Raw genomic sequence first — 57,671 nt, forward strand, 5'->3', positions numbered from 1 at the left:
TAGACTTTCAGTCCGTCATCGGGATGGAAGGGGCGCGGCCGGGTGAAGGTAGCATACGGGGCGCCCAAAGCAATACCGCTCCGCTGGTGGTAGAATCCGCGGGCCGAGGTGATGAACGCTTTCCGCCAGACGTCGTCCTCGATGGCAAAGGGGTACGAACATCCAAGGCCTGCCACGCAAACGCGGTACTTCCCCGGCTTGTCGAGCGGCGTGAAGTCCAGGGCGTATACGTCCGTGCCGTTGTAGTTCTTCTTGTACGCATCCTCGTCCTTGACTGAGGCGGCTTTGGACAGCGTTGCCGTACCCTCGAAGACCGACTGGCCCGTGGCGTCGTCGAGCACTGAGAACGGCAGTTGGCCCTCGTACTTGAGCCCGCCTCCGGTACCCATCCAGCAAGATAGGAAAGCGATCTTGGCCGGTTCTTTCCGTCGGAAGCCGACCTGGTTGACGTGCACCGCCTCGCTGCGCAGCTTGGCCGGATCGTAGTTCAGTCGCTGTGCAGGCAGTTCGCTGTTGTTGAAGGAGACGACGTAGGTTTTTCCGACCTGAAGGGCAGCGGCCAGTTTCAGGTAGATGACGCTCTCGGTAGGCGAATCGAACTGGTACGGGCCGATCATCGCCAGATCAGACGGCTTCGTCTTGCGGTACACGCAGGCCGGTTTCTGGGGCGTGCGGTAGCGGGAGTCGTCCGGCGAGGTTATCCCGTAGCTCGCAGCTTGGTCAGCCCATGCCGGATCTAGCTTGTCCCCTATGACTAGGTCCATGGTGCAAAGCGTGTCGCCCTGCTTGCCGACCAGCGTTCCGATGACTTTACCGTCCCGCCAAACGAAGCGATGAATGTCCGACGCGTTGACCGCATCGCCAGCTTTTCGGGTGTAGGCCACTTGACGACCGTATTCGGCTCGGCCGGCCATGATCGTCATCCCGACCACGTCAGGCGCGACCATCCCTGCATGCTCGACGCGCAGCGGTTCGTCACCCGCCGAAGCAGCCCAGGAAATCGCAACCGTCAGGATCGTCGGCAGGATCATCGTCATCACCTCGATACACAGGCAGCGTGGTGAGCGGTGTTGTCGAAGCCCCAATGCCGACAAGCGTCGCAGCTGACCACCCTGCCGCCCAGTCGATCGCCTTGGACTTAGGGAACAGCACCGGCTCACAAGGATACAGAGACTGCTTCGAGCAATCCACCGGTATTACGCGAATCAGAGGAGCGGCACAGCCGTGATGCAGTCAACGCCACCCTGCCGAGCCGTGTCACGTCGCGGCCGTGCAGCCGTGGCCTGACAATGCAGCCGTGATTCGCATGAGGACGCGATGAGCCAATTACTCCGGTACCGCCAGCTCGGGATTCGGGTGCAGCAGTGCATCGACGATGGCCACGTAGGCCGGTTTCCGCTGGTTGTTGGAGTCGAAGATCAGCGGGTGCTGGCCGAATCGCCACGTGCGGCGGTCATTGAGGCCCCAGAACGTCACGCGTTCCACAGTATTCTTGTGCTTGATGAGGATCGTGAACAACCGGGCATAGGCATTCGCCTGGGCCTTGAGGTCCTGCGTAGAAGGCGGCGTGCCGTCGCGGCCGCCAAACCTGCGGCGGCCGAAGCCGGGGCCCTGGCCGAGCTGGCCACCCGACGTGCCGCGGATCGTGACGTCCAGCTCCGTGATGCTGACTTTCAATCCCAGCGAGGCATAATCGGCAATCGCCTTGTCGAGGGCGGTATAGGGCACGCCGTTGGTGCTCCAGTGACCCTGGATCCCAACGCCGTGGATCGGCGCGCCGTCCTTGATCAATCGTTTGAGCAGCATCATTGAACTGGCGTGCTTGGGACCAGCCTCGATCCCGTAGTCGTTGTAGTACAGCGTGGCCTGGGGGTCTGCTTCATGGGCGAACTGGAACGTCAGCGTCAGGAATTCCGGCCCCAGGGCCCGCAGCCACGAGGAATCGCGGAGGTTCTCCGTCTGAGCAGTCTGGGCGTCGCCGCGGTCGCTGATCGCTTCATTGACGACATCCCAGCTCCGGATCTTCCCTTTGTAGCGTCCCACGAGCGTGCTGATGTGGTCCCTCAGCCGCTGGGTGATCTTCGCCTTGTCGGCGTCGCGGAAAAACCAGTTGCCAGTCTGGCTATGCCACACCAGGGTGTGGCCATGGACGGCGATGCGGTTGTCCTCGCACCATTTCACCAGCGCGTCGGGCCGCTCGAATCTCCAGGTGTCTTCGCCGGGATGAACCAGGGCCGGCTTCATGCAGTTCTCCGGCGTGACGATGTTGAAGTTCTCCTTGACCAAGCCCAGTTCCAGGTCGGAGTAACGGCCGGGCACGTCGCCGGCCATGCCGATCAGAAAGTGATTCCTGTAAGCGTCCTTGACCGTCGGGCCCCGTTGGTCCATCATAGGAGCTGAGCTCGGCGCGCTGGCAGGTTGGGATGTCGGCTCGGCGGCGCCAACGGCCATGCTGGCCGAGAGGGTGGCGCCCAGGCTGATTACCAGGAGCAATATGCGACGCTCGTTCGAGGGTTTCATTCCCTGTCCTTTCTCACGCTTGCGAATTGAGGGTTGATTCTATGCGAGAAACCAGGATCTTTCGATATGCTGCCTTGATGGCACTTACCTTGGCGAGCCGCCCGCTCCTGGCGGCCGCGCCTGCGACACCAGTCCCCGCCGCATCATCCCCTGCCGCCGCGCAGGCAGGGCCCCTTGCCGGGTCGTTCCAATGGAAGTCCAGCGGGGTGCTGATCAAGCCCGTGTCGGATGAAACCCACAGGCTGGTCTCCGTGAAGGACCCAACGGTGGTTTATTACGCCGAGAAGTGGCACGTCTTCGCGACCACGGCCAACGAACGGGGCCAATGGAGCATGGTGTACCTGAGCTTCAAGGACTGGTCGGAAGCACCTGGCGCCAAGCCCTACTATCTGGATGCCAATCCGAACCTGAGGGGTTATCACTGTGCGCCACATGTGTTCTATTTCCGGCGCCGCAAGAAGTGGTATCTGGTTTTCCAATCCCAGCAGCCGCAGTACTCGACGACGGACGACATTTCCAGGCCGGAAACCTGGAGCAAGCCGGAGGACTTCTTCGCCGGCAAGCCTCCCGGGGCCCCCAGACTCTGGATCGACTACTGGGTCATCTGCGACGACAGGCACGCCTATCTGTTCTTCACGGGCGATAACGGCAGGCTCTACCGCAGCCGAACAAAGATCGACGATTTCCCCAAGGGCATGAGCAATCCGGAGATCGCCCTGGAGGAGACGCGCGATATCCTCTTCGAGGCGAGCATGACCTACAGGATCAAGGGGACGAGCACGTATTTGACGCTGATCGAGGCGCTCAGTCCCGACCGCTACTACCGTGCGTTCACATCGGATCGACTGGATGGCAAATGGACGCCGCTGCCGGAGGCGGATACCTATCGCAAGCCCTTCGCGGGGATCAACAACGTGACCTTTGAGGACGGTGTTTCCCCCTGGACAAAAGACATCAGCCACGGGGAAGTCATTCGCGACGGATACGATGAGTCGATGACGATCGACATGAAGAACCTGCAAATGCTGTATCAGGGGCGTGATCCGGCGATCAGGGCGAATTACAGCCTGCTGCCGTACCGGCTTGGGCTGCTCAAGCTGGATCAATCGAGATGACTCGATGAAGACGATCGCCGGGCACGGCCCACGAATGGTTGCCTGGCAGCGTGATCTGTGTCAGTCTGTGCCTCTGTTGTTTCAAGATGAGGAGGAGCTGTCGCCATGAAAGCCACTGTTTCAGGTCTTGCTCTGTTACTGTACCTGCTGGCCGGTCTTTCGGCTCCTGCCCAGACGACCCAGCCGGTGGAGGATTTCAAGCCGTCGTCGCTGAATCAACCGGGCAGGCAGTATCCCCAGGTCAACTCGGAAAGGCGCCTTCAGGTCCGCATCGTTGCGCCTCAGGCCCAAAACGTCACACTCGACTTCCTAGGTGGTGCAAAGTACCCCCTCACCAAGGGTGAAGACGGCGCCTGGACCGGAGTCACTCGGCCGCAGGACGAGGGTTTTCACTATTACCAGCTCGTCATCGACGGCGCTGGGGTTCCGGACCCTGGTACTTTGTACTTCTACGGCGGCAGTCGCTGGGGCAGTGGCGTTGAAGTCCCGGCTCAGGATCAGGATTTCTACGCCCTCACAAACGTGCCCCACGGCCAGTTGCGGCAGACCCTGTACTTCTCCAAGAACGCCAACGCCGTCCTCCGCTGCTTCGTCTACACACCCCCGGATTATGAGAAAGATCAGTCCAGGCGTTATCCGGTGCTGTATCTTCAACACGGCGGCGGGGAAGATGAAACCGGCTGGGGCAGCCAGGGGCACGTCGGCCTGATTATGGACAACCTGATCGCCGCCGGCAAGGCCCGGCCCTTCATAATCGTGATGGCCAACAGTTACGTTCCCGGCGCTGCCGGCTCAGGCCGTGGACCGGCTCCTGGCCGTCCCGCGGGCGGTGCCCCGGCTGCTGGCGGCGGCGCTCCAGGCGGCGGCTTCCGCTTCAACTTCAGCGCATTCGAGCGGGTCCTCATCGACGACCTGATACCTTTCGTCGACGCCAGTTTCCGCAGCATGGCCGACCAGGCCCATCGGGCCATGGCCGGCCTGTCGATGGGTGGCATGCAGACCAAACAGATCACCCTGGCCAACCTCGACAAGTTCTCCCACATCGGCATCTTCAGCGGCGGCAGCATCGCGCCGGCTGATATCACCGACATGGGTGCGCTCAAGCAGAAGGTCAAGCTCGTATTCGTCGGCTATGGCAGCCGAGAAGTTGATTCCCCCAACCGTAGAGGCGGCGACCCCAAGGCAAATGCGGCAGCACTCAGAGAGGCTGGGATCAACAGTCACTACTACGTGTCTCCGCAGACCGCTCACGAGTGGCAGTCATGGCGGCGCAGCCTCCATGAATTCGCACCACTTCTGTTTGAAGACCAACCCCTTCCGCCCGCCTTCGCGCGGCAAGCCGCCGAGACCGGCGCAGCAACGCCCGCTCCTGCCCTGAAGACGCCCCCAACAGGTCTCACCGGCACCTGGACGTCCGAATTCGATTCACAGATCGGCCATCAAAAATACACCTTCACGTTTGAGCAGGACGGCGCGAAGCTGACCGGGAAGGCCAATTCAGAAGTCAACGACCGGAAACGCGAAGCCAAACTGAAGGAAGGCAAGGTGGATGGTAACGCGATTTCGTTTGTCGAGATGCTGAGTCTCCAGGACAACGAGATTCGAATCACCTACACCGGGAGGTTCTCAGCCGACCGCAACGAAATCAAGTTCACGCGGGAAGTCGGCGAATATGCCAAGACGGAAATCGTCGCCAAGCGCGCGCAGAGCGCGCCTGCTGCCAAGACGATCCGGATCAAGGCCGGAAGGTCCGAACCGGTCAACGACGCTGAAGGCAACGTGTGGCTGGCTGACCAGGGCTTCGAGGGCGGCCAGACGATTGAAAGGCCGGACCTCGAGATTGCCAACACGATGAGTCCCGACCTCTACCGGGCGGAACACTACAGCATGAACTCCTTTACCTGGCCTGTGCCCAACGGCAAGTACGTGGTGAAGCTGCACTTCGCGGAAACCTACGAGGGCATCACCGGGCCCGGTCAGCGCGTATTCTCGTACAAGGTCCAGGACAAGGAGTTCAAGGACTTTGACCCGTGGGTTAAGTCCGGTGGTTTCGGCCGCGCCTATGTCGAGACAGTTCCCGTCGAGGTCACCGACGGCAAGATCCAGGTCACCTTCACGCCGAACGTCCAGAACCCGCAGATCTGCGCGATTGAAATCCTCCCGCAACCCGGCGCCGAAACGAATGCCCCTGCGTCATCTCCGGGTGATCAGCCGCGTCGCGGACCGGGCGGCGCGGGCGGTCGGCAAATCACCCTCGGCCCCGACGACAAACAGGCCTTCCCTGATCCTCCGGCCGGAATCAACGCCCAGCGTGAGGGCATCCCCCACGGCCAACTCGAAATGGTGACCTACGAATCGAAGTCCGTTGGCACAACCCGCAAGATGCAAGTCTACACGCCACCTGGTTACTCCAAGGACAAAAAGCACCCGGTACTCTATCTGCTCCACGGCATCGGCGGCGACGAGACCGAGTGGCAGCGCTTCGCCACGCCAGGCGTCCTCCTCGACAACCTGCTGGCGGACGAAAAAGCCGTGCCCATGATCATCGTCATGCCCAACGGCCGGGCGCAAAAGAACGACCGAGCGGAAGGCGATGTTTTCAGGTCCGCTCCTGCGTTCGCCGCCTTCGAGGAGGATCTGCTCAAGGACGTGATCCCGACCATCGAGTCGCGCTACTCCGTTCAAGCGGACCGCGAACATCGGGCGATTGCCGGTCTCTCGATGGGCGGCGGGCAATCGCTCAACTTCGGGCTGGCCCATCTCGATACCTTCGCATGGATTGGCGGCTTCTCGTCGGCGCCCAATACGAAGCGCCCTGCCGAACTGATGCCCGATCCAGACCGCGCTAGGAAGCAGCTTCGGCTGTTGTGGCTCTCGTGCGGCAACAAGGATGGTCTGATCGGCATCAGCCAGGGCATGCACGCGTATCTGAAGGAACACGACGTGCCGCACGTCTGGAACGTGGACTCCTACGCCCACGATCCCACGCACTGGCGCAACAACCTGTATCACTTCATGCAACGCATTTTCCGCTGATCTGGTTGACTCGCGTGAGGAAATGACTATGCGTCGTTTTGGGTTTTTTCCGGCTTCTGCAAGTCTGGTCGTGCTGACCGTCGGCCCGATCGCCGCCGCGCCGCCGGATCCTTCCGGAACTCCCGCTACCGCGGCACGATCCTGGACTGCCGACAATGGCAACGGAACCTACTCCAATCCCTTGTTTTATGAGGAGTTCGAGGACCCGGACGTCATCCGTGTGGGCGAGGACTACTACCTCGCCGGTACGACGATGCACATGAATCCCGGTCTCATCGTGATGCACTCCAGGGACCTGGTGAACTGGGAACTGGCCAGCTACTGCATCGATCGCCTGGACTTCGGGCTCAGGTTTCGCCTCGAGGGCGGAGCTGTGTACGGCCAGGGCATCTGGGCGCCCTGCATCCGCCACCACCACGGCCTGTTCTACGTCTTCTCCAACGTCAACGGCGTAGGCACCCAGGTCTTCCGCTCGAAGTCCCCCAAGGGCCCCTGGGTACGCAACCAGCTCCCCGGCATGCATGACCCGTCCGTCCTGTTCGACGACGATGGCAAGATCTACGCCATCTACGGCGCGGGCCAGCCCACCATCGTCGAACTCAACAAGGACCTTACCGAGATCATCCCCAATACCCGCCGCCAGATGAACGCCCAGGGCATGGGCGAAGGCCACCACCTCTACAGAATCAAGGGCAAATACTACGACGTCTCCGCCATCGCCGGCGCGCATACCGACCAGGTCGTCGCCCGCGCCGATTCGATCGACGGCCCCTGGCAGGTCGAACGCATGGTCCAGAGCGAGTCCCTGGGCGTTCCCACTCAAAACGGCCTTCGTGTTCGCGGCCGCGGGAAGGACCGGACCTTCACTGTTGCCCCCAGCGACCCCAATGCCGGCGGCGGGCTCACCCTTCATCAGGGCGGCATCGTCGATACGCCCTCCGGCCAGTGGTGGAGTATCATCATGCAGGACCACGGCAGCATCGGCCGCATGGTCGCCCTGGTCCCGGTCACCTGGGACAACAGCTTCCCGTTCGTCGGCTTGCCAGGCAATCTCCGCAAAGCGCCCAATACGTGGCTCAAGCCCGACACCGGTTATACGCAGGACCCCAAGCCGCCCTTCGTCCGCAGCGACAACTTCGACGCTCCGAAACTCAAGCCCGTCTGGCAGTGGAACCACGTCCCGGATGACGCCAAGTGGTCGCTCACGGAGAAACCCGGCGTCCTTCGCCTCCATTCCCTTCCCGCCGCCGATTTCTGGATGGCCCGCAACAGCCTCACCCAGCGGCCGCCTGGACCCGAGTGCATGACGACCGTCGAACTCGACGCCTCGGGCCTGGTGGCAGGAGACACCGCCGGCCTGGCGCTGCTGAGTTCTCCCTGTGCATGGATCGGCCTCATCAAGAGCGCTGAAGGCGTGGCCCTGAAGACTTTCGACCAGACCCATCCCAGGATCACCAATGCACCGGCCAGCCCCACCCACCTGTGGCTCCGCGTGGCCTGTAACTTCGACACCGAGAAAGCCGTCTTCAGTTGGAGTGCCGATGGCAAGGACTTCGCTCCTCTGGGCGAGCCCTTCACCATGGTATTCCAGCTCACCACGTTCCAGGGGGTTCGCTTGGCCCTGTTCAACTACAACACGTCTGGCAAGCCGGGCGGCCATGCCGATTTCGATAACTTCACCGTGGATGAGCCGCGAGCATCGGGCATCGAACGGACGATTCCCGTGGGCAGGACCATCACGCTGACCAGCGGCGCGGACGGCAGTATCGTGGCCGCCAGCGCCCAAGACATGTCTCTCATCAGCGTCCCCCCGGATTCACCCATCGCCTCCACGCCCCATGTTCGCTTCCAGGTAATCGATCTGGGTAAGGGGCGCGTGGCGCTCAAGGCAGGCAATGGCCGGTTTGTTTCGGCCGGTGCCGACGGCGTGGTCCTCAAAGATCTCGCTGACAATGCGCCGGGAGATGCCGAATCGTTCCAATGGGTCAACCTCATGCGCGGCGACACGATGCTCATGTCCCTCACCAACCATCGCTATCTGGCCACGAAGCCCAATAGCCCTGGCCCGGTCACAATTTCCGCTGCCGGAGCGCGCCCGGACCGGAAGGGCGGAGCGTGCTTCAAGTGGAAGACTGTTGAATGAGCGGTCATCCATCGCGTGCGAAGATCTCGCGGACGAAACCCCTAGTCTGCTTCTTCGCCTGCGTGCTTTGGATGGCACTGGCCTAGTGGATGCGGGGCGCGGGACTGATCCGTTACACTTGGGGCCGGCGGCAGATCCCGGCGGGACGTCCGAACCACCTGGGCAGGCTCGGGAAATCCAGACGATCTCCCCACCCATGAGAATAGCTCATCTGTCAAGCTCGCCTCCTCCCCGTCGGCCCCTGAAGGCAACCGCTCGGCATAGGGAAAGGCCGTTTCGCCACAGGGATCCCTCCAAAAACAGTAATATAGAGTCTACTATCCGTAGTCAGGTATGGGCGTCCGGCAAAGGGCCTGTCCATAGCTTTCCGAGGGCACCGTCTCTGGATCTTGGCCGTTTCGGCGGGCAGAGGTAAGCTGTCCGGACGATGCCGCCAGACTTGGTTCGAACGTCGGAAGGTGCGACACCCTGTACACCAGGGGACTCCGGCCTGTGTTGCCTGAGCTGCCAGTACAACTTGACCGGCCTGACGGAGAACCGCTGTCCGGAGTGCGGCCGCGAGTTCGATCCGGAGGCCCTGAGACGCATCTTCTCAGGCGAACCCCAGCCGATCCCGGGTTGGGATGATGGCAACCGTACCTGGTTCTTTCTGGCCTTCTTCCGGGTCTGCTGGATGACTTGGTTTCACCCGGTCCGATTCGCCCAGGTGTTTCCCTGGTGCGTCAATCCCCATTCCGCATTGAGTTACTGGTTCCTGACTCGAACTGTCATGGCTGGTCTGATCTTCGGTGTGGCCGCCACCGGCCTGTTCGGCGATCTGTCATCCTCGTTCGATCGTGCCAATCTCCTGGCCGCCGTGTCCGCTGGAGTATCCGCGTCCCTTGCCTGTGAGGCAGTCTTGGTGTTCCTGCTTGAGCTGGCGTCTCGACGACGAATCACGGTCCGTCCTCAGGGTGGCGGTTCCGTGTCCTGGTGGGCCTTCGTCGGCTTTCATGGCGGCTTCCTGATCATGAGCACCCTGACGGTGCTGTTCATCCTGGTCACAGAAACAGAGGTCACCCTCAACGTGAAACACTCGTTCTGGGAACGCTTGGTCGTGGCCGTCCTCTGCGTAGACGTAGCCTGGTGGTGGTACTGCCTCGGAAAAGGCGTCGCCCAACGCACGATACCAACCAAGGGCAGGATACTTGTGATCTGCCTTATTCCGGCCGTGGGCGCCGGTGCGATCCTGCTGGGCATCCACGCGGCTTTCTTCTATGGTTTCAGGATTCCCTGGCCGCCTCGCCCGTCTTAGGTCCGTTCTTGCTTCGTCCGACGGAAACAGCGGAGGGTGCGAGTCCTTGCGACCTCCGGCATGCGGTTGCTGTGCCGGGTTCTGTGCCGCGCTCGCCGGGACTTCCGCAGCTCCCGTCATGGCCCGTCGCGGAAGGTCCACGGCCTACGGAAGGGTGTGAGCCGAATTGGCCTCGCCCGGCGTGGGATCTGCCATCGCACCCCAGGCACCCGTACCGTTCGGGTAGCGGCCAATGGACACGTCTGCCGTTTGCGGTCCAAATTGAACAGCGTCCAACCGCGTGACCCCGTCCCGATCGAACAAGCCAACGGCCTCGCCCTCGGTTCCGTCCAGCTTGAAGTCCACGTGCCGGGCACCCTGGGTGGGGTCGCTGTCGGCATAGAACACCATGAACTCCCCGGACTTGATGCTCAAGCCACGGGGGAGTTGCCACTTGGTGGGCGTGGCTAGTTCGTCGGTGACGTACATCCCGCCAAGTTCCACTTCGAACGGGTTGGGGTTGTAGAGCTCAAACCAGTCCGGGAAAGCCCCTGGCTCCTCCGGGTCCTCCAGGGCGGTGGCGTTCGACGCCATCACCTCGTTGATGTACAGCGGCACCGCCCCCACCAGATAGTCGGCCGTGTTGACCGCGCTCCATTCGCCGGTGTTGTCCAGAACGCGTGCCTTCAGACGCGTGTTCTCGTTGATGACGATGGTCTCCGTGGCGGGAGGTGGGCTGGTCGGGATGGCGATCAACTCCAGATCGAAGCCGAGATCCGTGCTACTGCCCGAGATCTGGTGTACTTCGACCGCCACCAGGTTCGTTGCGTTGGCGACCAGGAGAGTGTTATACGGTGCTGCCGTGAGGTCAACAGTCCCTTCAAAGAAGGTCTGCTCACCGTTGCTGGCATCGACGGTACTGCTGGCCGTGGTCCGGTAGTTGAAAGTGGCTGGCATGTTCGTGACCGAAGACGGGAGTGGAAGCTGGGTGCCGTTGATGTAGACTACGCCGCCGTCGTCGCGCAGCAAACACACCTTGAGGCTGGCGTACTGCGTCGAGTCGCCGACAGCGAAGGTGTGGCGAAAGTAGTAGGTGATGTGCTTACTGCTCGAGCTTGGGCCGTAGCTAAGCCTGGGCAGCGTTTCACCGTCGTTGCCGTATCCCAGCCGCGTGGCCTGTGGTCCCTTCCAGTTGGAGTCCTCAAATCCGAGGATGGTGCTCATCCAGCCGGTGCCGGCCTGATTGGAGCCGTCGTCCAGGTATTTCCACATCGCGTTTCTGGCCACCAGGGTCACGGGGGTAGGGATGACGGCGTGACTCTCAAAGGAGAGCGCCTGCGGCACCACCGCCCCGCCGGGCAGCCGTGGATCGGTTCCGTCCAGCGTGTAGTAGACGGTGCCACCGACGCCCGCCGGGAAGCTCAAGGTGACCTCGGTTCCGAGGGCCACGTTGCCGCCGGCGCGACTGAACGCCGGCGGGTCGCGGAACCAGCCTTTGTTGCGCAGCTGCTGGACCACCACGTTGGTGCGGTTGGGCAGGTAGGTATCCAAGATCCAGTTCACCTCGGGCAGCCAGTCGTCGATCCGGTTTCGCGGCGGCTCGCGCTTGGAATCGCCCCAGCGAGCCGACTCAGCGATGATGGCCAGGTCGATCTGGTCCCGGCGGGCCGTCATGCGGGCGATGTTGGGTTGGTCGGTGAGCGGGCCGCCATTGAACATCATCTGGTAGACGTGGTCGCTGAAGTGCGTGCGGTAGTCCGAACAGACCGCGAAGTCCTGGTGTATGCGGAAGGGATTGAAATAGTTGAAGGTCCGGCCGACGTCGAACGGGCCGGTACGATCCTCGTTTGGATCGCGTGACCAGCAGCCCATCGAGTGTTCCGCGTCGTGACGGAAGAACCGGAACCCGCTCAGACCGTTGCGGTCGCGTATCGCGAAGAAGTTGTTGGAGAGCTGTCCCCAGACAGACACCGGCCCGTCGGGGTCGCCGGTCAAGATCGTGCAGAGCATGTAGTCGATCAGGCTGTCGGGATCCACCATCACGTCGTAGTCCGCGTTCCGCGTGCCGTCGGGGTTGCATCCCAGAAGCTGCTGGTAGACCTCGTTGGTGACACCGCCGTACTGGGTTGCCCCGTCCTCGCCGCACATCTGCCACAAACGGTAGAAGGCGTCGATGTCGCCGTTGGTGGCGTAAATCTCGTAGTTGCTCTGGGGATCGCATTTGATCACATCGTAGTCGGAGTCGCTGCCGCCGAAGTAGGTGGCCGCGAAGTCGGCTTCCGGGCGCTCGTCGGTGTAGTACAGGCCCCAGTAGACACCGTTGATGTACAGGTGGTAGAAGCGGGATCGCCCGTAGGGCTCACCCATGGCGCCCTGCGCGTCGCGCGAGAAGACGTCGCGGAGGAATGTGCTTCGGTAGTCGCCCTCGAAGGACCACGAGTAGTTCTGGGCAGTGGCTAGGTCTACCTTAGTAAACTCGCTGGCCCCCTCGTCGCCGAAAAGCGGGAACTTCAGTCTGCCGTCGCCGTACTCGGCCCGGAAGAAGAGCCTGAAAGCATGCTTCGGGTTGCCGCCGCTGCGGCTGTAGCCGCCGCGGATCCGCAGGCCGCCATTGATCTGAAAGCCCTCGCTGCCGTCGGGGTTGAGCAGCTCGACCGACGTCAGACGCTCCCAGTCCCGGCCGTCGTTGTAGGCATTGACGTAGATGCCGGCGGCCGGATCGAACAGGTTGCCCAGGTCGGTGACCAGCGAGATCGATGGGATGGAAAGCAGCGCGCCGTGCATCAGAGCGGAGTACCGCAGATCATTCAAGATGTTCGGGTCCAGCCCGTAGTTCATGGTTTGGCCGTTGACGCTGCCGCTCGGCCAGCCGGGCCCCGGCGCGACGCCGTCGGGCGAGTGCTGAATCACGTCGTCGATGAACAGATACGTATGCGTCGCAACCCGGGAGGGCAGGTAGTTGTCTCGGAAGGCGGCTGCCCGGACGGTGCTGGTCTTGTCGATCGTGATGGGGCCAGTGTAGTCCGTGCCGTGGGACACGGTGGGCGTCGAGCCGTCGAGCGTGTAGCGGATCTGCGAACCGGCCGTCGCAGGAGTAAGCACGAGCTGGAAGGGGCTCTCGTAGAGCCCACGCGGCGCGCTGAACTCCACGCCGTGGCAGAAATCGATGCTACCGCTGGTGTTGGGCGCCCCGGGGGTGGGCGTCGCGAAATAGTGCACCTCGTCGGTACTGGCGCCGATGGCAAGTTCCGGAAGAACCAGGAAATCGCCGTTGCCCGCGTCGTTGTTCAGCCCGTGAATGGCCAGGAGGTTGCTGCCCGGCCGCAGGTAAGACATGAGATTGGTCAGGTTGAAGGTCTCAAAGTCGGCGGCATCGCCGATCGGGCGGTCGGCGGTTGCGGCCGAGTTCCAGGCCAGGTTCGCGGGGGCGTTTCGCCGAATCACCTCATGCCCGTTGAGATATGCGACGAAGCCATCCTCGTACTTCACACGCAGCGTCATCAGGTTGTAGGCTGACGGCTCGGCAATCTGGAAGGGCACCCGGACCCATAGTGAGGCGTTGTTGCCGCGCATGGCCGACCCGACGTCCGTGCCGATGTCGGCGGGCAGCACGCTGACTTGGCCTTCCCCCACGAGGCGGAAAACGCTGGCATTGAACGCCTCATGGTATCCTGGAGCCCAGAAGAACTCCAGCTCGGAGCCGCCACCGCGCTCGTAGTAGACGAGCCACACCTGATAGGCCCCCGGCTCGGTGATGCCGAAGGTCTTGAGCGTGTCGGCCGGCCCTCGCGGATTCGGATGGGAGGATTCGAGGACCGTCGCTCCGCGGGTCAGCTTGAGATGAAAGCCGTCGTCGCTGTTGACGCCAAAGGTGTACTCGCCAGCCGCGGGAATCATCACCGTTCCGGTCACCAGAACCACAAAATCATTGACGTCCGATCCAATCTGCGTGCCTGGAAAGGGGGCATCGTTCTCGTAATTGGCCGAGCCGCTGGTATTGAGGTAGTTGACCACCGGCGCGGTCTCAGTCACCGCCCAACTCTGCTGGGCAGGATTGACCACGACGCTCTCGGCTTTGGCCAGGGTGTCCACGGTGATGCTGGCCTTGTAGGTGGTCACAGTAAAGTACATCGCCGAGCTGAAGCCCATGCCCGTCGGCCCAGCGGACCAATCCGCGTCCGAGTAGTCCGGGTCGGTCCAACCGGCGCCCAGGCCAGCATCGGCCACGGTGGGAACGCGGTACCTGACCGACGTTGCGGCCGAGACCAGTTTGACTGCCGACTGAGACAGGCCGTAGGAGACGTCAGTCAGCTGCTGTGGGTATTGCGGGTAGGCCGAGACGATGGTGTGGCCGTCCGGGGCCACCAGGGCGATGAAGGCGTTGAGGGCATCGCCGTTGCCGTTGTCGCTGAGCTTGAAGCTGGTATGCAGGGGCTTGCTGGGGTCCGTGCGGTCCTTCCCCGACGCGAACACCACAAGGTATTGACCCTGAGTCATCGCTACGGCGGGAAAGGCCCATTTGGTTAGCTCGGTGGGATCATCGGTCAGGTAGTATCCGGCCAGATGGAAGACCGGTCGGCAGGGGTTGTACAGCTCGATCCAGTCCGGGTGGCTGCCATCCTCGTCGGCCAGGCCGTTCGCATTGCTGGCCACGAACTCGGTGATGAAGATACCATCCAGATCGCCGGTCGATACGGCGACCTGCGCCCCCGACGCACACGCCACGAGAATGGCGAGATCGTCCTGGTTGATGGCCCCGTTGCCGTCCAGATCGGCGTCCAGGCACCTCGGATCTGCGATGGGCAGGCTCCCGCTGAAGCAGGCCTGCAGATGCCCGAAATCGCATTGGTCGACGTCCGTATCGCCGTCGGAATCACAGATCCGGCACCCGCACGTCCCCACTTGGGCCTGCGAAACGGTACTCAAGCAGAGTAGCCCGATCAGACCCGCCAACGCCCAGGCAACTTTCCGCGCATGATGAGCCACGGTACGTACCTCCCTTTGTCGGCCGAAGGACAGGTGTGCCGGGCCGACGAGTATGGCCTTTATCGGAAGGGCACGACTCCGATTCCATTGTACCAAGCTGCCAGTATTCAATGAAGGGTTTGGGCCAGCACCTCTTCAGGGGGGCTCGACCGGAAGACACGTCGGGCCGGCTCTCGAGACCATACGTTACCCACACCTCTCCGAGCTCCGAGAGCCTCGACGGGGAGAATCGGCTGACGGCCGCCGCGTACGGGTCCGTTGTCACGGGACGGCTGCGTTTGAAGCAGGAACGTTCCTCTCCTCTGGACTGCCCACAGCCGGAACAGGAGCCGATCCCGTGTGATGGGGTTGCCCCGGCCGGGTGGCCGGTTCCTGGTCCACCAGGATCCGGCCTCGGGTGTTTGCCGTCTGGACGCGGCGGAAACCGCGTTCCGCCAGATCGCCGAGATCGAATCTGAGCCGCTTCTCCTTCGAAATCGCCCTGGCCCGTTCGACCAGCTCGCGCGACCGGACCTGTTGTGTCCGCGGCACCGCGATCAGGATTCTGTTCCCGGTGTTGCGGACATTCAGAATGTACAGCTCATCGAAGACGCTCTGGTAGGTTCGCACCATGGAGTCGTAGAGAGGATTCGAGTCGCGGCTCCAGACATTCGCCACCACGATCCCTCTCGGTGACAGTGCCCGGCGGACCGCTCTGAGAAACTGCTGTGTCGCCAGGTGATAGGGAATCTCCTCATCGCTGAACGCGTCGAGCAAGATGATGTCATAGGGATCCCGGCACTTCTCGATGAATCGACGTCCGTCATCGACGTGGGCGCGCATGGTGGCGTCTTCACGGAAACCGAAGAACTCCTTGGCCACGTGAACGACATCGGGGTCAATGTCAACCACATCAATGATCGCGGCCGGGTAGTGCGCATGCAGCAGGCTCGGGATTGTCCCGCCGCCCAAGCCGATCATCAGCATGCGTTTGGGTGGCTCAATGAAGGCCAGGCCCATGAGCATCGCCTTGGCGTAGGGGAGCTCGACGTGATCAGGGTCTCCGACTTTGACGACACTCTGCCTCCCCCCATAGTGGTCGAACGAGAGCGTGCGCAGTCCTTGATCATCCTCAGTCACCACGACCAGGTTGTATGGTGACTGCTTCTCATAGAGCACCTTCTCGGCCGCTCTGGCGGTCGTCCCTGCGGCAAGTGCCGGCACCATCGCGAGGAGGTAGGTTCTTCCACTCATCATTGCTGGTTCTCCGTGTGGTCATCTTGACAAGGACTTGGTCCTCTGCCTGATCGCTCGGCGCTGCAGGGCGGCGTGTGCCCGAAGCCTGAGCCTGGCGCACCTCGCGGCTGCCGGACGGCCCTGTCCGCCGAGACGCCTCGCCATTCAGTGGCGTCACATTCCTATACCGCGAATGCCGGTGCTCCGCCATACCGCAGGGACCGCAGTTTCTCCCCCAGCTGCACGCTTCCGGCGAAGGGGCCTCACCGCTCCGGGTCGATATACCAGAGTACTTTGCAGCAGCTGACTTGTTACTTCAGACAATCCGGATCGGCCGGCGCATCCGCCCCGCTGAAGCAGCGCTGGAAGAGGCCGAAGTCTGCTTGGTCCACGTCTTGGTCGGCGTCGAAATCATACGGCGAGCAGCTTGGGCCGGGAGCGATGGCCGGGCCTGAAAAACACGGGGCGAAGAAGAAGTTGAAGTCGTCCCGATCCACGTCGCCGTCGCGGTCGCCGTCAGGCGCGATGGCCGTGACCAGCACGAGGGACAGATCCGGGAACACGTTCGGTATCCAGGGGCCCGCTGGTGAGGGCGACAGGGCCGGCGTGTCCAGGTAGCTGTCGGCGGATGTCATCCACTGCCACCTGGGATCAGTCGCGTTGATGTTGAGGAAGTACTCTCCGGGGCCGGGTGGTACGAAGGCCGGATTCAGACGGGCGTTGAACTCGTAGATGGCGTCGCCGGTCGCGGCCCAGTTCACGAAGTAGCGGCTGGCCTGCACCAGTTGCCCTGCCAGGGGGGGGCCGGGCATCGGAAGGCTAAACGGATGCGGGGCTCCGTCTGAGGCGAACCACTGAATCACGAACGGCTCGAGGTAGGGCATGTTCGGCCGGTGCATGCCTGGTTCGCCGGCGTAGGTGCCCCACCAGCGCAGACCGTCCGCCGCGGTCGAGGCCGCACCGGTGCACAGGAAATCATCTGCGCAAACCTGGCCGCCAGCCACACTGCTCGGCCGGAAGCCGCCGGTGCTCATGTCCGGGGCCTGCCACCATCGTTCCGTTCCACCGAACGCGGTCGGGTTGCCCGTGACCCAGGACCACACCTCGACAGTCTCGTGTGCCACCAACGTCATGTTGGGCATGGTGGCCTCGTCCTGGAGCATGGTGATCCGGGCTGTCCCCAGGGATAAATCGGTGGCGCCTCCCGCGTCAAAGTACGCGGCCACGCCGCCTTCGATCTGGGCCTGCGTCTGGGAGAAGGAGAAGGCGAAATCCGCCGTGTCCGTGCCCGGCGTCCAACTCACCGCCAGCCCGCCGTCGGGACTCCGCGTAATACGGAGCTGATAGATCATGGCGCCGGCCAAATTGTTCGGGTCATCGTCCGATCCCGCCCTGACGTATTGGCTGACAATGACCTGGTTGGTGCATCGGCTGCCGTCCGCTGCAATCTCCGGCGAGAGGCCTGCGGATCCCCCCGTCCACGAACCACCAGCCATCAGGGACAGTTCCGGTTCCACGTAACGGTGTAGGCCGTCAGAGTCCGTCGGGAACGGATCGCAGACCAACCCGCTCCACGACGGGTACGGCTGCGAACCGAACACGATCGGGTCGGCCATGCCATTGGCCCAGGCGGTGGCATGTCCGGTGCCGTCACCACAGTCCTTGACTTTGGCAAGAGCGAAGATGACAGTCTGGGTGCGGACCTCCACCGAATTCCCGCGGACCGTCCAGTCCACTCGAATCTCATTACTGGCATGACCCTCTGCGTCCTTCACGGCCGCGTCAGCGCGGACGGACATGTTCTGGCCCGTCACGGTCAGCTTCTCTCCGCTCTGCCGGCTGACGGTGAGGTAGACGCCCGACTTGGAGTTGTCCTGAGGGGGAGCCGTACCATGTCCGCAGGTGGCCGTGGCTTTGGCCCTCACCATGCCGGTCGAAGTGGCGTAGAACGGGACCGGAACGTTCACGGTGTACTTGTTCTGTACCGCCGGCGGGTTCACGTCCGTGATCTTCTTCCACGGGTCGTCGGCTGCCCGGCTGGCGGCCGTGAGTAGTCCCGCCGCCACCAGAACTGCCAGCGGCAATCTGCCCCTGCTTCTCAAGATTGTCACCTGAGTCACGCTGTCACCTCCACGCCCGAAAAGGGCATCCGTTCGCCGGGGTGCGTACCGGGTGCCTGCACCCGCCAACCGGGTCCCGCTGCGCCCGCACGGCTGGAAGCTGCCGAGGTGCTCCTCACCGACAAGTCCCAAATCACCTTGGCCCGGTTGCGCCACCGGACCGACTCCCATTCTCATCGGTATCGTCTTGACCGCAGAAGGAATACGCTGGGAGAAAGGTGGAAATGCTCGGCAACCCTTCCCCGCCGATCTGCTATCCCAGATACCAGCTTACCATCCTGTCTCCCGATCGCAAAACGGAAATGACCGAGAAACGAGCGATTCGACAACGGACAACGGCGCGACCGCGATCACCGTCGGGCAACGAAGCTCCGGGTCACCGTGGTGAGAGAATGAGGACTTCGGGCTTTCGTCCGGGCAACGGCACGTGAGTCAAGGACGTGGCGGCCGCTCGGGGTGATTCTGAGTGCCTGCGGGCCGCCGCCCGCCAACCTCGGATGCCTTTCGCCATGGCGGGCACCAGTTGACAGGGCGTCGCCGTATCGGCCCCTGGCGTCTCGCGTCCTCGGCCGGACGCGGCCCGTTTCGCTCCATTGCTGATTCCCTTCTCCCGCGGTGGCCTGACACCGGTCCTTTGCGGGTTCTGGCCACCCGCCGAAGGCTGGCCAGGTGTCCCGTCTGCCGGGGGCTGCTTCTCAAGACGATGCGATCAGGCTCGTTCGTGCCCGCCGTTGCCATTCGTGCCCGCAGCCGGCCTCAGATCGAGTAGTCATCCACGAAGACCTTGATCGAGCGGGGGCTGACGAAGACCGTCCGGCCCCTGTACAGATCGAGTTCGCGGTACCGGTGATGGGGCAACTCGACGAAGACATGCTGCCCGGTGTCGCTCAGCAACTCGATCTTGACGTGGCCCCCGGCGGCGTTGATGTGCTGGACCGTGGCGGGGAACGCCGGGCGACCCGTGGCTTCGACCTCCAGCTCTAACTCGTGCGGCCGAATGAACGCTCTTGTGTCCGTCGCTGCGGCCCGGTCCGGATCGACGCTCTGGACTTCGAGCGGCCCGAAGAAGAAGCGTCCGTCTTCGGCACGGCCCTGGAACACGTTGACATTGCCCAGGAAGTTCATCACGAACTCGTTGGCCGGCTGATGGAAAACCTCCTCCGGTGTGCCGATCTGCTCGATCCGACCCTCGTTCATGACCACGACACGGTCGGAGACCTCGAGGGCCTCCTCCTGATCGTGAGTCACGAACACGCTGGTCAGGTGAATCTCGTCGTGCAGGCGTCGAAGCCAGCGGCGGAGTTCCTGGCGAACCTTGGCGTCGAGGGCCCCAAACGGCTCATCGAGCAGGAGGACCTGAGGCTCGACCGCCAAGGCCCGGGCCAGAGCCACGCGCTGCCGCTGGCCACCGGAAAGCTGGGAAGGGTACCGATCGGCCAGCCAGTCAAGCTGTACGAGTCTGAGCAGGTCGTGCACGCGGTCGCGGATCTCGCTTCGTGGCGGACGGAGAACCCGCGGCCGAACGCGCAGGCCAAAAGCAACATTCTCGAAGACGGTCATGTGCCTGAACAGGGCGTAATGCTGGAACACGAAGCCAACGCGGCGTTCGGCCACCCGACGGGCCGCCATGTCCTCACCATGAAACAGGATGGTCCCGCTGCCCGTGTCCGCCACCTCCAACCCGGCAATAATCCGCAGTAGGGTCGTCTTGCCCGATCCGGACGGGCCGAGCAGGGCCACCAATTCACCGCTGGCGACGTGTAGATTCACGCTCTTCAGTGCGGCGAAATGGCCGAAGGTCTTGGAAATCCGCCGGATTTCGATGCTCATGAAGGCCCCATGATCCCGGCCCGACAGTCAACGCGAGGCGGCGGCCAGACCGCGATCCAGATCCGCGATCAGGTCATCTACGCACTCGATCCCGACCGACAGCCGGATCGTCGCGGGACTGAAACCGGCAGCCCGCCGGCGGTCCTCCCCGATCGACGCATGGCTCATCGTCCAGGGCTGCTCCACGAGCGACTCGACTCCGCCCAACGACTCGGCCAGCGAGAAGTACTGGAGCCGGGCGAACAGGGCGTCGGGCGTCAGCTGGTCAAGATCCAGGTCGAAGCTCACCATGCCGCCGAAGCCACGCATCTGCCTGCAAGCCAGCTCGTGGCCGGGATGGGCCGCCAAGCCTGGGTAGTAGACCTTCTTCACACGCGGGTGCTGCTCGAGCCAGCGAGCGATGGCCAGGGCATTGGCCTGATGAGCTTCCATGCGGCAAGCCAGCGTCTTGACCCCGCGGAGCACAAGCCAGGCGTCGAAGGGCGAGCAGGCCGTGCCCAGGGCGTTGACCAGGTGGCCGATCCGCTCGCCAAGCACGGCGTCCTTAACCACGATCGCGCCCCCGACCACGTCACTATGTCCGTTGAGGTACTTCGTCGTCGAGTGAACGACTATGTCCGCCCCGAAGCCGAGCGGGTTCTGGAAATACGGGCTCATGAATGTGTTGTCGACGACAGTCAGGATCCCGCGCGGGCGGGCGGCGGCAATCACCGCGGCCAGGTCGACCAGGTTCAGCAGCGGGTTCGACGGCGTCTCGATGACCATCCCTCGGGTGTTTGGCCGAATGGCCCTGCGAACCTCGTCGGGATCGCCCATCCGCACGAAAGAGGTCGTGATTCCGAGACCGGGCAGGACGTCCTGGAGGAGCCGAATCGTGCCACCGTAGATGTCGTCACCGGCGATGAGGTGGTCGCCGGATCTGAACAGCATGGCCACTGAGCTGATGGCCGACATGCCCGTGCACGTTGCCCAGGCCGCAGTCCCCCCCTCGAGAGCGGCTAGGTTCTCCTGCAGGGCCGCCCGGGTCGGATTCGCCGACCGCGTGTAGTCGTAACCCTTGGTCACGCCAACCCGCTCGAAGGCGAAGGTCGAGCTGGGATAGATCGGCGTTGTCACCGAGTTGAAGGCTGAATCCTTGTCCACGCCGTGATGGATCGCCAAGGTGCGAAAATCGGCCGATCTGCTGTTCGCGTGACTCATCCTGTGCCTTTCTGCTTTAGATACCCGCTCCGCCGGCGAACTCGTCGCTGAACACCTCCCGAGCCGTGACCGGCGAATAGGTGAATACTGACGCCAGAGTCGCCTTGTCCATCAGGCGAGCCGTTAGATTCCTTGCGTCGAGCAGGACCCGTCGAAAGCGGCACACCGGCTCCTGACTGCACCTCTCGTAGTGGCTGGACGACACGCAGGCGATCGGGGCCAGCAGGCCGTCGAAGAAACGCACCACCTGCCCCATGGTGATCTTGTCCGGGCTTCTGGCCAGACGATAGCCCCCTTTCTTGCCAGGCACGCTCTCCACCCACCCTTGCTCCTTCAGGGCGAGCATGATGTGCTCGAGGAACCGCTTGGGAACATCGTTTCGCTCGGCCAGCGCCCGAATCGGTATCGGGTTGCGTCCATGGTGCTCGACCAGGGTGAAGAGGGCCCGCAACGCATAATCCGTTTTCATCGAGAGCTTCATGAACGCTCATCCTGGGCTATCATTGAATATCTACTCAAAAGGTCGACATTATTGCTAGTATAGGCCAGATCTCCTGAATGTCAACGCGATCGGAAGGCATGGGTCATCTCGACGGCTCTTCGGCCGGGCCCCGGGCTTGGAGTCGCCGTCCAGCTTGGGCGACGTAGGAACCGAGATTGTATCCACAGACACCCCCTCATCCATTGCCCGGCACCTGCCGTTCTCTCCGCAGATCTTGAGCGGCCCATTCGTCTGATGCGTGTCGGCCACGCTCGACAGGGGGATGGCGCTCGGTCCCGGACGGGCGGCACCGCGCCCCCTGGCCACCGGTGTCGTTGGCACCCTAACCGTCGTCCCAGAAGGATCGGTGGTCAGCCGACGGTCGCGAGGTCGCTTCGGCGTCTCTTGGGAATCGACCGATGTCGTTTCGCTCATTGAGCTTCCGGGGAGCCGTGTGGAGGGCGCTGGGGATGGACAAACCTGCGGGGGCCGGCGGGAGGACCGGGCCGCGAGACGAACGGAAGGAGTCGGCCCCGAAGTAGGCATCGACCACTCCCCCTTTCTCGTGGCTTCGTCCTCAGTTTTTGGGCGGACACTCCGGTAGGGCTATAATCATCACCTTCTGTTTTTTGGAGGTCATGAATGAAGTTGCGTCTACGTACGACATTGTGTTCTCTGACCATCCTGGGGCTGGCCACGATCAGCGGTTGCGGATGTGCCGAGATCAACTACATGGTCGGGGCGGCAGGCGGGGAACTCCACCTCCTCAGCTCGATGGTTCCGATTGAACAAGGCTTGACCGACACGAGTCTCAGCGAGGAGGAGTTGGCGAAATTGGATCTGGTCATCCGCACCCGGGACTACGCCGAGCAGACCATCGGGCTCAACGTCGGTCACAGCTACCACAACTTCGTCAACCTGCACGGCGGGCCGCTGGCGTGGAATCTCTCCGCGTCGCGCAAGGACGCGATCGTACCCTACACCTGGAGCCTGCCCTTCGTCGGGTCGATCAGCTACCTCGGGTACTTCAACTTAGATGAGGCCAAGGCGGAACGCGACCGACTGGTGGATCAGGGCTACGACACCATGATCTACGAGCTTGACGCCTACAGCACGATCGGTCTTCTTCCCGATCCACTGACATCAGCCATGCTCGGTCGCGACAGCGTCAACCTGGTGGACACGGTTATCCACGAACTGCTGCACAACACCATCTGGTGTGCCAGCGATGCGGTCTTTAGCGAATCGCTTGCCACATTCGTCGGACGAACCGGGGCACTGGAGTTCCTGACGGCTGAGTATGGTCCGGACGCAGCGATTGTGCACGACGCCCGGATCGGGTACGAAGACACGGACCGGTTCAACACCTTCCTGTTGGCCCTCACCGGGCGATTGGAGGAGCTGTACAACAGCAGCGTGGGCAGCGAGGCCAAGATCGCCGCCCGGGCGACGATCTTCGAGGACGGCCGGCAGCGGGTGGCGACCGAGCTGCTGCCGACGCTTAACGAGCCGGATCGTTATCAGAGCTATGCAGAGTTCCCATTCAACAATGCCTTCCTGATGGTGAATGGGCGGTACAATACCGACCTGGTGCTGTTCGAGCGGGTGCACGACCGAACCGGACGTGACTGGTCCGCGAGTCTTGCCGTCTTCCGTTCTGCGGCGAATTCGGGTGATCCGTTCGGGTTCATGCACTCCTGGTTGGGAGACTAGACTGCCCGGGACCCGAGGCCAGGCCCCCCCGCGGAAGAGTCCGGTTTCCTCGCCGCCGCATCGCTCCCAGTGCTCGAAGGGGGCCGCGTTCGGTCACTCATCGTACCGTTTTTTGCGTCGGTTTCGGAGATCCAACCATGTCGCAGCGAGGAGACATCGCTTTGTCGTGCAGGCCGCTGCTGGTCGTCATGGCGGCGGGAATTGGTGCGAGTCCGGCTGGCCTGATGGCCAAGGAAGCCAGCACCTTCTACCCGCGGGATCTGGTCGCCGCGGCTCGGGCCAGCTGCACCGCATCGGATTGGGCGGCGGCGGTCCGCAAGCAGGTCGTGGATGCGGCCCGACCCTGGAAGGACATGTCTGATCAGCAGGCATGGGACCTCGTGTTCGGCCCCACGATCAAGCGGTCGTGGATGGTGTTCTCCAGCGGCTTCTGTCCGGCATGCAGGCAGAGCGTGCCCATGTACAACTGGGAGATCCGGGCCCTCGATCGCCCGTGGAAGGTTCGATGCCCCCATTGCAGGGAACTGTTCCCCAAGAACGATTTCTGGACGTTCTACCGCTCGGGCCTGGATGAGAAGGCGGTGTTCGATCCCGGGCGGGCAGACCGGAGACTGCTCGTCAACAACGACCACCCGGACCCCGCCGATCCGCTGCACCTCTTCGGCGTCGATGACGGCAACGGCTATGTCGAGGGCGACAAGGTCTGGCGGTTCATCGGCGCGTATCTCATCTACGGCCAGTGGAAGCAAGCGATCGTCGGCGGTGTCCAGAAGCTCGGGGCGGCGTATGTGCTGACCGGGGATCGGGCATATGCCCACAAGGCGGCAATCCTCCTCGACCGCGTCGCGGATCTCTACCCGGATTTCGACTTCAAGACCCAGGCCTTCATCTACGATGTGCCCAGCTATGCGGCCGGGTATGTGTCCGTCTGGCATGATGCCTGCGAAGAGGTCCGCGAACTCGCTCTGGCGTACGACCAGATACGCGAAGGCATAAGCGGCGACGATGAGCTGGTGGCTTTTCTAGGTGGACTGGCCGGGCGACACAAGTCAGTGAATGCCAAGGCCTCGGTCGCCGACGTGCGCCAAAACATCGAAGACCGGATTCTGCGCGACACGCTGAACCACCGGCCGAGAATACAGTCGAACCAGCCTCGCACCGAAGTGGCCGAGGTCATCATCAAGACGGTGCTCGAATGGCCGGACAACAAGATCGAGGTCAATCGGCTCGTGGACGAGATCGTCAAGGCGGGTACGGCCGTGGATGGTGTCACCGGAGAGAAGGGGCTTAGCGGCTACGCGACCATCGGACCGAGGTCGCTCGCCGAACTGCTCGGTCGCTTTGACCGCGTGGATCCCGCGTTCCTCGCCGACTTGGTCAGGCGCCAGCCGCAGTTGCAGCAGACCTACCGCTTTCACGCCGAGACGCTCTGTCTGGACCAGTATTATCCCCAGATCGGGGACAGCGGGGCTTTCGCGCGCCGAGATGACTCCTATCGGGGTGTCGACTTCGTGAGGCCTGCATCCCTTGACCCATCCGGATTCACGTTCATGTGGCGACTTTACGAACTGAGTCAAGACCCGGCCTTCGTCCAGGCGATGTACCGGGGCAACGGCACCACGCTCGACGGCTTGCCCCACGATCTCTTCGCGGCCGACACGAAGCGTATTCAAAAAGGCGTCGAGGAGGTGATCGCCAGGGAAGGTGCGTCGTTCAGGCTGGCCGGCGTCAACAAGCGGCAGTGGCACCTGGCCATTCTCCGAAGTGGCCAGGGCGGCAACCGGCGCGCCGCTTGGCTGGACTACGACTCGGACGGCCGGCACAGCCACCGCGACGGCCTGAACCTCGGCCTCTTCGCCAAGGGGCTGGATCTGATGCCGGACCTCGGTTACCCACCGGTGCAGTACGGGGGCTGGGATTCCCCTCGGGCCAGGTGGTATACGACCACCGCGGCCCACAACACCGTCCTCGTGGACGGCAAGAACCAAGGGGCGGCTGCCGGCGTGAGCACCCTGTGGGCGGATGGTCGGCAGTTCCACGCGGTCCGGGCGGCAGGCGAGAAGCTCTACGGCATCCAGCGTTACGAACGCACGGTGGCGGTGGTCGACGTTTCCGATCGGGACTGCTATCTGGTGGATGTGTTTCGCGTGGCCGGCGGCAAGGAACATATCCGGTTCATGCACAGCCAGTATGCCAAACTGACCACCAGCGGCCTGTCTTTGTCGCCGGCCACCGGCCTCGAGGGCAACACCCAGATGCGCGGCTTCCGTATGGATTCCGGCCCGCGACCTGGCTGGAGCGCTGATTTCGAGATCGAGGATCGAAACAGGTACCTTCCGGAGGGAATGGAGGTTCACCTGCGCTATACCGACTTGACCACCGCCGCGTCCGGCGGAGTGGCCGAAGGCTGGGTGGTCGCCGGCCTCTTCAATTCAAACGATGAAGCCTGGATTCCACGCCTCCTGACCCGGCGAGTCGCCGATCACGCCCCGCTGGTCTCGACCTTTGTCGGCGTGATCGAGCCCTTCGAGAAGAGCCCCGTCATTGCCGGTGTTCGCCGGATGGCACTGGCCCGGGCTGGCGGCGGATCCTGTTCCGACTCGGCGGTGGCGATCGAGACACGCTTGACCGACGGGCGATCTGACCTGCTGGTCCTCGCCGATCCATGCGCGCCCAGTGCCCAGGAAGATGCTTCGGGGACAGACGCTGGCGTCATCGAGCAAGCCGACTGGCGGATCGGCCTGCAAGGCGAGCTCTGCATGATTCGTCGAGATGGCTCAGGAGCGGTGAGTTCCGTGGCCATCTGCAACGCGCGGGGGGTGACGATTGGCGATCTGTCGCTGAAGCTGGTTCGACCGGTTGACGCTCTCGAACTCGCGGTGACGCCCACGCAGGCAGCGGTCGTGGCCGGACCGACCGACGCGGTGGAGGATGTGCGCCTCGCAGGCAAGAGTATTCTGCGCCGCCAGGAACTCGACGCAAACGTCACACCGGGCACCTGATGTCCACGACCTGCATCTCGACATTCGTGTAGCCCCTGAACGTGTTGAGCCTGGGCGTGAAAGCGACCTGGCATCGCCGATGCTGGAGCAGAGCTGGCAGACGGTCCTTCTGGCTAAAGGCGACCGCCCGGCATCGCCGGTGGCCATCGGTCAGATGAAAGCTAAGGTGCTCGCCGGACGCACCCATGATTCGTGGTTCCCCGTCGACTTGCAGCGCACCGGACGCGAATTTCGGCCTTGGGTTTCCCTGCCCGAAGGGAGCGAGCTGCTCGATCTGCTGGACGGTCTGCTCGGACAGGTCGGACAGCCGCGCCTCGGCGTCCAGCCGGAGCGTGGGCTCGAGGTCCTGGGCAGTCAGCCGCTGATTGGCTCGGGCGACGAAGGCCGCGGTGAAGGACTCGACCCGATCGGCGGTAATCCGCAATCCGGCGGCCATCGCGTGCCCCCCGAACGCGATCAGGTGCTCACGGCACTCGGCCAGGGCATGGTTCAGCTCGAAATGCGGAATGCTCCGGCCGGAACCCTGGCCCTGGCCGCCGTCCAGGGCGATGATGACCGTCGGCCGGCGGTAGCGCTCCACGACCCGTGAGGCCACGATCCCGATGACCCCGGCGTGCCAATTCTCCGAAGCCAGAACGATTCCCCGCCGAGCATCGGACGCGAGATGGCGGGCTTCGATCATCGCACACGCCTCGTCGAAGATCTGCCGCTCGAGGCTCTTGCGCTCCTGGTTGTGCCGCTCCAGAAGCAGGGCGATCTCCCGAGCTCGCTCCGGCGTCGCACTGGTCAGCAGTTCGGCGGCCAGCTCCCCGTCGGCCATGCGCCCGGCGGAGTTGAGCCGCGGCGCCAGCCAGAAGCCCACATGCTCGCTGTCGAGCTTCTGGTCGGTGAGCCGGGCGGCTTCGATCAATGCCATGATCCCCGTCAGCTTGGATTTGGCCAGCCCGGTCAGACCGTGGCGGGCCAGCACACGGTTTTCACCGGTCAGCGGAACGACGTCCGCGATGGTGCCAAGGGCCACCAGGCCAGTGGCATCCACGAGAAAATCGCGGAATCGGGAGTGGACCTTATCGGTACCGCACAGGCTCCTGGCCGCCGCCCAGGCGAGCTTGAAGGCCACCCCGGCACCACACAAGTCCGGATTGGCATACCCTTCGCCGGCCCGCGGATGCACGACTACCTCCGCTTCAGGTAGCGTTCCCTCGAAGGCGTGGTGATCGGTAATGACCACGGCCAGCCCCAACTCGCGGGCCAGCCGGACCTGCTCGACAGCCGTGATTCCGCAGTCGACGGTGATCAGGAGACCAGCCCCCTCCTGGCGGATCTGCCGAATGGCGTCGCTGTTGACCCCGTAGCCTTCCTCAATGCGGTGGGGGATGTAGTAGGAGACTTGCGCTCCCGCCAAGGTAAGCAGATGCCAGAGGATCGCCGTGCCGGTCAGCCCATCGGCATCGTAGTCGCCGTAAATCACGATCGACTGGCGCTCACGCACCGCGCGAGCGATGCGCTCGGCGGCCTGAGTGACGCCGGGCAGCGATTCAGGGGCGTGAAGATGGCTGAGTTTCGGGTCGAGAAACGCCCTGACGCGGTCCGGTTCCATGATGCCTCGGTTGAACAGAACCTGGGCCACCAAGGGCGATACGCCGAGTCGCTGGGCGGCATTCTGGCACTCCGGCCAGGCGGGCGCGATGCTCCATGACTTGTCCATTTTGGCGGGGCCCTCCATGGCGCGTCCCTGTACCACAAACCCCGGGCAGTATAGTAGCCAGCGTCCGAGCCAACAACGCTCGGCCGGTTGGATTCTTCCCCGGCTCAGGACTATCCTGTCAATCACCATGGCATCCGGCAAGGAGAGCAAGCATGCATGGCTGCGGGCACTGGGCGGCGATGACATGCCCGCACGAATAGCCCTGGCGGACGGCGAATACGAGCACCTCCGGACGTACAAGCATGACTTCTTTGCAGCGACCGGCTTGTATCGCGGACCGGCCGGTCTGGCAGTTCTCAAGCTCGGCCGAACCGCGAAGTTGTTCGGGCTGCCGATGGCCTGGCTCGGCAGAATGCTCGCAGACCACGAACTGGCCGTCTACGCCGCTGCGGACGGAGTGGAAGGTATTCCTCACTGCCTGGGCAGATGGGACCGCACCGGGTTGATCCACGTCTTCGTCGAAGGCCATCCCCTTCAGCGGTATGAACGGGTGGACGACGCGTTCTTCGGTCAGCTTGAGCAGCTGCTCGACGAACTCCATCGCCGGGATATTGCCTACGTGGACCTCGAAAAACGCGAGAACATCCTCGTGGACCGGAGCGGCCGTCCGTCGCTGATCGACTTCCAGATCTCCTGGCAATGGCCCGCGACCGGTCGCCGCCGAGGTGTGCAGCGGATCATCCCCGGCTTCCTGGGCCGGTTTGTCCTCCGGCGACTCCAGGCCGCGGATCGTTACCATCTTCGCAAGCACCAGCGGCGTCATCGGCCAGATACACTCACCGCAGAGCAGCTCGCCGCCAGCCACCGAACCGGCATCCTCATCGTCCTGCATCGATGGCTCTCCTGGCCATTCACCGCCACGAGACGTATGATCCTCAAGCACGTGACCGGCCGCTCCCGCTCCGCAAAGCAGGACGGACCAGGCTTTCTGGAGGAAGTGGAGAATGGAGCATCGACAACGGAGAGAGAATAGCCGCCCAGGGCTGCATAGCGACCCTGGGTTCATGCAGGACTCGCTCCTTGATCCGGCTCTCAGGCCTACGCGATCCCACTCCAGCCGCGGTTCGACGCCTCCTGCATCCGCTTCCTGGTGTACCTACTGTTCGGTGTTGCCTGGTTCTGCTGCATGCCTCTCAACCACCCCCAGCTCGAGCTGATTGAACGGTTCCGCGGTCGCGTCGAGACGGCCATGGCGGAAGAAGCCGGTTTCGGTGCCTGCTCGCGGGAGGATCGGCAGGATCACTCGACGCTGGCTACCCGCTGGGTCGCGGACAAGCGGGTTTGGTACGAGTGCACGGTGCGGCCCTTTCTCCCCCAGGTCCGAGCCGGCATCATGACCGATGATCGGTGGCGCAGCGAGGGCTTCGAGCAGATGATCGAGGATTCCGGGGATACCATGCCGGAGTTCGTGGGCATGGGCTTCGAGAACGCAGGCTTGGCGTGGCCGGATCTGGTTGTCGAGCACTACCGCGATCAGGGCAGGTGCTTCTACTTCGCGACGCCGCTGGCCCTCGATTCAATCGGGCAGTTGGCCGACGAGGCGGTTTTCGATAAGATCCGTCGCATGTTGAAAGGGTATCACCTGGCCTTCACCGGCCTGGCCGGGCGTTAGAATGGCCGGATGGGCATGCGGGCAATCCCATGAGCCATGAACCGATAGGCTCCATCGAGACACTGCTGATCGTTGATGATGACGTCGTCCGCCGGATGGGCGGCCTGATCCGCCATCTGTGCGTCGGCATGATCGACGAGTCGGTGCGGGTGACGGTCCTGGGACACTCCTCCGATCCGGCCCTGGCCGATCGCGTGGGACCGGCCAGGACGGTCGTGTTGCCCCGGCGGTACCTGCCCTGGCACCGCCCGACCGCCGCGGCGGTCCTTGAGACCATCGGGGGACAGGTGCCGGACTTGGTCCACTGCCTATCGGCCGACCTGGCCCGGTGGTTCGCGAACTGGGCTGAGGATTGGGGCTGTCCGATCATCTGTACGCTCTGCGATCACGAGGACATCGACCGGTTCTGCTCCATGACCGCCGCGGATCGGTTGTCAGGTTTTGCGGTTACCCCAAGCGTCCGCAACACCCTGATCGAGCAATCTCCTGAGCTCGAGAGCCGCATCTCCGTCGTGCCCTTGGGCCTGCCTGCGGAGCAGGAGCCGCGCTGCGGAGGGGCGTCTGATCGCATTGCGACCGCGGTGGTAACCGCCCCGCTAAGCCGCAACTCCGGGCTGGATGTGGTCTTCAGGGCGATGAGGCTCGTGCTTCAGGACCATGCGGATGTGCACCTTTTCGTCCTGTCGACGGGCAAGGCCGAAGACTACTTCCGCCGACAAGTCGAAGACCTGGACCTTCGTGCACGGGTGACTTTTGCAGGCGAAATGAGCGACTGGACGATACTGAGGACGGCCATGGCTGCCGCGGACTTCTACATCATTCCGGGAACATCCGGGCGGTTCACGGCCAGCAACCTGACCGCCCTGGCCTGTGGTCTGGCGATCCTGGCACCCGAGGGCGGCATGGAAGACTACCTCATTGACGCCAAGACGGCCGTGATCTTCGAGCCCCGGCGCCCCAAGGACCTGGCTCAGAAGTGGCTGACCCTGCTGCAGGACCGCGAGTCGGCTAGGCGGCTCGCCCAGGGGGCTCTCGATCACGCTCGTTCCTGCCACCAGGCCAGCCGCATGGTGGCGGAGACCGCCGCCCACTACCGCCGGTTGTGCGGCATCCACGCCGCTCCTGCGGACTTGGCCGCCGGACCGTTCTGATCGCTTCCCAACCGGATTTGAGTATAATAGTCGGCGTCTTTCGGCGCGGGCGGCGCCGAAGGACGGGAGTCGAATCGATGCGAGTCCGGCGAGCCATCAGTACATCATCGACGACCCGGCGAATTTTGGGCGTGTCTCTTTTCTCAACAGCGATTCTTGGATTCCTGACTGGCACGGACACGACAAATCCGGCGGAGCGGCCGCCAAGCCCCGCGTCAAAAGCTGCCGCCTCGCAGTCGGCGAGCCCGGTGACGCCATCGGCCCCCCGCGAGCGACCGACTTCCTACGAGCGCGCCCTGATTGTCCCGATCGAGGACACGATCACGGATATCACCTACGACAGCCTCAAGCGACGCTTGGCTCACGCCAAGAAGGCGGGCGTGCCGCTGATCGTCCTCGAGATGGACACCCCCGGGGGGGCGCTCGGTGCCACGCTCGAGATCTGCAAGGCCCTGAAGGAGCAGCGCGACGGCGGCGTCAGCGTCTACGCCTGGATTAACAAGGATGCCTACAGCGCCGGCACGATCATCGCCCTGGCCGCCGACGGCATCGTGATGGCCCGCAACGCAACGATCGGCGATTGCCAACCCATCATGATGACCCAGGAAGGCGCCTCGGCCATCCCTGAGGACATCGAAGCCAAGGCCACCAGCCCCTTGCTGGCCGAGCTGCGCGATTCCGCCCGCCGAAACGGCTATCCGATGGACATGGTGATGGCCCTCATTCGCCCCGAGATGCAGATCTTCTGGGTGGAAAACACCGATACTCGGGAGCGGCGATTCGTCGACACCGCCGGACGCAACGAGTTGTTCGGCCTGCCCGACGTGGAGGAAACCACGGAAGCCAGCGGCGACAAGGAAAGCAAGAAGGCGGTGAAACGCAAGAAAGTGACCGAGCCCATCTCGGATTCGAAAAGCACAACCGCATGGAGGTATGTCCGCGAGGCGCCCGGTCTGGAAAAGGTGCAGCAGCCGATTGTCAGCGATCGTGAACTGCTGACCATGCGGACGGATGAAGCCCGGGCTTACGGATTCTCGATGGCCACGCTGAACAGTCAGATTGACCTGAGCCGGCATTTCAACGTCACCGGGCGGATGGAGAAGCTGGAGTACACCTGGATCGAGAAGGCCGTGGAGTGGCTGGCGTCGCCGATCGTCCGCGGTGTCCTGTTCCTGCTGATGATCCTGGGAGCCTACACCGAGTTCCAGCATCCGGGTCTCGGCCTGCCGGGAGTTGTCGCTCTCATTGCCCTGGTTCTCTTCCTGGGCGCGCCCTATATGGCCGGCATCACGGTGACGTGGGAGATCGTCGCCGTGGTACTGGGCATTGTCCTGGTGGGCGTGGAGATCTTCGTTCTCCCGGGTTTCGGGGTCGCCGGTATCGCCGGGATCCTGCTCATCCTGCTCGGTGCCGTCTCGTCGTTCATGCCGCCTGAGCCCGGCCTGCCGACCTGGCGCCCTTCGTGGCCAAGCCTGCCCGGTTCGCTCACTTACCTGCGGAACGGCTTGCTGACGCTGATCGGGAGCGTGTTCGGAGCGGTGATCGGTATGGTTCTCGTGGCCCACTACCTGCCAAGGACCCCTGTCGCCCGCCGTATGGTCAGCGCCAACCCCACGCATGAGCAAGTGACGATCGACGGTCCGTATGTCGGAGTGGCCCAACTGGGCGATCAGGGCACGGTCGAGGGGATCCTCCGACCGGCTGGCAAGGCGAGATTCGGCGACGTGCTGGTGGACGTGGTCAGCGAGGGCGAGTTCATCGGCAGTGGTTCGCGCGTGGTCGTGATCGAACGAGCCGGCAACCGAATCGTTGTCCGGCAAGTGCCGTAAATGGTACCATCGCGACCAATACCGTCGCAAGCACAAGGGAGCGGTGATCATGTCGCAGTGGTTGGGCATCATCATTCTCTTTACCCTGGGCGCGGGCCTGATCGTGGCAGACCTGTTCCTGCCGTCCCATCTCATGCTGACGGTCTGCGCCTTGGGCCTGTTTGCCTACGCACTCTTTCTGACTTTCCAGATCAGCGTGGTGGCCGGCCTGGTCGGCCTGGTTCTGCTGGTTGTCATCATGGTGGGGGTGATGGTGCTTTTCCTTCGTGTCTGGCCGCGAACCTGGGTAGGCCAACAGGTCGCCCCCCCTAACCCAGTTCTCGGCGAGAAGGACCGGTTGCCGCTCGAGGACCTCGAGCCGTTGATCGGCCGTCGGGGCGAGTCGCTGACCCCGCTACGCCCGGTGGGGGCGTGCCTGTTCGACGGCCGCCGCATAGAATGTGTGGCTGAACGCGGCGTGATCGCGCCGAACGTTCCCGTGGAGGCAATCCGCCTTGTGGATCGCACGTTGTGTGTCCGCCCGGTGTCTTCATCACCCGGGATCCTTTGAGAGAAAGGAGTGCCGATGCCGGTCAATCTGTTGATGCTCGCCGAGGGTGAGGGGTTCCAGTGGCAGTACATAGGCTGGGCAATCCTGGTCGTTGCCATCGTGGTGCTGCTGGCGTTCGTTCTGTTGGCGTTTCGGTTTATCGGTTTGTGGGTGCAGGCCTACACGAGCAACGCCGAAGTTTCGATCTTCGAGCTGATCGGGATGTACTTCCGCAAGGTGGATGCCCGGGTCATCGTGCTCAGCAAGATCCGGGCGGTGAAGGCCGGCTTGGGGCTCACCACCAATGACCTGGAGACCCACTATCTGGCCGGCGGGCGCGTGCCCAATGTCATTACCGCTCTGATCGCCGCCGACCGGGCACGGATCAACCTGGGCTACAAGACTTCCTGTGCCATCGACCTGGCCGGCCGCGACGTACTCGAGGCCGTGCACACCTCGGTCAACCCCAAGGTCATCGACTGCCCCGACGCCGCCCGCGGCAAGGGCAGTATCGACGCGGTGGCGAAAGACGGCATCCAGCTGAAGGCCAAGGCCCGGGTGACCGTGCGCACCAACATCGAACGGCTGATCGGCGGTGCGACCGAGGAGACCATCATCGCCCGCGTCGGCGAGGGCATCGTCACCGCCATCGGCTCGGCCGACAACTACAAGGCAGTCCTCGAGAATCCCGACACCATCTCCAAGCGGGTGCTGGAAAAGGGCTTGGACGCCGGCACGGCTTTCGAGATCCTGTCCATCGACATCGCGGACGTGGACGTGGGCGAGAATGTCGGGGCCAAACTGCAGGCCGACCAGGCCGAGGCCGACAAGCGGCGGTTTCAGGCCGAGGCCGAGAAGCGGGCCGCCCTGGCCCGGGCCCGCGAAGCCGAGATGGTCGCCCTGGTCCAGGAAAACCGGGCAAAGGTGGTCGAGGCCGAGGCCCAGGTACCCCAGGCCATGGCCGAGGCTTTCCGCAAGGGCTACCTTGGCGTGATGGACTACTACCGGCTCAAGAACGTCCAGGCAGACACGACCATGCGCGAGTCGATCGGCAAAGGCGAGGGTGACGTCAAGCTGTAGCCGGCCGGCGTTCCCGGGGGACACGGCCCAGGTTCTGCAGAAAACGATCTGCTGATCAGCGGAGCATTCAGTGTGTCGACATTACCCCTCCTAGCCCAGGACGGCAGCAGCTATGGCGAACTGGTGTATGTCATCGCCATCCTGATACTCTCCGGCCTCGGCGCGCTGCTCGAGAAGCTCAAGCAGAGACGCGAGCAACAGACCACGTCCCGTAAGAAAACTGGGGAATCGCCCCCCAAAGCCCCCGGGCTGCCCGAAAGAGCCCCACCTCCAACTGGCCGGACTGAACGGCCACCACCGTCTCGGACGCCTGCCGAGCCGTCGGTCCCACCTACCGTACGGCGGGAACCCCCCCCCGCGCCGCCTCAACGGCCCGCTCAGAGCCCGCCGCCAGTTCCACGACCCATCCCGGTGAGTCGCGAAGCTCCACCCACCTCCCGGCGACCGGTCAAGTCGCCTCCACGGCCACAGCAAGGCCCGCTTCGCCGCCAGGAGCCCGAGCCGAGGAAGCCCAAGATCGTCTCCCAGCCGCAGTTGGTTCCCGCCGTCCAGGTGCGCGCGGAGATGCAGTCGCCCACCCAGGTGACCAGCGCGCAACCGTTGCCGCTCGCTAAGCCAGCCCCGAAAGCCAGGCGACCTTTGACGCCACGCGAGCTGCGCCGGGCCATCGTACTGAACGAGATCCTCCAGCCGCCCGTTGGGCTGAGATAAGTGCGGCCGCCCAAACGGCCTGGATCGAGACTGGCAACGCCCCGTCACACCGAGAGGCCGAAACAGCGAGAGGAAGAAAGCCGAAAAGGGGCATTTCTCGGTGAATGCCTGTTGGTTGCGATGCGAATGCCCATCTCCATCGCGATTCAGCAGGCTGGCTTGATGCCAACCTCGGCCAGCAATTCCAGCACAAGTTCCATGGGCAGGCCGACCACGTTGCTGAAGCTGCCGTCGACCAGGGTGACGAATGGATCGCCGTCATCTTGGATGCCGTATGCCCCGGCCTTGCCCTCCCACTGGCCGCTGGCCAGGTAGGCCTCCATCTCACAGTTCGACATCCGCCGCATGGTTACCTGCGTGACGGCATGACGGGTGATCTCGCGGTAATCGGCAGGGGAGAGGACGGTGACGCCGGTGATGACTTTGTGAGTGCTCCCGCTCAAGGCGTCGAGGATCCGGCGGGCGTCGTCACGATCGGTCGGTTTGCCCAGGATCTGTTCGTTCAGGGCGACGACCGTGTCAGCGCCCAGCACGACCCGGTCGGCATGATCGCCGATCACGCTGCTGGCCTTGCCGTAGCTGGTCGACTCGGCGTAGAACTCCGGCCCGCCAAGCCATCCCGCCGGATCGGGTTCCTCGAACCGGGGCGACACGGCCTCAAAGGGAATGCCTGCCTCGCGCAGCAACTGCAGGCGGCGCGGACTCTTGGAGGCGAGGACAAGCGATTTGCGCATTCCAGCGAATCTCTCATTCATGGTCGTCAGTATAGCGTGCGTCATCGTCTCTGGAATGGGTCGATCAGGAGTGGTGATGCGGTGAGCGGGTGTAAGGTTGTCCTGGTGGGCATGCTGGCGGCGGTACGGGGTCGATGCCGCCCATGCTGAACGGGTGACATCGGGCCAGCCGTTTCATCGCCAGCCACATGCCGCGCCACGGACCATGAGTGTGAACCGCTTGCAGGCAGTACTCACTGCAGCTGGGCACGAACTTGCAGTTCCCGATCAACAGAGGAGCCACAATCACCCGATAGCCGCAAATCAGGCATTCGACGAAGAAGATCAGAACGCGACGCAGAACGAGCATCACTAGATGTTGAACCGGAAATTGATGACGTCACCGTCCTTGACGATGTAGCTCTTCCCTTCGAGGCGGACCTTGCCGGCGGCCTTGGCACCCTTCATGTCTCCTGCAGCCCTGAGATCGTCGTAGGCCACGGTCTCAGCTCGGATGAAACCGCGGGCGATATCGGTGTGAATCTTGCAGGCGGCCTCCACCGCATCGGCACCCCGCTTGATCGACCACGCCCGGACCTCGTCCTCCCCCGTGGTCAGGAATGACACCAGGCCCACGGCGTCGTAGCAGGCCCGCACCAGCCGATCGCGAGCCGATTCGTTGACCCCGAGATCCGCAAGAAACGCCGCCCGGTCGGCCGGCTCCAACTGGGCGATCTGCTCCTCGGTTTCGGCGCACAAGGCGATGGTCTGCGTGGCGTGCAGGTACTCGAACGGGGCCGGCTTGGCGGCCGCGCTCTCGTTCACGTTGATCACCACGATGATCGGCAGCTCGGTCAGGAACGCGAAGCTGGTGAGCATCTTACGGTCGTCGTCCCCGTGAATGGCCGTCGCGAGCGGTTGCTCCGCCTCCAGGGCCGCCTGGCAGCGCTTCATGAGCTCTAGCTCGCGTTTCTCGTGCTCGTGCGTCTTGGTCGGCTTCTTGAGCGACTTCTCCAGCCGGTCAATCCGGGTCACAACCTGATCAAGGTCGCAGAAGGCCAACTCGGAGGCCAGCTCCGCTAGGTCGGCCTGGCCGTCCACCCGGTTGCGGTAGGCGGGGACGCTGGGGTTGTCGAAGGCGCGGACGACGGCCACCAGGGCATCGCACTGGCGAAGCGAACTCAAGCTCTTGCGGAACTCGGCCTGCGAGGCGGCCGTCTCATGGCTGAACCCGGGGACGTCGAGGCATTCAATCGTGGCTTCCGTTTTCTTCTTCGGCTTGTAGATCTCGTTGAGCCAGTCCAGCCGGGCGTCCGGCACCCGAACGACGGCCAACTGCTCCCCCTGAACGTGGTGAGCCGCGACCGTTTGCCCGGTCACAGCCCGGAACAGCGTCGATTTTCCGCTCATCAGCGGGCCGATGAAGGCGACTCGCATGGTGTGGCTCCTCGTGCTGGATTCTTGGACGCCAGTCCGGGCCCGATTGTAAGCCCCGTCTTTGCCTGCTGCAACGACGGGAGCGGCGGTGAGAGGTGAAACCGGTCGCCCGCCGACAAGCCTCCTCGGTGAACGGTCAGGGCCGCCGGCCCAACGCCGGGCCTGGCCTGGAGCAAAGCACGAACGGACCCCTGACGCCGGGCAAGAACGGCGTCAGCAGCAGGAATCGTCCTCTTGCTGCATGACAACCCCAAGAACCGGGGTGTTGTGGTTCTCCTCGGGGACACACTTTGCGAAGGGGCGCCGGGTTCCATCTGGGTACTCTGGGCCCGGTGAAAACTCCTTCGGCCTGGTGAGGCTGGGAGCCGTCCGCCTCACCTCTTGGCCTTCAGATCCAGGATCGTCTTGGCCGCCTCGCGGTTGGCCGGCTCCTTCGATTCCGATAGCGTCTTGATCGGGTGCAGGTTGCCCTGCTCGATCGCCTGAGCCAGAGCGTCGTAGACCTCGTCGTGATCAGCGATCAGATCGCGGAGATGCAGCACCGTGTCGAGATCACCCAGGACGATCCTGCCGAACAGCCTCTTCTCGGCCTCGCGGTTCCAACGCACGGCCGTCACCTGCATGGCGTAACCGTGCGGCCAGATATCCAGGTCTGTGAAGTGCCACTGGACTTGGTCTTCCGCCACGCGTTGACCGTCGGTCTCCAGGATGGGGCCGCTGGCAACGAACGTAAAGGCGTAGTGCCGCGAACCGGACAGTTCGTGCAGGGAGGTCTGGAGCAGGGGGTTGACGCGGTGGGCGCCGCCGATCCTCGCCTCCCAGCGAGGCCGAGCCTGATTGTAGGGCACCTTGCTGAGCCGCTCGAAGTGACGCAGAAACGCGAGCCACATGGCCGCTTGCTCATCGCTTTGCGACGGCCCGGCTGGGTGTGTGGCGGCCGGTGTTTTGTTCTCACTGAAGAGCCCGAATCGATCCATGAGCATCTGAATCTGTTCATCGCTCAGCGCGGATCCGGACGCCTTGAACCGCACCAGCCTGCGAATCCGCTCGCGGACAAACGGCTCCCATGCTGTGGAAAGACGTTCCTGATCGACGGAGGCTTCATCCCCGGTCATCGGCAGCTTGAAGCCCGCGCCCGCCACAATCTGTTTGAGCTCTTGGACGGGGGCGCCGCTCAGTCCACTCGCGGCGATTCCCGGCCCGTTTTCATAGCACCAATAATACAAGTGGCGAATCGCCTTGCGCAAGTCCCCACCCAAGTACCCGTGCAGGGCAGTGAGGTCGTATTCGTCCCCGAGCAGCTCGGCCAGAGTGGCGCCGATGGCCGGGAGCATCCCGCCGAGCATCTCGTCCACAGCCTCCACGTAGTCGGGCAGCGAGATGGTCTCCGTCAGGGTTTCATTCCAACTGTCCACACCGAACAGGAGGTAGTCGTCGAATGCGTGATGCACCTTGTTGGATGCCACGCGATCGGAGAAGGGATAGGCCACCAGGTGGTAGGTCCGGGGGATCTCATCCACCGCCGCGAAGTGGCCACGGGCGCTGACATAGGTTCCCTCGGTGTCCGGGGTGGCCGGCTGGGTTGCACACTGACGCCACGCTTTCTGCCAGGCCGGTTTGAGGGCGTAGTCCGAAGGTTGCGAGTTGGGTACCGCGGTCTTGGGAATGACCAACGCTTCCGGGGGCATCGAATCGTCAAGCGGCTGCAGGATCTCCCGGTCGAACTCACCCCCGCTGTCGATCCAAGTACTGACCGCGTACTTCTTCGGCTTGCAGCCGCCCGCAACCACAATCACGACGACCAGAGTCAGGGTCGCGAGGTCGCGAAATGACCGTGTCCGGATCATTCCTTAGCCTCCAAATGCTCAATCTGGCCAGCGAGACGTCGAACCACCGTCAGGGCCTGCCGCGGCGTCTCGGAATCCGGCCTGAACGGTAGGGCGATCGCCACTAGGCGTTGGCGGACTTCGGCGCAGCCACAGGCGGGCACGTCCTTCAGGATACGCTCCAGGTCAGCCAGGTCGGCTCCTTCGCCATCGCCTCCGCCTTCCCTGCGGACCATGAAACCGGCGACCTTGCCCGTGTAAGGGTAGGGGGCGGTCAGGGTGGCGAACTGCCGGTCCGCGGGGCAGGCAATCCAGGCCGATCGGGCTTTCGGGGTCTCGACCACTGCCATCCACCACTGCCGGCCAGTCTGATTCACTCCAAAACCGAGGTCGTACCGATAGCAGAACAGGGACACCAGACCCTCCGGAGTCACGCCGTGAAGAATGTGCGAGACCTGGCGGCGATGTCCCTGGCGGATCAGATTCAAGTCGTAGTACCGCTCGTGCAGGCCGATCAGGTCCTCGGCGGAGTAGTTCAGATGCCACTCGCGGCTCAAGCTGCGGACACTGCCGATCTGACGCCGCCGCGCGAGCATGGCACATAATGTGACACCCGCAACCGCAGCCAGACCAACCGTGAACAACAGCGAGGGCATGCTTCAGAGATACTCCATGACGACCACCCAAACCAGTGACCCTGTGCTTGACCCCTTGGCTGGGGGGCGTAGGATACGAGCCTGTGTGTTCACTATAGAGATGACGATCCGGGTCGTCGAGAGGTGGCCGCGAATCAACGGGAGGGTGCCCTTGTCCTGCAATCTGGATGATCTGGTGGGCTGCGAGGTCGTCCTGGACACCGCCGGACCGATCATCTACTTGGGCAAGCTGCACTCGTACGACGAACGAGGGTTCTGGCTCCAGGACGCCGATCTGCACAACAGCAGCGAAGGCCACGCGACGCGTGAACAGTACATCGTCGAAGCGGCCCGTGACGGCATCCGGACGAACCGTCGATATGTGTTCGTTCTTCGACAGGCGGTGTACAGCCTGTCCGCCCTGGCGGACGTGGTGACAGACTGAAAACGAAGGAAGAACCGTGCTAATGCGAGTCTTCGTGACAGGCGGCGCGGGGTACGTCGGCAGCCATTGCGTGAAGCACCTCGTCGCCCACGGGCATGAGGTCGTGGTGTACGACAACCTCGTCTACGGACATCGCGCCGCCGTCCCCGGCAACGTCAGGTTCGTCAAGGGTGACTTGGGGGACGCTCCAACGTTGCGCGCGGCACTCACCGCCGGTCCCTTTGACGCGGTGATGCACTTCGCGGCATTTGCCTACGTCGGCGAATCGGTGACCGAGCCGCTCAAGTACTACCGGAACAACGTGGCCAATACCCTGGGTCTGCTCGAGGCCATGCACGTCGTGGGTGTCAGGCGGCTCGTCTTCAGCTCAACATGCGCAACCTACGGCGTCCCCGATCGCGTTCCCATCACCGAGTTCACCGCCCAGAATCCGATCAATCCGTACGGCCGGTCCAAGCTCATGGTCGAGTGGATGCTCCAGGACTCGGCCCGGGCGTGGGGTCTGGGAGCATGCGCCCTGCGATACTTCAACGCCTCCGGGGCGGCGGCGGATGGCTCGATCGGCGAAGACCACAAGCCGGAAACCCACCTCATCCCGATCGTGCTCCAGGTGGCTCTGGGGCAGCGCCCCCACGTCGGCGTATTCGGTACGGACTACGATACGCCTGACGGTACATGCGTTCGGGACTACATACACGTGGATGACTTGGCCAGCGCCCATCGCTTGGCAATCGAGGCAATCAGACCCGGGGAGGCGCGGTTCTACAACGTGGGCACGGGCAAGGGGAATAGCGTCAAGGAGGTCATTGACGCCGCGGCCCGAGTCACCAGCCGCACCATCCCCTCCGATCCCAACCCGCGTCGGCCGGGTGATCCGCCCGTACTGGTGGCGGACGGCGACAAGATCCGTCGGGAACTCGGCTGGCAGCCAGCCTACACCGACATCGAACAGATAATCGCGTCCGCCTGGCGTTGGCATGAGGCCCACCCGAACGGTTATGAGGCTTGAGTACTGGCGTGAAACGGCGGAGAGTTGAGAAGCCGGAAAAAACCGGTCGGCGGAGTGACGCCCCCTCACCGGAGCTTCCCAGCCGGCCAACCGACCGACCCGATGACATCCTGCGCCGATGGCCGGTCCTCGTGCTGGCCGCTACCACCTGGCTGCTCACGCTGCCGCTGTTCGAGCCGCAATCATGGTGGCCACTCGGCTTCGTCGCATTCGTTCCCTGGGTCGTGGCCACCTGCGCAGCTCGTCAAACACGCTGGATGTGCTTCGTGGCCTATCTGCTGGGTACGGCCTACTTCCTCATGCATCTGCGCTGGCTGGGCGTGACCACCGCGGCCGGCCATGTCGCCGCCTCGCTCTACCTGGCCATCTACTTCGTTCCCGCGGCTTGGGCGGTACACCACATGTATCGCCGGCGGCACATCAACGTCGTACTCGCCTTCGCCGTGGCCTGGACCGCCCTGGAGTTGATCCGCAGCCGCGGGCCGCTCGCCTTCCCCTGGTTTCTCCTCGGTCACAGCCAGATCCGCTTGCTGCCCATGATCCAGGTGGCCGACCTGGCCGGGGTCGGCGGCGTCACCTTCGTGCTGGCCGCTGTCAACGGCTTGATCGCGTCCGTCGTCCTGAGATCCCTCCCCGAATGGAAAACGGGAAGGTTCAGGTTGCGGCGACCGGGATGGCCGTCGATGCTCGGCGTGGCCGGGCTGGTGCTGGCGACCCTCGTCTACGGCCGGACCCAGCTGAGTAGGGGCGTCGTGACCGAGGGGCCCCGGGTCGGCGTAGTTCAGGGTGACTTCCTGCTCGATACCACGTCCGGATACGATCCGCGAAAGGAGGCATCCAAGGCCGCCGCGTACTTCGACATGGTGGATCAGGCGGCTTCGTCATCACCGGACATGATCGTTCTGCCTGAGACGCCCTGGGCCATGATTCTGAATGACGAGGCCCGGCAGATCTACGCCTCAGCAAAGGCCTATCACAAAGAGTTCGTCAGACTGGCCCAGGAGCGGCGTGCTTACATCACCGTGGGGGCCATGTCGGTCATTCCCAAAACCCAGGGATCCTATCCCGAGGAGCTGCGACACAACTCGGCTTTCGTCTACTCGCCCAGCGATCCCGAACCCAAACGCTACGACAAGATCCACCTTGTGCCGTTCGGCGAGTTCGTGCCTTTTCGCTACACGCGGCGGCTGTTCTGGCTGTACCGGTTCTTGAACGACGGCTCCTTCAACCCGTGGGGGCGCGGCGGAAACGAGTACTCGCTCACCCCCGGCCGGGATTTCGCCACTTTCCCCCTGCCCAGCCCCCTGACCCCCGGCCGCGACGCTCGCTTCGGCATTACCATCTGTTATGAGGACGTGATCCCCCACGTCTTTCGCGGTTTTGTCACCGATCCGACCGGTAACAAAAAGGCCGATTTCATGCTCAATATCAGCAACGACGGTTGGTTCGGACGCGGGGAGCAGCAGCCTCAGCACCTCGTGAATTGCGCGTTCCGGGCGGTCGAGAATCGGGTCGCGGTTGCCCGGTCGGTCAATACCGGGGTGAGCGGTTTCATCAACTCCGACGGCTCCTGGCATAATCTGGTGTCCGATCCGGGTGGACGGCCCCGGGCGGGCGGTACCGGCTTCCGCGTCGCCCGAATCCCCCTCGACCCGCGGGTGTCGTTCTACAGCCGATACGGCGACGTATTCAGCTGGTCGTGCGCGATCGTCACCCTCGGCGCCCTTGTGGATTCGATGGTTCTGTGGATGATGGGTCGTCGTGCGTCCCGTGCGATCCTGGACAATTCGGAGAAACAGAGGAACCCATGATGCGGCAGCGGGCTCTTTCACGTCGGGCGGCATGGTTGTGGACGATGGCTACGGTGGTCAGTGGGGGCTGTGCCGCCACCTCAACACCGCCGCCGGAACCCCAACTGCGTGAGTTGGCCACCCAGTGCCTGCGAAACGGGGCTCGCCTTGCGAATCGCCCCGATGTCCGTAGCATGGCCACGGAAGCCATTGCCAGAGCCCTCAAGAATGAAGCCCCGCTCGTGCTCCGCGAGGCACTGAAGGACGAGCACCCGGTCGTGAGATTCACGGCCTGCATGGGGCTCGGCGAGTTGAACAGCGTTGACGCGAAGGACGCCATCCGGCCGCTTCTCAACGATTCCAGCGGCAGTGTGAAGGTCGCGGCCTACTTCGCCCTCGAGCGGATGGGTGATGCCTCCCACCGCCTGGCCTGGCGCGACGCAGTCACAAGTGCGGAGGATCCGGCCGTCCGTCGTAACGCGGTCACCGCCCTGGGGCGGCTGAAAGACAAAAAGGTCTGCGCTCTGCTCTGGAAGGCGGCAGCGGGCGATTCAGACGAGGGCGTCCGTATTCAGGCGGTGGAATCGCTGGCCTACCTGGGCGACACCCAGGCAATCAGTCGGCTGATTCACGACGCATATGGCGGCCTGGCCTTCAAACAGCCCTTCTCGCTGCTGGCGCTGGGGCACGTGAAGGACGACCGCGTCATTCCGGCCTTGCGTGCCCGTTTGGCAGGCGCCCAGTACCTCGAGGCCAGATTGGCGGCCGCGCGGAGCCTGGGCATGCAGGGCCTGGCCGATGGATACAACCTCGCCCTGCAGTCGCTCGACTGGAATCAGCCGAGATCCGATCTGCCCGACGACCCACCGGTGAACCAGATCATGCGCGTGCGGATGATGGCCACACTTGCCCTCGGCGATATCGGCAAGCGGGAAGCGCTCGGACCGCTGACCCAGGTGATGAAAAACCCGGATGACGAGCGAATCCAGGTGGCCGCCGCCACCTCCATCCTGATGATCCTCAACGCCGAGGGGGCCAGGCCCTGGGCTGGCCGGTAGCAACTGCAATGCGATGGCTCCCGTTCACCATACTGGCGGTTCTTGCCCTTGTGCTTCAAACCACGGTGGCTCAGTGGGTCCATATCTACAGCCGAGACATCTGGCCGAACTGCATGTTCATCCTCGCGGTGCACTACGCCTTGTGGGGACCCTGGCCGGACGCCGCCATCGCCGCCTGGATTCTGGGCTTCGCCGTCGATCTGCAGACGATCAGCAGCGGAGGAGGCGTGGGCCTGTATGCCTTCTCGTTCGGCGGCAGCGCCTGGATTATCATGCGTATCCGTCATGCGTTCGTCCGCGATCATGCCCTGACTCAAGTGCTGGTCACCTTGACCTTCACCTTGCTCATCGAGCTGCTCGTGGGCGCGTACCGGCAAAGAGGAGCTTGGTCGCGGGACGGTGCCGCGGCCGTCTGGTGGCCGGCGATGGGCAGGGCCGTCTATACCTCCGCGTTGGCACCGTATCTGCACTGGCCGCTGGTCAAGCTCGGGCGCTGGACGGGGCTGAAGCCGCAGACAAGATGATGCCGCAGGTTGCCTCGTGACGACTGCGGAGCCGAAAATGAAAACGGGAGAATGCCGGGACGGTGTTGCAGCGGTGAGTCTTCGAAAGTCGACGACGGCCGCTTCGGCCGAGAATGAACGGCTCAACACAGATGGCTGAAAGCTGATAGCTCCGCTTGTTCGAAACGCGGCTCAAAGTACTGTTGATTCTCCTGGCTCTGCCCGCCCTGGCAGTGATCGCCCGGCTTGCGCAAATGCAGGTGCTTCACCGCTCGACTTACGCCAATGACGCCCAACGCATGCTGATTCGGCAGGCCAAGTACTTCCCTTGCCTGAGGGGGACTATCGTCGACCGCACCGGTCACCTGCTGGCGTCGGATGCGACGGCATGGGATATCTGCGTTCACTACGGGGTCATCGCCGGCGACGTCGAGGCGTTGCGCGACCTGCAGCGGAAGCGAGCCAAGGACCGGCGGTGGCGAGGTTTCGACGATGGACTGCGTGCCGAAATCGAGGAATCCTGGCAGCTCATTTCCGATATGACCGCCACAACCCGCGAGGACCTCGCGGCGGAAGCGGAGAATATCCGGGCTCAGGTGCTCCGCGTCAAGGCGAGTGTCAGTGCTCGCCGCGGCGTGGAGACGGTCGTCGAAGAGGAGCGCATGGCCCATCCCGTCGTTCGTGGCCTGAGCCAGGAGCAGCAGGTGGCGGCCAGCGTGCGGCTCGCCCGGTACTTCTGGATCGAGGTCCTGCCGAGCCACACGCGTCAGTACGCCGGCGGCGAGGCGATGAGCCATATTCTCGGGCGGCTGGGCCCGGTCGACGCAGAAACGGTGGAGCGCGATCCGAACCGCGAGGACGATCTCGCCCGGTACCGTCTGAGCGACATGCGGGGTATCAGCGGCGTCGAGGCGCTTGGCGAATCATGCCTGCGCGGGCGGCGAGGCAAACTCGAGGAGGACGTTGTCGGCCGAGCAACTTCACAACCCATCGAACCCGTCAACGGCAAGGCTTTTCGGATCACAATCGACTACCAACTCCAGGAAACCCTCTATGCTCAACTGGCCGCCGCCGTCGAGGAAACGCAGTTCCGTACCGGGGGTTGCGCCGTGCTCCTTCACGTCCCCACCCGCCAGGTGCTCGCGATGGTAGACTACCCATCGGTCGATCCCTCCGCGAGCCCCGAGGAGAAGGGGCGGCTGGCGAAAGACAAGGAGCGAATGCCTTACCTGTTCCGGGCCGCGGCCGAGTACTACCCGCCCGGCTCACTGGTCAAACCCATGCTCCTGGTCGCCGCCCTGACCGATCAGCTCATTACCCCGGAGACCCGCTTCGTTTGCCACGGGAAGCTGTTCTCGGAGTCTCCGGGCTGGGCGTGTACGGGGCTCCATGGATCTATCGATCCGGTCACCGCCGTCCAGCATAGCTGCAACGTCTACTACTACCACGTCGGGCAGCTCATCGGAGTCCCGCGACTCGGCGAGTGGCTCGCCCGCTTCGGCTTCGGCCGGGTCACCGGCTTGGGCATCCCGGGCGAGAAACCGGGAATTCTCCCCCAGGAAGCGAGTCTCGGAGCCGCCCGGAATGTCGGCATCGGCCAGGGACAGTTCAGTGTGACGCCGGTCCAGGCAGTCAACATGATCGCTACCCTGGCGACCGGCACCTACCGCCCGCTTACCCTCTGGCTCGATGATCCCGATCCGAACCCGGAAACCCGACTCCCCGTGCCGGAGCAGTGCTGGCGCCTGGCCCGCGACGGAATGTACAGGGTCGCCAACGAGCCGGGCGGCACGGCCTACGGGGAGCATCGGGCGAAGCTCGACGATCCGGAGTACGTCCTACTGGGTAAAACCGGCAGTGCCGAGGTTGCCCGCGGGCGGACGATCGAGTCCACCTTCTTCTGCCACTTCCCGGATGGACGGGTGGAGGAGATCGTCGCCCCGGAGAAGGAGGACGTCCTGGCCCGCTTTCCGCCGGAAGAACAACCGAAGATCACCGGCTGGCGGTCATACACTCGATATCCACCGGACCCGCTGGGAACGTACACCCACGCCTGGTTCGCCGGTTACCTCGCTCCAAAGAGCCGCAAACTCGACGCAATCGGGCCGGGTGACCTGCACTTCGCCATCGCCGTGGTCATCGAGTTCACCGGGCACGGAGGCGAGGTGGCCGCCCCTGTCGCCAGAACCATGCTGCAATCGGCACTGATTCGGTATCGCGGAGAGGATGGCTCCGCGGCCAAGGAGGCTTCGTGATGTGGTCGTGGGTGCGGCTGCCAACCTGGCACGGCTGGGGTTTGCTGCTCCCCGTCGCCCCGCTCTGCGCTGCCGGGGTGCTGACCATCCACATCGCCGTCGATCACGACCCCGCCCGCGAATTGGCTCCGGCTCTCAAGCAGTTGATCTTCATCGGCAATGCCCTGGTCATCATGCTCATCACGCTGGCGATCGGCTACCAGCGGCTGGGCCGGATCTCGACGCCCTTGTTCCTGATCGTCGTGGGCATGCTGGTCTACATCGGACTCGACAAGTACGTGGATGTGCCCCTGGTCCGCGAGGCAAGAGCGTGCCGACGATGGATCTTCCTGCCGGGAATCCAGGTGCAGCCCTCTGAACTCATGAAGATCGTCTACGTCCTTGGCCTGGCGTGGTACCTGCGCTATCGGCGGAACTACCGCACCCTCGGCGGGCTCATCGCACCGTTTGCGATTACCCTGGTCCCGATGGCCCTCATCCTGACTCAGCCCGACCTGGGTACGGTTCTCCTCTTCTTGCCCGTGTTGTTCGCGATGCTGTTTGTGGCCGGCGCTAAACTCAAACATCTGACGGTCATCGTCCTGCTCGGACTGATGTGCATGCCGGCCTTCTGGTTCAAGATCAAGGGATACCAGCGGCTTCGGGTCGCGGGTGTGTTCCTCCAGAGCCCAGCCGTACGCGACTACTTCAGGGACCAGCCCGAACGCTGGGATCGGCTGTGCCCGGCCAAGACCAACAAGGCGGAATGGCGGAAGGAACTCACCGACTGGACCCAGCAGACCGGCTATCAGCTGGTGCACAGCAAGACCGCCGTGGGCAGCGGCGGCGTCTGGGGGCAGGGGTGGGGCAGAGGACCGTTCTCGGAGCACGACCTGCTCCCCGAACGTGAGAACGACTTCATCTTCGCCATGGTCGCCCACCAGTGGGGGCTCGCGGGCGGCATCGCATTGCTGCTCTGCTACGCCCTGATCGTGGCCATCGGCTGCGACGTCGCCACCCTGACCAACGATCCGTTCGGGCGGCTTCTCGCCGTCGGCTTGTCCACCCTGATCGCCGTCCAAACCCTGACCAACCTGTGGATGGCCATCGGCCTGGGACCAATCACCGGCCTGACCTTGCCATTCGTCAGCGCCGGCGGAACCAGTATGGTCTCCAGCTTCGTGTGCATCGGCCTTCTGCTCAGCGTGGCCCACCGGCGCGAGAAACTGATCGCCAGAAACCCCTTCGAGTTCGATGACGAGGCGGAGCGGTATGAGAAAAGGTGACGCCGTGCGGGGTGCGCGGGACGGCCACGCAATGCATGACGACGCGGGGCAAAGGGCGGTCACCCGGTCGGCGGCCATGCCCGGAGGAGACTCGCTTGCCCTGAACACACCCGCTCCCGGCGACGTGAGGTGCGTCCGGCCCTCCCCCCGCCCGGCGACGGCGGCTCACCTCGCCGCCTGGATGGCACCGGGCCGCTCAGTACTCCGGCGGCAGCTGCTGGAGCTGTGCGTAACTGAACACCGGGCCGTCCTTGCAGACGTAGATCTTCCCCACGTTGCACCGGCCACACTTGCCGAAACCGCATTTCATCCGGTTCTCGAGTGTGGTGTAAACCTGTTCGGCGGTGAAGCCCAGCTGGGTGAGCACCGGCAGCGTGCGGTTGATCATGATCGGCGGACCACAAACCAGGGCAATGGTGTTCTCGCTGGCCGGTGCCATCTTCTCCAGCACCGCGGGCACGAATCCGACCTCGCCTTTCCAGTCCGGCGTCTGGCCGCCAGGGTCCACGGTGGTCACCAGTTTCACGTTGCCCGACTTGCGCCAGCCCTCGAGCTCCTCCTTGTAGACCAGGTCGGCCACGGTGCGTGCCCCGTAGAGGATGGTCACATCCTTGTAGCGGTCGCGAAGGTCGAGCACGTTCCAGATCACGCACCGGAGCGGGGGAAGCCCGATACCACCAGCGATGAAGAGCAGGCTCTTGCCTGCCCATTGGTCGAGCGGAAAGTGGTTGCCATACGGCCCGCGGAAACCGATGATGTCACCTTCATCCTTGGAGGCCAGGGCGGAGGTGACCCGCCCGGCTTGCCGGAAAGTGCACTCGATGTAACCTTGCCGCGTCGGCGGTGATGCGATGCAGAACGTGGACTCACCTTCGCCGAACACCGAGTACTCGCCGAACTGCCCGGCCTGGAAACTGAAGTCTCGGCCGACGGACTCGTCCACGAAGGTGAGCCGGAAGGTCCGCACTGCGGGAGCCTCCTCGACGACCTTGTCGATTCGCATCAGCTGGGGTCGGTAGGCATTGGACTGAGCAGCCTCCATTACTTGGCCTCCACAAGCGATTCAAGGTGCTCCAGCAGGTTCATGTCCGCGGGGCAGGAGCGCGAGCATCTCCCGCATCCGACGCAGGCGATGTAACCAAGCCGGTCGGGGAAATAAGAGAACTTGTGCATGATCCGCTGCCGCCACCGGTCTCCCTGGGAGTGCCGCGGATTGTGCCCGGAAGCGTGCAAGGTGAACTGACCGTGCCCGCAAGAGTCCCAGCACCGCAACCGGGTGCCACCTTGCCGGTTGGCCTCGTCCTGGATGTCGAAGCACGCACAGCAGGGGCAGACGAACGCACAGGTGCTGCAGCCGATACAACGCATCGCCTGCTCGCCCCAGATCTCGTTCCGGGTGAACATGTCCGGCAGCTTGCCGGTCAGTTCCTTGACCTCGAACTTCACCGGGATCTTGGGCAGCAGTTCTTCCTTGCTGACCTTGCCGGCCGGCCCGAACAGGTCCTCGGCCAGGCTCACGATCCTGCGGCCTTTCTCGGTGACGATCTCGGCTAGGTAGTCGCCGGATCCCAGCAGGGTCAGCGACAGATCGCTGCCCGAGGTGTCCCCCGGTGAGCCACCTACCGACGTGCAGAAGCAGTAGTCGTCAGCCTTCGTGCAGCTCATGCCGATGACGGTCGTGGCCTCGAGCCGCTTCTGGAAGAAAATGTCCTTCACGTCCCAGGCGAAGACGGAGTTCAGGATCGCGAAGCTGCGGGCGTCGCACGGTCGCACGCCAAACAGCACCGTGGGAGTGGCCTGGAACTCATGATCCTCGATCCGGACATCCTTGGCCGTGAAGGTGTAGTTGACCAGCTCCTCACAGCGGGGGAACACCGCACCCTTGGGCGACAGCGTCGTCTGGACCGCCTCGCAGTCGACGTCCGCCAGCGTGGCAACCTCTTTGAAGACCACGTGCCCGTCGTTCTTGCTGGGGGCCAGGACGCGAAAGCCGCCGCCGCGGATCCGTTCGAGCAGCGTGCCGAGGGCCTGCTTCTTGAGGATTCTTGTTTCCATCGTTGATCTACCTGATGAAGTCTTCCTTGTCGTCGGGTTTGAAGGACGAGAGCGCGTATTCGGAATCGGCGGACATGCCTGCGATTTGGTCGAAGTCCGACTTCACTTCCCTGGCCAGCATCTGGGTCAGCAGGTTGAGCGGGATGCCCACCGGACACGCGTCCGAGCAGCTGCCGCAGTCGATGCAGCGCCCGGCAAGATGCATCGCCCGCATCAGGTGCCACTCGAGGTTGCCCAGGGCGTGAGGCGCCGGCGAGATCCACTGCGGCTGGTTGCACTCCACCGTGCACCGCGAGCAGTAGCACAACGGGCAGGACGACCGGCAGGCGTAGCACTTGATGCAGTGCGAGAACTGCTCCTTCCAGTAGGCCCATCGCTCCTCGGACGACATCGCCTCCAGGCGGGCCAGCTCCGGATTGGACTCCCACTCCATCGGTACCGTGGCGACGTAGCTCTCGATCGCCTTGAAGTCGGGCAGATCGAGCAGCTTGCCGTCAGCGGAGATGCCGAGAACGACAAGATCGCCCGGGGCGAGTTGGCGCTCGGCCGCCAGCTGGAGCAGCGTCCGCATGGCCGGCGGCCGGGCGACGACGGCCGGCTTGCCCATGGCCTTGACCTCGGACCTGGTGAGATAAACGGCGAGGTTCTGCTTGCACCGGGCGTCACAGACGAGCTTGTCCGCCTGCTCGGCCTTGCGGACAAAGAGCGCCCGGGCCCGATACTTTTCCGAGCCTTCCCCGTAGCCGATGACCACCTTCACCGTCCCGCCAGCCAGCAGTTCCTTGGCTTTTGCTCTTAGTTCTTCCATTACGCGACCTCGATGGGCTGGTGTCTGAGGGCGAGCAACTCCTGATACTGCTTGAACGGCCCGAGCTGCCGGATCTCCGCAACCGTCTCGTTGACCAGGTCAGCCCACTTGGCCCCCTCGGCGGCCGAGACCCAGGCGAACTTGATCCGCCGGGTGTCAATCCCCACAAAGCCCAGCAGACTGCGGAACAGAACCCACCGTCGCCGGGCGTGGTAGTTGCCGGCCGTGTAGTGGCAGTCGCCCGGGTGGCAGCCGGAGATGATCACGCCGTCCGCACCCTGGGCAAAGGCCCTCAGCACGAGCATGAAATCGATGCGGCCAGTGCACGGCAGGCGGATGGCCCGCACGTTCGTGGCGTACTTGATCCGGCTGGTCCCGGTCAAATCCGCCCCGGCGTAGGTGCACCAGTTGCACACAAACGCGGTGATCTTGGGTTCGAACTCACTCACTGTCGGACGCTCCTAGAGGGCCATCACTTCCGCGAAAACCTGGTCGTTGGTGTAACCCTGCAGGTCGATGGACTTCGACCGGCACAGGGCCACGCATGTGCCGCAGCCTTGGCAGACGCCGGCGTTGATCTTGGCCACCGTCTTGATCAGCTGACCGTCGCGTCCACGGATCTCCTCCCGCTCGATGGCCTTGTACGGACAGGCCGACTCACACAGGAAGCAGCCCACGCAGGTCGAGAAAAGCGGCGGCACAGAACGATTGACCACCGCGATGATCGGCTCGCGCAACAGCTCCGACTGCGAGAAGAGACCGGCGACCTTCGCCGCCGCGGCCGAGGCCTGGGCCACGCTCTCGGGAATGTCCTTGGGGGCTTGGCAGGCGCCGGCCACCATGATCCCTGCCGTGTTCGTCTCCACCGGCTTGAGCTTCGGGTGAGCTTCCGAAAGGAAGTAGTAGGGGTCGTAGCTGACCTTGAGCGTCTGGGCAAGCTGCTCGGCCCCGGGACTGGCAACCATGGCGCTGGCCAGCACAACCATGTCCGCCTTGATCTCGAGCGGTTTGCCGCCCAGCAGGGTGTCGGCCCCCTTGACGATCAGTTGACCGTCCTCCTCGTAGATCCGAGCGACGCGGCCGCGCACGTACTTGACCCCGTCTTCCTCGATCGCCCGGCGGACAAACTCCTCGTACATCTTGCCGCCCGCGCGGATGTCCATGTAGAAAACGTAGGCCTTCCCGCTGTGCACCTTGTGCTTGTACAACATCGCATGCTTGGCGGTGTACATGCAGCAGATCTTCGAGCAGTAGTCGATGCCCTTGGCGGGATCGCGCGAACCGGCACAGGCGATGAACACCACCGTCTCCGGCGTCTTGCCGTCCGACGGCCGTTTCATCACGCCCTGGGTGGGACCCGAGGCCGAGGCCAGACGCTCGAACTGCAGGCCGGTGATCACGTCTTTGTACTTGCCGTACCCGTATTCCGGGAAGAAGTCGGTGCCCTTGACCTCGTAGCCCGTGGCCGCCACGATCGCTCCGATGTCGTGCTCCACGATCTCATCCTGCTGATCGTAGCGGATGGCCTTGGTCGGACAGACCTTCTCGCAGATCTTGCACTTGCCCTTGAGGAAGAATGTGCAGCGCTCGCGGTCGATCACCGGCTTGTTGGGCACGGCCTGCGGGAAAGGTACGTAGATCGCACCCCGCAGTCCCAGCTGGGCGTTGAACTCGCTGGGAATCCGCTTGTTCGGACATTTCTGGGTGCAGAGCCCACAACCGGTGCAGAGCTTCTCGTCGACGCCGCGGGCCTTCTTCCGGATCCGCACCTTGAAGTTGCCGATGAAACCCTCCACCCTCTCCAGTTCGGAGTACGTGTACAGCGTGATGTTCGGGTGCCGGGCGGCCTCAACCATGCGCGGGGTCAGGATGCACTGCGAGCAGTCCAGCGTCGGAAAAGTCTCCGAAAGCTGGGCCATGTGCCCGCCAATCGAGGGCTCGCGCTCGACCATGACCACCTTGTGACCGGCGTTGGCAATGTCCAGAGCCGCCTGGATGCCGGCGATCCCACCACCCAGCACCAGGGCAGTCTTGGTCACCGGAACCTTGATCGGGTACAGCGGCCGGTTCCGCCTGACCTTCTCGGCCATGACCCGCACCAGGTCAATGGCCTTGTCCGTGGTCTCCGGCGTCCGCTCGTGAACCCAGGAGCAGTGCTCCCGGAGATTGGCCATCTCGCAGAGGAATGGGTTCAGCCCGGCCTCGGCGCACGCCCGGCGGAAGGTCGGCTCGTGCATGCGCGGAGAACAGGCGGCCACGACCACGCCAGTCAGCTTCTGGTCGCGAATCGCCTCCTTGATCATGTTCTGCCCGGGATCCGAACACATGTACTTGTAGTCGGTGCTCACCACTACCCCGGGGAGGTCGCCGCAGGACTTGGCCACGGCCGCACAGTCCACGGTCGCGCCGATGTTCTCACCACAGTGGCAAACGAAAACTCCGATTCGCGACATTAGTGTTCATCCTCCGTCGCACCCACCGGGGCCGCGGCCTCCCCATGCCCGGCACAGCAGCAACCCGCTTCCCGTGGCTCGGAAAAGACGACCGGCACGATGTGGCGATGCATCCCCAACGTCTGGTCATCCAGCCCCAGGGCCAGTCCAACCACCTGGCTGATGTACAGCACGGGAATGGAATACTGCCGGCCTTTGTGCTTCTCGATCGCTCCCCGCCGCAGGTCGAGATTCACATGGCACATCGGGCAGGCGACTACGATCGCTTCCGCCCCCCGGCGAACCGCATCGTCCACGATCTTGCCCGAGAGCTTGGCCACCAGATCCGTCCGCGATACCGAAAAACCCGCCCCGCAGCACTCGGTCTTGTACGCCCAGTCGATCGGGTCCGCCCCCACCGCCTTCATGATCTCGTCCATGCTCTGCGGGTCTTCCACCCGGTCAAACTTCAGCACCTTGTGCGGCCGGACCAGGTAGCAGCCGTAGTAGCAGGCCACTTTACGCTTGAACGGATGACGTACCTTGTCCGACAGGCCACCCGCGCTAAACCGACCCAGAATCTCGAGCACGTTCAGCACCTTCGGCTTGCACTCCAGGTCCATCTCGATGATGCCGACGATCTTCTTGCGGAGCGTCTCGTCGGCCAGCAACTCGTGGCGAGTGATCGCCAGCCGGCTGTAACAGGCCGAGCAGGGAACAGCCAACTCCTCGATGCCGGCCTTCTCCGCCTGGGCGAGAATGCGGGCAGGCAGGGCCAGGGCCAGATCGTGGTTCAGGCTGTGGGCGGCACTCGCCCCGCAGCAATTCCAGTCCGGCACGTCCTGCCATTCGATGCCCAGCTGGACGGCTACCGCCCGCAGGGACTCCGCATACTCCCGCGAAGAACCCAGCAGAGAGCAGCCCGGATAGAGTCCTAATCTCATTCGTGGTTGTCCTTCCGTTGGGAGGTCAGGTGGAAGATCCGCGACATGGCCGCTCGCCCCTCGATCAGGTGAGGCAGGAATTTCATCTTCCCTCGCTTGAGCAGCTTCGGCACCGCGGTCAAATCCTGGAGGAAGTGCCAGGAGCGAGTCTTGTAGTCCGAGATCAGGCCGACCTCATACAGACGACCGGTGTACTTGATGCAGTCCAAGAACGACTTGTGGAACGCCAGGATGTCCTTGGCCTTGGGATTGACCATGCCCCTGGCCATCGATTCGCTGCGGAGGTACTCCATGACCTTGGCCAGATCAACCTCCTTGGGACACCGCGAATGACAGGTCTCGCAGGTCAGGCACAGCCAGATGGCCTCCGAGCGCAGGGCCCGCTCCTCCATCTCCTTGCTACCCAGCTGGAGCAGGTGAAGGATCTGGCTCGGCGAGTAGTCCATCTCCTCGGCCAGCGGGCAACCGGCGGAACACTTGCCACACTGGTAACACTGAGCGGCCGATTCCCCGGTCGATTCCAGCACCCGGTCCGCGAGGCTGGCCGGCTGATGAAGCTCATGAACAGCTTGTGACATGGCGTCGGGTTACTCCCCAATGGTTGTTACAGACATCCTATAAGTGCCTTCACGATATCGCAAGGGCCAATCGTGAAAAAAGGCACCGTCTTCCGCACCCTCCCCGAACCATGCGAACACCTACCTTACAGTACGACCAGACAAGCTGTGAGAACACAGGTTCCACAAAAAAAGTGGTCTAACAGACCGTGGTGGGGCGGCAATCCGTAGCACCGCTGGGACAATGGTTTATCGCACTCAAGCCGTGCCTGATCTCAGGGGTAGTCACAGGGGATCACGAAAACCACCGGATTCGATTTGCCCGGACCCGATTCCTGTTGTACATAGACTGTGCGACGTGAAGGTCGCGAACGCTTGACACCTCAAGCAGTCCCGGCAGCTCCGGTAGGATGTGCCGCGAGGTCCGAAGGACATGCGGCGGTCGGCGGCAACGCACGACGGCACGTCCGGTGAACTCATAGCCAGGGCTTCGGCAGGTCCGAATGTTCGGGACGAGGCGGGTGTGAAAACCCTCTAAGGGTCGCTCCAGTCGCTCCGGCTGCTTGCGGTCAGAGATCCGAGTGGGGCCAAGCGACGGCTGATCGATACTCTGTGGCGCCGACCGGCGGCGCGACCGTCCCCCGCGGACGGCGGCTCCTCCGGGTGAAGCGCGAGAGAGGAGATCGGGCGAAATCCCGGTCAAGGCCGTCGCCGGTGTGCCCTCGAAGGGGAAACCCAGGGGAGCATCCAGCGCCCGGCACGCTAAACACGTGTCCGGTCGCCAGGGACTTCCGGAAGGGTCGAATCCCAGGAACCGCGGCCTGCGGGGCCGACCACGTGGCTTCGGCCGTGTGGTTGATCCGTTGGCGAAACGGTAGGTGGGTGCACTCGGGCGGCAACGCCCGCGTACCTTTCGGGAGGAGAACGCTCCGAAGGGTGAATCCCATGAGCGCTGCCGGGTTGAAACAAAACCGGCGCGGGACCGAAGGGAGAAAACCGTCAAGAGGGTAGCCAAACCCTGAAGGCGGAACGTAGCGGGCAGGCAAAGCCCGCGCTGAGTGGACCTCCGGTTCCTCAAGTGCTGTAGGGAGCGAAAGCCCATGAGAGGAGCCCTCCGCCGCGGCGGTCGGCTAGGTGGATCGGGTGATGGCTCTGGAGGAAGGCTGAACTCGAAGAGAGGGTGGGACTGGTGGTTTAACTACTTCCAGACCTGTCCGTTGAGGGAAAACCACACAGCCGGGCGAAATGGCACAACGGCACAGTGGGATCGCTTGACCAAGAGAGCGATACTTCACCGGATGCGGAACTCTGAACGAGCGGCTAATTCCGAGAGCAGGCCCAACGGCGGCGACGCCCAGGGCAAACCGATAAACCGAATACTCTGAAGGGCCCGAAAACGTTCGCTTCTTCACGTCGTTCTTTTTTGCGCCGAGTTCGCCCTGCACCCTGCTCGCCATGCAACACCTTCCAGCGAACCCCCCCGGGTAGCCAAAGTCGATCAACAACCTGGAAGAAGCCCTGTCAGGGTCTCGCCGCCGTGCGAAGGTGGTACCTGTGACCTCGCCCGCTTCCCCAGACGGCTGATCGCTCACCGTTTCTGAGAGCTGACTCCTCCTCATTCAGTCGCCGCAACCTGTATCTGCGGCCCTATCCTCTCCGGAAAAACACCGCTGCAGGAAGCCGAAGTCCGACTGATCCACGTCGCCGTCCTTGTCGAAGTCGGCCTTGGCACAGTTGCCCGCATGGGGCACGGCCGGTCCGGCAACGCAGGCGGCGAACGTCTTCATGTCTTCTGTGTCGATATCCCCATCTCGGTCGAAGTCGCCGAGGATGTACTCATGAGCGCCAATGTCCACGATGGGTGCGGTGCCGAGGCCAGTGTCAACCGTGATCGGATCGTTGAAGAAACGCGGCAGGCTGCCTAGATCGGTTAGGATGCGGGGGGGCACGGCGCCGTTGTCGCCGGCGTCGATGCAGGGCGAGCCGGCCCTCAGGTGCAGGTCGCCCAGGTCATCGTCGGCAGTACCCCATTTTCCATCCACTCCAGCAGTCGGCGACAGAACCAATTGCGGGTCGGCAGAGATGTTGCCATCGGTGCCCGTGGGGTTGGCCACGCCGGAGTAGTTGTAGGCGGTATTGCCGTAGACGCAGTTGTACCGAAGGTTCGACCCAGACCCGGACGCGCAAATCCCCGAGGAGTTGAACGCGACGATCGTGTTGGTGATCGTCGGGGAGGAATAGTGGCAGTGGATTCCGCCGCCGTCGCAGTCAGAGTCGGTTCCGGTTAAGGCATTCCCTGTGATGGTGTCGTTCGAGATCGTCGGCGAGCCGCCGGAACAGTAGATTCCACCGCCGCAGGAACTGCTCGTTCCGTCTGCGATGTTGCCGGTGATCATGTTGTTCGAGATCTTCGGCGAGCCACCGAAGCAGTAGATCCCGCCGCCGTAGGCCTGACGCCCGATTGCGCTGTTCCCCGTGACCGCGTTATTCGAGATCGCTGGCGACCCGCCGGCGCAGTAGATCCCGCCGCCGGGGGCGTATAGCCCGGTCACGCTGTTTCCCGTGATCGTGTTGTTGGCAATCGTGGGAGAGGAAGAGTCGCAGCAGATTCCGCCGCCCGCCTTGGTGGCTTTGCCGTTGCGGATGGTGAAGCCGTCCACGGTACCCAGTTCACTACCGAACGGC

General features: G+C 63.5%; 41 protein-coding genes and 2 pseudogenes (1 of these 43 running past the window's edge). 21 read left to right on the forward strand and 22 right to left on the reverse strand.

The genetic code is table 11. The features are described from left to right. A partial coding sequence (locus tag KA354_16685; protein MBP7936279.1) for a hypothetical protein occupies positions 1–1,031 on the reverse strand: 1,031 nt, incomplete at its 3' end. 295 nt (positions 1,032–1,326) lie between these two features. Next, positions 1,327–2,520 carry an endo-1,4-beta-xylanase gene (locus KA354_16690; protein ID MBP7936280.1) on the reverse strand — a complete coding sequence of 398 codons (1,194 nt, stop codon included), beginning with the start codon at positions 2,518–2,520 and terminating at the stop codon, positions 1,327–1,329. A 77-nt stretch (positions 2,521–2,597) separates the two neighbouring features. On the opposite strand from KA354_16690, the gene KA354_16695 reads away from it, so the two are divergent. From KA354_16695 to KA354_16720, 6 genes and pseudogenes are all read left to right on the forward strand, one after another. Next, positions 2,598–3,635 (forward strand): glycoside hydrolase, encoded by a 1,038-nt coding sequence (locus KA354_16695; GenBank protein ID MBP7936281.1) that lies wholly within the window; start codon positions 2,598–2,600, stop codon positions 3,633–3,635. Positions 3,636–3,740: 105 nt separating this feature from the next. Continuing rightward, positions 3,741–4,940 (forward strand): annotated as a pseudogene (locus KA354_16700) (esterase). 270 nt (positions 4,941–5,210) lie between these two features. Further along, positions 5,211–5,792 (forward strand): annotated as a pseudogene (locus KA354_16705) (malectin). A 183-nt stretch (positions 5,793–5,975) separates the two neighbouring features. Beyond that, positions 5,976–6,671: an esterase family protein gene (locus KA354_16710; protein ID MBP7936282.1), complete on the forward strand. Its 696-nt coding sequence runs from the start codon at positions 5,976–5,978 to the stop codon at positions 6,669–6,671. A gap of 28 nt (positions 6,672–6,699) precedes the next feature. Next, complete coding sequence (locus tag KA354_16715) at positions 6,700–8,814, forward strand: family 43 glycosylhydrolase (protein MBP7936283.1); 2,115 nt, start codon at positions 6,700–6,702, stop codon at positions 8,812–8,814. A 427-nt stretch (positions 8,815–9,241) separates the two neighbouring features. Then, entirely contained in the window at positions 9,242–10,108 is an 867-nt protein-coding gene (locus tag KA354_16720) for a hypothetical protein (protein MBP7936284.1), read from the forward strand. A 144-nt stretch (positions 10,109–10,252) separates the two neighbouring features. Here the strand turns inward: KA354_16720 and KA354_16725 are convergent, their stop codons facing one another. The 6 genes from KA354_16725 to KA354_16750 all read right to left on the reverse strand — a co-directional run bounded on the left by KA354_16725 (position 10,253) and on the right by KA354_16750 (position 21,919). Continuing rightward, positions 10,253–15,073 carry a chitobiase/beta-hexosaminidase C-terminal domain-containing protein gene (locus KA354_16725; GenBank protein MBP7936285.1) on the reverse strand — a complete coding sequence of 1,607 codons (4,821 nt, stop codon included), beginning with the start codon at positions 15,071–15,073 and terminating at the stop codon, positions 10,253–10,255. A 261-nt stretch (positions 15,074–15,334) separates the two neighbouring features. After that, complete coding sequence (locus KA354_16730) at positions 15,335–16,309, reverse strand: fused MFS/spermidine synthase (GenBank protein MBP7936286.1); 975 nt, start codon at positions 16,307–16,309, stop codon at positions 15,335–15,337. Between the two features lie 290 nt (positions 16,310–16,599). Continuing rightward, positions 16,600–18,372 carry a hypothetical protein gene (locus KA354_16735; protein ID MBP7936287.1) on the reverse strand — a complete coding sequence of 591 codons (1,773 nt, stop codon included), beginning with the start codon at positions 18,370–18,372 and terminating at the stop codon, positions 16,600–16,602. Positions 18,373–19,164: 792 nt separating this feature from the next. Then, on the reverse strand, positions 19,165–20,238 hold the full coding sequence (locus KA354_16740; protein ID MBP7936288.1) for a sulfate ABC transporter ATP-binding protein: 1,074 nt from the start codon (positions 20,236–20,238) through the stop codon (positions 19,165–19,167). Between the two features lie 27 nt (positions 20,239–20,265). Further along, positions 20,266–21,438, reverse strand: coding sequence for a PLP-dependent transferase (locus KA354_16745; protein MBP7936289.1), 1,173 nt, complete (start codon positions 21,436–21,438; stop codon positions 20,266–20,268). A gap of 16 nt (positions 21,439–21,454) precedes the next feature. After that, complete coding sequence (locus KA354_16750; protein ID MBP7936290.1) at positions 21,455–21,919, reverse strand: Rrf2 family transcriptional regulator; 465 nt, start codon at positions 21,917–21,919, stop codon at positions 21,455–21,457. Positions 21,920–22,561: 642 nt separating this feature from the next. Here KA354_16750 and KA354_16755 point away from each other — a divergent pair. Continuing rightward, positions 22,562–23,632 (forward strand): aminopeptidase, encoded by a 1,071-nt coding sequence (locus KA354_16755; protein ID MBP7936291.1) that lies wholly within the window; start codon positions 22,562–22,564, stop codon positions 23,630–23,632. Positions 23,633–23,769: 137 nt separating this feature from the next. Next, positions 23,770–26,634: a heparinase II/III family protein gene (locus KA354_16760; protein MBP7936292.1), complete on the forward strand. Its 2,865-nt coding sequence runs from the start codon at positions 23,770–23,772 to the stop codon at positions 26,632–26,634. On the opposite strand, the gene recJ is transcribed toward KA354_16760, so the two are convergent. After that, on the reverse strand, positions 26,618–28,342 hold the full coding sequence (recJ, locus tag KA354_16765) for a single-stranded-DNA-specific exonuclease RecJ (GenBank protein ID MBP7936293.1): 1,725 nt from the start codon (positions 28,340–28,342) through the stop codon (positions 26,618–26,620). The genes KA354_16760 and recJ overlap by 17 nt on opposite strands. A 127-nt stretch (positions 28,343–28,469) precedes the next feature. On the opposite strand from recJ, the gene KA354_16770 reads away from it, so the two are divergent. The 6 genes from KA354_16770 (at position 28,470) to floA (ending at position 34,543) form a co-directional block, all read left to right on the forward strand. Next, positions 28,470–29,315 (forward strand): hypothetical protein, encoded by an 846-nt coding sequence (locus tag KA354_16770; GenBank protein MBP7936294.1) that lies wholly within the window; start codon positions 28,470–28,472, stop codon positions 29,313–29,315. Positions 29,316–29,468: 153 nt separating this feature from the next. Continuing rightward, on the forward strand, positions 29,469–29,954 hold the full coding sequence (locus KA354_16775; GenBank protein MBP7936295.1) for a hypothetical protein: 486 nt from the start codon (positions 29,469–29,471) through the stop codon (positions 29,952–29,954). A gap of 29 nt (positions 29,955–29,983) precedes the next feature. After that, complete coding sequence (locus KA354_16780; GenBank protein MBP7936296.1) at positions 29,984–31,105, forward strand: glycosyltransferase family 4 protein; 1,122 nt, start codon at positions 29,984–29,986, stop codon at positions 31,103–31,105. A 248-nt stretch (positions 31,106–31,353) separates the two neighbouring features. Then, complete coding sequence (locus KA354_16785) at positions 31,354–32,934, forward strand: hypothetical protein (GenBank protein ID MBP7936297.1); 1,581 nt, start codon at positions 31,354–31,356, stop codon at positions 32,932–32,934. Between the two features lie 49 nt (positions 32,935–32,983). Next, a complete protein-coding gene (locus KA354_16790) occupies positions 32,984–33,484 on the forward strand; it encodes a hypothetical protein (GenBank protein ID MBP7936298.1) in 501 nt (166 codons plus the stop codon). A 33-nt stretch (positions 33,485–33,517) separates the two neighbouring features. After that, positions 33,518–34,543, forward strand: coding sequence for a flotillin-like protein FloA (gene floA, locus KA354_16795; GenBank protein ID MBP7936299.1), 1,026 nt, complete (start codon positions 33,518–33,520; stop codon positions 34,541–34,543). Between the two features lie 857 nt (positions 34,544–35,400). Here the strand turns inward: floA and maf are convergent. The 5 genes from maf to KA354_16820 form a co-directional block, all read right to left on the reverse strand. Continuing rightward, on the reverse strand, positions 35,401–35,988 hold the full coding sequence (maf, locus tag KA354_16800; GenBank protein MBP7936300.1) for a septum formation protein Maf: 588 nt from the start codon (positions 35,986–35,988) through the stop codon (positions 35,401–35,403). Between the two features lie 64 nt (positions 35,989–36,052). Continuing rightward, entirely contained in the window at positions 36,053–36,337 is a 285-nt protein-coding gene (gene yidD / locus KA354_16805; protein ID MBP7936301.1) for a membrane protein insertion efficiency factor YidD, read from the reverse strand. Between the two features lie 2 nt (positions 36,338–36,339). After that, positions 36,340–37,404 carry a YchF family ATPase gene (locus KA354_16810; protein ID MBP7936302.1) on the reverse strand — a complete coding sequence of 355 codons (1,065 nt, stop codon included), beginning with the start codon at positions 37,402–37,404 and terminating at the stop codon, positions 36,340–36,342. A gap of 374 nt (positions 37,405–37,778) precedes the next feature. Next, a complete protein-coding gene (locus KA354_16815) occupies positions 37,779–39,251 on the reverse strand; it encodes a hypothetical protein (protein ID MBP7936303.1) in 1,473 nt (490 codons plus the stop codon). Then, a complete protein-coding gene (locus tag KA354_16820) occupies positions 39,248–39,886 on the reverse strand; it encodes a hypothetical protein (GenBank protein ID MBP7936304.1) in 639 nt (212 codons plus the stop codon). The genes KA354_16815 and KA354_16820 overlap by 4 nt, the downstream gene beginning before the upstream one ends. A 151-nt stretch (positions 39,887–40,037) precedes the next feature. On the opposite strand from KA354_16820, the gene KA354_16825 reads away from it, so the two are divergent. The 7 genes from KA354_16825 (at position 40,038) to KA354_16855 (ending at position 48,190) form a co-directional block, all read left to right on the forward strand. Then, positions 40,038–40,310: a hypothetical protein gene (locus KA354_16825; protein ID MBP7936305.1), complete on the forward strand. Its 273-nt coding sequence runs from the start codon at positions 40,038–40,040 to the stop codon at positions 40,308–40,310. Positions 40,311–40,332: 22 nt separating this feature from the next. Further along, on the forward strand, positions 40,333–41,319 hold the full coding sequence (gene galE / locus KA354_16830; GenBank protein MBP7936306.1) for a UDP-glucose 4-epimerase GalE: 987 nt from the start codon (positions 40,333–40,335) through the stop codon (positions 41,317–41,319). Between the two features lie 8 nt (positions 41,320–41,327). Beyond that, entirely contained in the window at positions 41,328–43,130 is a 1,803-nt protein-coding gene (lnt, locus tag KA354_16835; GenBank protein ID MBP7936307.1) for an apolipoprotein N-acyltransferase, read from the forward strand. A gap of 44 nt (positions 43,131–43,174) precedes the next feature. Continuing rightward, positions 43,175–44,167, forward strand: a complete 993-nt coding sequence (locus KA354_16840) for a HEAT repeat domain-containing protein (protein MBP7936308.1) — start codon at positions 43,175–43,177, stop codon at positions 44,165–44,167. Positions 44,168–44,175: 8 nt separating this feature from the next. After that, on the forward strand, positions 44,176–44,691 hold the full coding sequence (gene mreD, locus KA354_16845; GenBank protein MBP7936309.1) for a rod shape-determining protein MreD: 516 nt from the start codon (positions 44,176–44,178) through the stop codon (positions 44,689–44,691). Between the two features lie 155 nt (positions 44,692–44,846). Continuing rightward, complete coding sequence (locus KA354_16850; protein MBP7936310.1) at positions 44,847–46,925, forward strand: hypothetical protein; 2,079 nt, start codon at positions 44,847–44,849, stop codon at positions 46,923–46,925. Further along, positions 46,925–48,190 (forward strand): rod shape-determining protein RodA, encoded by a 1,266-nt coding sequence (locus KA354_16855; GenBank protein MBP7936311.1) that lies wholly within the window; start codon positions 46,925–46,927, stop codon positions 48,188–48,190. Before KA354_16850 ends, KA354_16855 begins: the two co-directional genes overlap by 1 nt. A gap of 196 nt (positions 48,191–48,386) precedes the next feature. Here the strand turns inward: KA354_16855 and KA354_16860 are convergent, their stop codons facing one another. From KA354_16860 to KA354_16895, 8 genes are all read right to left on the reverse strand, one after another. Further along, complete coding sequence (locus tag KA354_16860; protein ID MBP7936312.1) at positions 48,387–49,232, reverse strand: FAD/NAD(P)-binding protein; 846 nt, start codon at positions 49,230–49,232, stop codon at positions 48,387–48,389. Beyond that, on the reverse strand, positions 49,232–50,245 hold the full coding sequence (locus tag KA354_16865; GenBank protein ID MBP7936313.1) for a 4Fe-4S dicluster domain-containing protein: 1,014 nt from the start codon (positions 50,243–50,245) through the stop codon (positions 49,232–49,234). Before KA354_16865 ends, KA354_16860 begins: the two co-directional genes overlap by 1 nt. 7 nt (positions 50,246–50,252) lie before the next feature. Continuing rightward, positions 50,253–51,053 carry a 4Fe-4S dicluster domain-containing protein gene (locus KA354_16870; GenBank protein MBP7936314.1) on the reverse strand — a complete coding sequence of 267 codons (801 nt, stop codon included), beginning with the start codon at positions 51,051–51,053 and terminating at the stop codon, positions 50,253–50,255. Next, positions 51,053–51,502, reverse strand: a complete 450-nt coding sequence (locus KA354_16875; GenBank protein ID MBP7936315.1) for a hydrogenase iron-sulfur subunit — start codon at positions 51,500–51,502, stop codon at positions 51,053–51,055. Before KA354_16875 ends, KA354_16870 begins: the two co-directional genes overlap by 1 nt. A gap of 12 nt (positions 51,503–51,514) precedes the next feature. Next, positions 51,515–53,506: a CoB--CoM heterodisulfide reductase iron-sulfur subunit A family protein gene (locus KA354_16880; GenBank protein MBP7936316.1), complete on the reverse strand. Its 1,992-nt coding sequence runs from the start codon at positions 53,504–53,506 to the stop codon at positions 51,515–51,517. Next, positions 53,506–54,429: a CoB--CoM heterodisulfide reductase iron-sulfur subunit B family protein gene (locus KA354_16885; GenBank protein ID MBP7936317.1), complete on the reverse strand. Its 924-nt coding sequence runs from the start codon at positions 54,427–54,429 to the stop codon at positions 53,506–53,508. Before KA354_16885 ends, KA354_16880 begins: the two co-directional genes overlap by 1 nt. Continuing rightward, the gene (locus KA354_16890) at positions 54,426–55,007 is read right to left on the reverse strand and encodes a 4Fe-4S dicluster domain-containing protein (GenBank protein ID MBP7936318.1); all 582 of its coding nucleotides are present in this window, start codon (positions 55,005–55,007) and stop codon (positions 54,426–54,428) included. The genes KA354_16885 and KA354_16890 overlap by 4 nt, the downstream gene beginning before the upstream one ends. A gap of 1,598 nt (positions 55,008–56,605) precedes the next feature. Continuing rightward, positions 56,606–57,671 carry part of the coding region annotated (locus KA354_16895) for a DUF1565 domain-containing protein (protein MBP7936319.1) on the reverse strand (this coding region is incomplete at its 5' end). The annotated region continues 351 nt past the right edge of the window, so 1,066 of the 1,417 annotated nt are shown.

The organism is Phycisphaerae bacterium (assembly GCA_018003015.1).
GTDB lineage: Bacteria > Planctomycetota > Phycisphaerae > UBA1845 > PWPN01 > JAGNEZ01.

Coding starts and splice junctions, on each gene's coding strand:
- KA354_16690 (MBP7936280.1), bottom strand. CDS start 2,520: ATGAAACCCTCGAACGAGCGTCGCATATTGCTCCTGGTAATCAGCCTG.
- KA354_16695 (MBP7936281.1), top strand. CDS start 2,598: ATGGCACTTACCTTGGCGAGCCGCCCGCTCCTGGCGGCCGCGCCTGCG.
- KA354_16710 (MBP7936282.1), top strand. CDS start 5,976: ATGGTGACCTACGAATCGAAGTCCGTTGGCACAACCCGCAAGATGCAA.
- KA354_16715 (MBP7936283.1), top strand. CDS start 6,700: ATGCGTCGTTTTGGGTTTTTTCCGGCTTCTGCAAGTCTGGTCGTGCTG.
- KA354_16720 (MBP7936284.1), top strand. CDS start 9,242: ATGCCGCCAGACTTGGTTCGAACGTCGGAAGGTGCGACACCCTGTACA.
- KA354_16730 (MBP7936286.1), bottom strand. CDS start 16,309: ATGATGAGTGGAAGAACCTACCTCCTCGCGATGGTGCCGGCACTTGCC.
- KA354_16740 (MBP7936288.1), bottom strand. CDS start 20,238: ATGAGCATCGAAATCCGGCGGATTTCCAAGACCTTCGGCCATTTCGCC.
- KA354_16745 (MBP7936289.1), bottom strand. CDS start 21,438: ATGAGTCACGCGAACAGCAGATCGGCCGATTTTCGCACCTTGGCGATC.
- KA354_16750 (MBP7936290.1), bottom strand. CDS start 21,919: ATGAAGCTCTCGATGAAAACGGATTATGCGTTGCGGGCCCTCTTCACC.
- KA354_16755 (MBP7936291.1), top strand. CDS start 22,562: ATGAAGTTGCGTCTACGTACGACATTGTGTTCTCTGACCATCCTGGGG.
- KA354_16760 (MBP7936292.1), top strand. CDS start 23,770: ATGTCGCAGCGAGGAGACATCGCTTTGTCGTGCAGGCCGCTGCTGGTC.
- recJ (MBP7936293.1), bottom strand. CDS start 28,342: ATGGACAAGTCATGGAGCATCGCGCCCGCCTGGCCGGAGTGCCAGAAT.
- KA354_16770 (MBP7936294.1), top strand. CDS start 28,470: ATGGCATCCGGCAAGGAGAGCAAGCATGCATGGCTGCGGGCACTGGGC.
- KA354_16775 (MBP7936295.1), top strand. CDS start 29,469: ATGCCTCTCAACCACCCCCAGCTCGAGCTGATTGAACGGTTCCGCGGT.
- KA354_16780 (MBP7936296.1), top strand. CDS start 29,984: ATGAGCCATGAACCGATAGGCTCCATCGAGACACTGCTGATCGTTGAT.
- KA354_16790 (MBP7936298.1), top strand. CDS start 32,984: ATGTCGCAGTGGTTGGGCATCATCATTCTCTTTACCCTGGGCGCGGGC.
- floA (MBP7936299.1), top strand. CDS start 33,518: ATGCTCGCCGAGGGTGAGGGGTTCCAGTGGCAGTACATAGGCTGGGCA.
- maf (MBP7936300.1), bottom strand. CDS start 35,988: ATGCGCAAATCGCTTGTCCTCGCCTCCAAGAGTCCGCGCCGCCTGCAG.
- yidD (MBP7936301.1), bottom strand. CDS start 36,337: ATGCTCGTTCTGCGTCGCGTTCTGATCTTCTTCGTCGAATGCCTGATT.
- KA354_16810 (MBP7936302.1), bottom strand. CDS start 37,404: ATGCGAGTCGCCTTCATCGGCCCGCTGATGAGCGGAAAATCGACGCTG.
- KA354_16815 (MBP7936303.1), bottom strand. CDS start 39,251: ATGATCCGGACACGGTCATTTCGCGACCTCGCGACCCTGACTCTGGTC.
- KA354_16820 (MBP7936304.1), bottom strand. CDS start 39,886: ATGCCCTCGCTGTTGTTCACGGTTGGTCTGGCTGCGGTTGCGGGTGTC.
- galE (MBP7936306.1), top strand. CDS start 40,333: ATGCGAGTCTTCGTGACAGGCGGCGCGGGGTACGTCGGCAGCCATTGC.
- KA354_16840 (MBP7936308.1), top strand. CDS start 43,175: ATGGCTACGGTGGTCAGTGGGGGCTGTGCCGCCACCTCAACACCGCCG.
- mreD (MBP7936309.1), top strand. CDS start 44,176: ATGCGATGGCTCCCGTTCACCATACTGGCGGTTCTTGCCCTTGTGCTT.
- KA354_16855 (MBP7936311.1), top strand. CDS start 46,925: ATGTGGTCGTGGGTGCGGCTGCCAACCTGGCACGGCTGGGGTTTGCTG.
- KA354_16860 (MBP7936312.1), bottom strand. CDS start 49,232: ATGGAGGCTGCTCAGTCCAATGCCTACCGACCCCAGCTGATGCGAATC.
- KA354_16865 (MBP7936313.1), bottom strand. CDS start 50,245: ATGGAAACAAGAATCCTCAAGAAGCAGGCCCTCGGCACGCTGCTCGAA.
- KA354_16870 (MBP7936314.1), bottom strand. CDS start 51,053: ATGGAAGAACTAAGAGCAAAAGCCAAGGAACTGCTGGCTGGCGGGACG.
- KA354_16880 (MBP7936316.1), bottom strand. CDS start 53,506: ATGTCGCGAATCGGAGTTTTCGTTTGCCACTGTGGTGAGAACATCGGC.
- KA354_16885 (MBP7936317.1), bottom strand. CDS start 54,429: ATGAGATTAGGACTCTATCCGGGCTGCTCTCTGCTGGGTTCTTCGCGG.
- KA354_16890 (MBP7936318.1), bottom strand. CDS start 55,007: ATGTCACAAGCTGTTCATGAGCTTCATCAGCCGGCCAGCCTCGCGGAC.